The organism is Streptomyces sp. NPDC086147 (assembly GCF_040702165.1).
GTDB lineage: Bacteria > Actinomycetota > Actinomycetes > Streptomycetales > Streptomycetaceae > Streptomyces.
Window position 1 is genome coordinate 54,776 of the sequence record NZ_JBFBJO010000013.1, and the last position, 56,553, is coordinate 111,328.

At 74.9% G+C, this 56,553-nt stretch carries 48 protein-coding genes and 1 pseudogene (2 of these 49 only partly in view); 22 read left to right on the forward strand and 27 right to left on the reverse strand.

Annotated features, from left to right (window positions below; genetic code table 11):
• On the forward strand, positions 1-55 hold the 3' portion of the coding sequence (locus AB0398_RS25010; protein WP_366377857.1) for a ClpX C4-type zinc finger protein. Its footprint begins 317 nt before the window's first position; the window shows 55 of its 372 coding nt (coding positions 318-372); its start codon lies beyond the left edge, outside the window; its stop codon occupies positions 53-55.
• A gap of 24 nt (positions 56-79) precedes the next feature.
• Here AB0398_RS25010 and AB0398_RS25015 read toward each other — a convergent pair whose 3' ends face one another.
• The 7 genes from AB0398_RS25015 to AB0398_RS25045 form a co-directional block, all read right to left on the reverse strand.
• Positions 80-697 carry a hypothetical protein gene (locus AB0398_RS25015; protein ID WP_366377858.1) on the reverse strand — a complete coding sequence of 206 codons (618 nt, stop codon included), beginning with the start codon at positions 695-697 and terminating at the stop codon, positions 80-82.
• A gap of 75 nt (positions 698-772) precedes the next feature.
• Positions 773-1,534 carry a hypothetical protein gene (locus tag AB0398_RS25020; protein WP_366377859.1) on the reverse strand — a complete coding sequence of 254 codons (762 nt, stop codon included), beginning with the start codon at positions 1,532-1,534 and terminating at the stop codon, positions 773-775.
• Between the two features lie 60 nt (positions 1,535-1,594).
• Positions 1,595-2,281 carry a hypothetical protein gene (locus AB0398_RS25025; protein ID WP_366377860.1) on the reverse strand — a complete coding sequence of 229 codons (687 nt, stop codon included), beginning with the start codon at positions 2,279-2,281 and terminating at the stop codon, positions 1,595-1,597.
• A 287-nt stretch (positions 2,282-2,568) separates the two neighbouring features.
• Positions 2,569-3,381 (reverse strand): universal stress protein, encoded by an 813-nt coding sequence (locus AB0398_RS25030; RefSeq protein WP_366377861.1) that lies wholly within the window; start codon positions 3,379-3,381, stop codon positions 2,569-2,571.
• A 102-nt stretch (positions 3,382-3,483) separates the two neighbouring features.
• Entirely contained in the window at positions 3,484-5,151 is a 1,668-nt protein-coding gene (gene abc-f, locus AB0398_RS25035) for a ribosomal protection-like ABC-F family protein (protein ID WP_366377862.1), read from the reverse strand.
• 161 nt (positions 5,152-5,312) lie between these two features.
• Positions 5,313-6,515: a serine hydrolase domain-containing protein gene (locus AB0398_RS25040; protein ID WP_366377863.1), complete on the reverse strand. Its 1,203-nt coding sequence runs from the start codon at positions 6,513-6,515 to the stop codon at positions 5,313-5,315.
• A gap of 224 nt (positions 6,516-6,739) precedes the next feature.
• A complete protein-coding gene (locus tag AB0398_RS25045; protein WP_366377864.1) occupies positions 6,740-7,171 on the reverse strand; it encodes a subtilase-type protease inhibitor in 432 nt (143 codons plus the stop codon).
• Positions 7,172-7,562: 391 nt separating this feature from the next.
• On the opposite strand from AB0398_RS25045, the pseudogene AB0398_RS25050 reads away from it, so the two are divergent.
• The 6 genes and pseudogenes from AB0398_RS25050 to AB0398_RS25075 all read left to right on the forward strand — a co-directional run bounded on the left by AB0398_RS25050 (position 7,563) and on the right by AB0398_RS25075 (position 14,225).
• Positions 7,563-7,635, forward strand: a pseudogene (locus AB0398_RS25050).
• 75 nt (positions 7,636-7,710) lie between these two features.
• On the forward strand, positions 7,711-8,847 hold the full coding sequence (locus tag AB0398_RS25055; protein ID WP_366377865.1) for a gala protein: 1,137 nt from the start codon (positions 7,711-7,713) through the stop codon (positions 8,845-8,847).
• The gene (locus AB0398_RS25060) at positions 8,844-10,514 is read left to right on the forward strand and encodes an ankyrin repeat domain-containing protein (RefSeq protein WP_366377866.1); all 1,671 of its coding nucleotides are present in this window, start codon (positions 8,844-8,846) and stop codon (positions 10,512-10,514) included. Before AB0398_RS25055 ends, AB0398_RS25060 begins: the two co-directional genes overlap by 4 nt.
• Positions 10,511-11,695: an AAA family ATPase gene (locus AB0398_RS25065; RefSeq protein ID WP_366377867.1), complete on the forward strand. Its 1,185-nt coding sequence runs from the start codon at positions 10,511-10,513 to the stop codon at positions 11,693-11,695. The genes AB0398_RS25060 and AB0398_RS25065 overlap by 4 nt, the downstream gene beginning before the upstream one ends.
• Before the next feature lie 13 nt (positions 11,696-11,708).
• Complete coding sequence (locus AB0398_RS25070) at positions 11,709-12,893, forward strand: VWA-like domain-containing protein (protein WP_366377868.1); 1,185 nt, start codon at positions 11,709-11,711, stop codon at positions 12,891-12,893.
• Between the two features lie 123 nt (positions 12,894-13,016).
• Positions 13,017-14,225, forward strand: coding sequence for a glycosyltransferase (locus tag AB0398_RS25075; protein ID WP_366377937.1), 1,209 nt, complete (start codon positions 13,017-13,019; stop codon positions 14,223-14,225).
• A 174-nt stretch (positions 14,226-14,399) separates the two neighbouring features.
• Here the strand turns inward: AB0398_RS25075 and AB0398_RS25080 are convergent, their stop codons facing one another.
• The 4 genes from AB0398_RS25080 to AB0398_RS25095 form a co-directional block, all read right to left on the reverse strand.
• Positions 14,400-16,259: a glycoside hydrolase family 18 chitinase gene (locus AB0398_RS25080; protein ID WP_366377869.1), complete on the reverse strand. Its 1,860-nt coding sequence runs from the start codon at positions 16,257-16,259 to the stop codon at positions 14,400-14,402.
• A 197-nt stretch (positions 16,260-16,456) separates the two neighbouring features.
• Positions 16,457-17,287 (reverse strand): LuxR C-terminal-related transcriptional regulator, encoded by an 831-nt coding sequence (locus tag AB0398_RS25085; protein ID WP_366377870.1) that lies wholly within the window; start codon positions 17,285-17,287, stop codon positions 16,457-16,459.
• A 385-nt stretch (positions 17,288-17,672) separates the two neighbouring features.
• The gene (locus AB0398_RS25090) at positions 17,673-18,125 is read right to left on the reverse strand and encodes an SRPBCC family protein (protein WP_366377871.1); all 453 of its coding nucleotides are present in this window, start codon (positions 18,123-18,125) and stop codon (positions 17,673-17,675) included.
• A gap of 96 nt (positions 18,126-18,221) precedes the next feature.
• Positions 18,222-18,809: a lytic transglycosylase domain-containing protein gene (locus tag AB0398_RS25095; protein ID WP_366377872.1), complete on the reverse strand. Its 588-nt coding sequence runs from the start codon at positions 18,807-18,809 to the stop codon at positions 18,222-18,224.
• 223 nt (positions 18,810-19,032) lie between these two features.
• On the opposite strand from AB0398_RS25095, the gene AB0398_RS25100 reads away from it, so the two are divergent.
• Entirely contained in the window at positions 19,033-19,575 is a 543-nt protein-coding gene (locus AB0398_RS25100; protein ID WP_366377873.1) for a TspO/MBR family protein, read from the forward strand.
• Between the two features lie 36 nt (positions 19,576-19,611).
• Here the strand turns inward: AB0398_RS25100 and AB0398_RS25105 are convergent, their stop codons facing one another.
• A complete protein-coding gene (locus tag AB0398_RS25105) occupies positions 19,612-20,445 on the reverse strand; it encodes a methyltransferase domain-containing protein (protein ID WP_366377874.1) in 834 nt (277 codons plus the stop codon).
• 254 nt (positions 20,446-20,699) lie between these two features.
• Here AB0398_RS25105 and AB0398_RS25110 point away from each other — a divergent pair, with 254 nt between their 5' ends.
• Positions 20,700-20,924, forward strand: coding sequence for an EF-hand domain-containing protein (locus AB0398_RS25110; RefSeq protein WP_366377875.1), 225 nt, complete (start codon positions 20,700-20,702; stop codon positions 20,922-20,924).
• Between the two features lie 60 nt (positions 20,925-20,984).
• Here the strand turns inward: AB0398_RS25110 and AB0398_RS25115 are convergent, their stop codons facing one another.
• Both AB0398_RS25115 and AB0398_RS25120 read right to left on the reverse strand, forming a co-directional pair.
• A complete protein-coding gene (locus tag AB0398_RS25115; RefSeq protein WP_366377876.1) occupies positions 20,985-21,293 on the reverse strand; it encodes a hypothetical protein in 309 nt (102 codons plus the stop codon).
• A 125-nt stretch (positions 21,294-21,418) separates the two neighbouring features.
• A complete protein-coding gene (locus AB0398_RS25120) occupies positions 21,419-21,712 on the reverse strand; it encodes a hypothetical protein (protein ID WP_366377877.1) in 294 nt (97 codons plus the stop codon).
• 164 nt (positions 21,713-21,876) lie between these two features.
• On the opposite strand from AB0398_RS25120, the gene AB0398_RS25125 reads away from it, so the two are divergent.
• From AB0398_RS25125 to AB0398_RS25135, 3 genes are all read left to right on the forward strand, one after another.
• Positions 21,877-22,188, forward strand: a complete 312-nt coding sequence (locus tag AB0398_RS25125; protein ID WP_366377878.1) for a hypothetical protein — start codon at positions 21,877-21,879, stop codon at positions 22,186-22,188.
• 112 nt (positions 22,189-22,300) lie between these two features.
• The gene (locus AB0398_RS25130; protein ID WP_366377879.1) at positions 22,301-23,341 is read left to right on the forward strand and encodes a vWA domain-containing protein; all 1,041 of its coding nucleotides are present in this window, start codon (positions 22,301-22,303) and stop codon (positions 23,339-23,341) included.
• Positions 23,342-23,601: 260 nt separating this feature from the next.
• A complete protein-coding gene (locus AB0398_RS25135) occupies positions 23,602-24,789 on the forward strand; it encodes a phospholipase D-like domain-containing protein (protein ID WP_366377880.1) in 1,188 nt (395 codons plus the stop codon).
• A gap of 62 nt (positions 24,790-24,851) precedes the next feature.
• Here AB0398_RS25135 and AB0398_RS25140 read toward each other — a convergent pair whose 3' ends face one another.
• The 3 genes from AB0398_RS25140 to AB0398_RS25150 form a co-directional block, all read right to left on the reverse strand.
• Positions 24,852-25,409: an ATP-binding protein gene (locus AB0398_RS25140; RefSeq protein WP_366377881.1), complete on the reverse strand. Its 558-nt coding sequence runs from the start codon at positions 25,407-25,409 to the stop codon at positions 24,852-24,854.
• A 202-nt stretch (positions 25,410-25,611) separates the two neighbouring features.
• Positions 25,612-26,607: a polyphosphate kinase 2 gene (ppk2, locus tag AB0398_RS25145; RefSeq protein ID WP_366377882.1), complete on the reverse strand. Its 996-nt coding sequence runs from the start codon at positions 26,605-26,607 to the stop codon at positions 25,612-25,614.
• A 92-nt stretch (positions 26,608-26,699) separates the two neighbouring features.
• Positions 26,700-27,554, reverse strand: coding sequence for a DMT family transporter (locus tag AB0398_RS25150; protein WP_366377883.1), 855 nt, complete (start codon positions 27,552-27,554; stop codon positions 26,700-26,702).
• 166 nt (positions 27,555-27,720) lie between these two features.
• Between AB0398_RS25150 and AB0398_RS25155 the strand changes: the two genes are divergently transcribed.
• The 5 genes from AB0398_RS25155 to AB0398_RS25175 all read left to right on the forward strand — a co-directional run bounded on the left by AB0398_RS25155 (position 27,721) and on the right by AB0398_RS25175 (position 33,552).
• Positions 27,721-28,884 (forward strand): AI-2E family transporter, encoded by a 1,164-nt coding sequence (locus AB0398_RS25155; protein WP_366377884.1) that lies wholly within the window; start codon positions 27,721-27,723, stop codon positions 28,882-28,884.
• Between the two features lie 250 nt (positions 28,885-29,134).
• Positions 29,135-29,827, forward strand: a complete 693-nt coding sequence (locus AB0398_RS25160; protein WP_366377885.1) for a D-Ala-D-Ala carboxypeptidase family metallohydrolase — start codon at positions 29,135-29,137, stop codon at positions 29,825-29,827.
• Between the two features lie 116 nt (positions 29,828-29,943).
• Positions 29,944-31,758, forward strand: a complete 1,815-nt coding sequence (locus tag AB0398_RS25165) for a phosphatase PAP2 family protein (protein WP_366377886.1) — start codon at positions 29,944-29,946, stop codon at positions 31,756-31,758.
• Positions 31,724-32,701: a YihY/virulence factor BrkB family protein gene (locus tag AB0398_RS25170; RefSeq protein WP_366377887.1), complete on the forward strand. Its 978-nt coding sequence runs from the start codon at positions 31,724-31,726 to the stop codon at positions 32,699-32,701. Before AB0398_RS25165 ends, AB0398_RS25170 begins: the two co-directional genes overlap by 35 nt.
• A gap of 44 nt (positions 32,702-32,745) precedes the next feature.
• A complete protein-coding gene (locus AB0398_RS25175; RefSeq protein WP_366377888.1) occupies positions 32,746-33,552 on the forward strand; it encodes a phosphatase PAP2 family protein in 807 nt (268 codons plus the stop codon).
• A 429-nt stretch (positions 33,553-33,981) separates the two neighbouring features.
• Here the strand turns inward: AB0398_RS25175 and AB0398_RS25180 are convergent, their stop codons facing one another.
• Together AB0398_RS25180 and AB0398_RS25185 are read right to left on the reverse strand one after the other, a co-directional pair.
• Positions 33,982-34,155 (reverse strand): hypothetical protein, encoded by a 174-nt coding sequence (locus AB0398_RS25180; RefSeq protein ID WP_366377889.1) that lies wholly within the window; start codon positions 34,153-34,155, stop codon positions 33,982-33,984.
• Positions 34,156-34,255: 100 nt separating this feature from the next.
• Complete coding sequence (locus AB0398_RS25185; RefSeq protein WP_366377890.1) at positions 34,256-35,362, reverse strand: DUF1152 domain-containing protein; 1,107 nt, start codon at positions 35,360-35,362, stop codon at positions 34,256-34,258.
• A 264-nt stretch (positions 35,363-35,626) separates the two neighbouring features.
• Between AB0398_RS25185 and AB0398_RS25190 the strand changes: the two genes are divergently transcribed.
• Entirely contained in the window at positions 35,627-37,015 is a 1,389-nt protein-coding gene (locus AB0398_RS25190; protein ID WP_366377938.1) for an STM4012 family radical SAM protein, read from the forward strand.
• Between the two features lie 15 nt (positions 37,016-37,030).
• Here the strand turns inward: AB0398_RS25190 and AB0398_RS25195 are convergent, their stop codons facing one another.
• The 3 genes from AB0398_RS25195 to AB0398_RS25205 form a co-directional block, all read right to left on the reverse strand.
• Positions 37,031-37,927: an EamA family transporter gene (locus AB0398_RS25195; protein ID WP_366377891.1), complete on the reverse strand. Its 897-nt coding sequence runs from the start codon at positions 37,925-37,927 to the stop codon at positions 37,031-37,033.
• A gap of 166 nt (positions 37,928-38,093) precedes the next feature.
• Positions 38,094-38,861 carry an SDR family oxidoreductase gene (locus AB0398_RS25200; RefSeq protein WP_366377892.1) on the reverse strand — a complete coding sequence of 256 codons (768 nt, stop codon included), beginning with the start codon at positions 38,859-38,861 and terminating at the stop codon, positions 38,094-38,096.
• A 131-nt stretch (positions 38,862-38,992) separates the two neighbouring features.
• The gene (locus AB0398_RS25205) at positions 38,993-39,916 is read right to left on the reverse strand and encodes an NADP-dependent oxidoreductase (RefSeq protein WP_366377893.1); all 924 of its coding nucleotides are present in this window, start codon (positions 39,914-39,916) and stop codon (positions 38,993-38,995) included.
• Between the two features lie 124 nt (positions 39,917-40,040).
• On the opposite strand from AB0398_RS25205, the gene AB0398_RS25210 reads away from it, so the two are divergent.
• The 3 genes from AB0398_RS25210 to AB0398_RS25220 all read left to right on the forward strand — a co-directional run bounded on the left by AB0398_RS25210 (position 40,041) and on the right by AB0398_RS25220 (position 42,523).
• The gene (locus AB0398_RS25210) at positions 40,041-41,090 is read left to right on the forward strand and encodes a helix-turn-helix domain-containing protein (RefSeq protein ID WP_366377894.1); all 1,050 of its coding nucleotides are present in this window, start codon (positions 40,041-40,043) and stop codon (positions 41,088-41,090) included.
• A 76-nt stretch (positions 41,091-41,166) separates the two neighbouring features.
• A complete protein-coding gene (locus AB0398_RS25215; protein ID WP_366377895.1) occupies positions 41,167-41,724 on the forward strand; it encodes a hypothetical protein in 558 nt (185 codons plus the stop codon).
• Between the two features lie 16 nt (positions 41,725-41,740).
• Positions 41,741-42,523: a hypothetical protein gene (locus tag AB0398_RS25220; protein WP_366377896.1), complete on the forward strand. Its 783-nt coding sequence runs from the start codon at positions 41,741-41,743 to the stop codon at positions 42,521-42,523.
• Between the two features lie 42 nt (positions 42,524-42,565).
• Here the strand turns inward: AB0398_RS25220 and AB0398_RS25225 are convergent, their stop codons facing one another.
• From AB0398_RS25225 to AB0398_RS25235, 3 genes are read right to left on the reverse strand one after another with little or no spacing between them, the layout of a single operon-like run.
• Positions 42,566-43,750, reverse strand: a complete 1,185-nt coding sequence (locus tag AB0398_RS25225; protein ID WP_366377897.1) for an ABC transporter permease — start codon at positions 43,748-43,750, stop codon at positions 42,566-42,568.
• A gap of 10 nt (positions 43,751-43,760) precedes the next feature.
• On the reverse strand, positions 43,761-44,174 hold the full coding sequence (locus AB0398_RS25230; protein ID WP_366377898.1) for an SRPBCC family protein: 414 nt from the start codon (positions 44,172-44,174) through the stop codon (positions 43,761-43,763).
• Positions 44,175-44,189: 15 nt separating this feature from the next.
• On the reverse strand, positions 44,190-44,444 hold the full coding sequence (locus AB0398_RS25235; RefSeq protein ID WP_366377899.1) for an HU family DNA-binding protein: 255 nt from the start codon (positions 44,442-44,444) through the stop codon (positions 44,190-44,192).
• Between the two features lie 137 nt (positions 44,445-44,581).
• Here AB0398_RS25235 and AB0398_RS25240 point away from each other — a divergent pair, with 137 nt between their 5' ends.
• Positions 44,582-45,124 carry a 2'-5' RNA ligase family protein gene (locus AB0398_RS25240; RefSeq protein WP_366377900.1) on the forward strand — a complete coding sequence of 181 codons (543 nt, stop codon included), beginning with the start codon at positions 44,582-44,584 and terminating at the stop codon, positions 45,122-45,124.
• Here AB0398_RS25240 and AB0398_RS25245 read toward each other — a convergent pair.
• Together AB0398_RS25245 and AB0398_RS25250 are read right to left on the reverse strand one after the other, a co-directional pair.
• Positions 45,121-52,686, reverse strand: coding sequence for an amino acid adenylation domain-containing protein (locus AB0398_RS25245; RefSeq protein ID WP_366377901.1), 7,566 nt, complete (start codon positions 52,684-52,686; stop codon positions 45,121-45,123). The genes AB0398_RS25240 and AB0398_RS25245 overlap by 4 nt on opposite strands.
• Positions 52,683-56,553 carry the final stretch of an amino acid adenylation domain-containing protein gene (locus tag AB0398_RS25250; protein ID WP_366377902.1) on the reverse strand. Its footprint extends 10,877 nt past the window's final position, so 3,871 of the gene's 14,748 nt are visible here — the last part of the coding sequence; the start codon falls outside the window, past its right edge; the stop codon is at positions 52,683-52,685. The genes AB0398_RS25245 and AB0398_RS25250 overlap by 4 nt, the downstream gene beginning before the upstream one ends.

Below are 56,553 nucleotides of genomic sequence, written 5' to 3' on the forward strand. Positions count from 1 at the left end.
GGCCCTCGGCATCACCCGCCAGTCGGCCTGGGAACGGTTCTCCGGGGAGGAGTGACCCGGGAGCGCCGTCCGCCCGCGGTCAGCCTTCCCGGCCCGCCGGCCGTACAAGGCCCCGGAACGGCCGGAACCGGAGCCCTGCGGCCGGTTCGTCCTCGAAACCGGTGAGCACGAGGAGCTGCCGTCCGTCCTCGGCGACGTAGAAGCACTCCGTCACCGCGTTCGGGGAGGCCGGGAAGGCGGGGTCGAGCCCGGCCCGTGCGTCGGCGAGCGAGCGGGCCGCCCCGGCGTCCTCGGTGTCGTACCACGTCGCGGTGAAGCAGCGGGCGGTTCCGTCGTTCCGGCGGGTGAGGCGGTGGGGGGCGTAACGGCCCGGCGGGCCGGCCGAGTAGAGCGCCTGGACGGCGCTGCCGAGGGTCTGCTGGTTGCGCGGGTCGGCGGCGAAGGCCCGGTGGGCTCCGGAATCCGTCCACTGGGCGAAGTTGAGGATCGTCCGGCCGTCGGAACCCGCCAGGCAGTGTCGCGCCAGGTACGCGGCCGGCAGCCGGGCCTCCTCCCAGGCGTCCATGACGCCGGACATGACCTTCTGCTGCTGCTCGGGTCCTTCGGTGTGCCACAGGGACGCCAGGACGAGGCCCGCGTCCGGACGGGTGGGGTCGGGCAATGCGGTCGGCCGGAGGCCGGTGACGATGTCGGTCATGCCATCAGCCTCCGACCTCGACTGCGGTTGAGGTCAAGTCCCTTGATCGCTCGGGCCTTTCGCCCCGGGCAGGGGTCAGGCGGTCGGGGTGATCAGGTCGCTCAACGGCTGGGCGGAGTCGGTGCCGGAGTGGCCGAAGGGGGCGTCGAAGCTCCAGACGAGGAAGAGCAGGAAGACCACCAGGGAGCTGAAGGTGGTGGCCAGCAGCAGTTCGCGGGCGGAGCGGCGGATCTGCAGGGTGTAGAGCAGGCCGAGGGTGACCACGGCACCGGCGACAAGACCGAACCAGACCGCGCCGGGCAGCGTGGTGCCGGCGCTGTCCAGGCGCTGGTGGCGGGCGTCGTCGGCGGCGGCGACCTGGTCGAGCAGCGGCTGGTAGGCCTGGGCCTGCAGTTCGTCGGCCGGGGTGTGGTGGGCGATGTCGCTGCGGATGCGGCCGAGCAGGCTCGCGCCGGTGGTGTCGACGGGCACGCCGTCCTTCATGGCGGGCCATTCGCTGGTGACGGCGTGCCGGGCGTAGGCGTCGATGTGCTCCTTGACCTGGGCGCGGAAGGCCGCCGGGTAGACGTCGAGCCGCTGGTCGATCTCGTACAGGGCCTGGGCCTCGCGCTGGACGGTGTCCTCGGCCGCGCCACGGGCCTCCCACACGCCGGCGATCGCCAGGCCGAGCACGATGGCGTAGACGACGCCGACCATCATGACCATGTACTCCAGGACGTCCGGGGTCTCGGAGGTGTCCTCGTCCACGTCCACCCGGCGGTGCCGCATGACGGTCGTCGCGATGACGAGCAAGCAGACCAGGACTGAGGCGAGGGTGTAGACGAGCCATTCCGGCACAGCGCAACTCCAGGACGGATGAGGGGAGAAGGAGGGAGGGGGAAGGAGGGGTGCCGGGCGTCAGGCGCGGCTGCGGCGGCGGGACCCGGGGCGCAGGGCGGCCGCGGCGAGAACGCCCGGGAGGGTGATGACGACCGTGGTCATGGTCGTCGACATCCCGGCCGGGGCCGGACGGGTGGGGCCGCCGGTGTAGTGCAGGCGCGGTACCCAGCGGAAGGCCTGCCGGACCTTCGCCGGAACCGGAGCAGAGGCCGAGTTCGGAGTCGAGGTCGTGGTCGGGGCCGGGGTGGCGTCGGGCACCGGGTCAGCCGGGGGCGCGAGCTCCTCGACGGACTCGATGCGCTCTACGGGCCTCGGCGCGGCGGCTCGGGGTGCCGCGTGGCGGGCGGTCGACGGAGCCGGCCGGAGCGGGGACGTCACGATCGGCTCGACCGCCGGCGCGGGCGAGGACGGTGCCGGGGGTCGCGGCGCGGGTGCGGGCGCGGGCGATGGCGGTACCGAGGGGCGCGGTGCGGGCGGAGGTACGGGCGCCTGCGGCGCCGAGGAGTGGCAGGCGGACGGGAGGGCGGACGCCGGCCGGGGCGGTTCCGGGTGGCCGTGGCCCATGTCGACCCACACGTCAGGAGCGCACACCACCAGGTGGTCGGTGGTCGGGGTGTGCTCCATGACGACCGTCGCGCCGCCGTGCTGAGGCAGCGGGCACAGGGCCGCCGCGGCTCCCAGACCGACACTGATCCAGCCGCCCATCGGCAGTCCTTTCCCCGCTACGACCCGTTCCCGTACGCCACCGGCCGTCCGAAAGGAGCGGAGGCGTCGTCGCCGTGAGGTGGCGACACAGCGAGTAACGATCATGGATGGGGCAGGTCACGGGCTGTTTTTCGCGAAGAGGACCGAAGACGTGGTCTTTCACCGGAGCGGAGGAATCAGCCAGGCGTTCGGCTCTCGTCCTGTCGCCCGAGAGGGTGACTCGCCGTCGTGCCGCGGGCGGTCCGAAGCCTGTCCGGCGGACCCGGCCATGATCCGCCGGACACGCCCTACGCCGCCCGGCGGACGGTGACGACGGGGCAGTGCGCGTACGTCATCGCGGCCTGGCTCACCGAGCCCAGGAGCAGGCCGGCGATGCCGCTGCGACCGCGGGCGCCGACGACCAGCAGTTGCGCCGCCCTGCTCGCCTCGATCAGGACCTCGTGCGGCTTGCCGTCCACCAGGTCGCGTCGGACGGTGACGTCCGGATGGGTGTCCGCGCGGCCGGCGAGCGCGCGGGCCAGCGAGCGCGCCGCGGACTCGGAGGTCGTGTCGGGCGCGGCCTTGTCCGGCTGCCAGGCGTGCACCGCCACGAGCTCGGTCCGGCGCCGCGCCGCCTCGGCGAAGGCGACGTCGACGGCCTCCTCGCTGTCCGGAGAGCCGTCGACCCCCAGGAGGACCGGCCCCGTGCCGCCGGACGCCCCGTGCTCCTCGCGGACGGTCATCACGGGGCAGTGGCTGCGGGCGGCCAGGGACACCGGGGTGGAGCCGAGGAGGACGCCCGTGATGCCGCCCAGTCCCCTGGAGCCGACGACCATCAGGTCGGCGGCCTGCGACTCGGCCTCCAGCACGTGGATCACGTCGCCCGTCACCACGGCCTTGGTCACCGCGAGGTCGGGCGCCGTGCCGAGGGCGTGGACCGCCGCCTCCTGGACCAGGGTCGCGGAAGCGGGGTCCGGCACCACGTACCTGGGCTTGATCGGGACCTCGACGTGGACCACGCGCAGCTTCGCACCGCGCAGCGCCGCCTCCTCGGCGGCCGCCTCCACGGCGGTGAGGCTCATCGCCGAGCCGTCCACCCCGACCACGACCAGATTGCTCATAACTGGCTGCTCCACTTCAAGCTGCGGGTTCCCAGCCTCGCCCCGTCGGCATGCCGCTGCAATTCCTGCGCCCCCGCGCAGGAGGGACCGGGCCCGTCCGGGTCAGCTCCTGCGCCCCGCGCGCAGCTCCAGCCGCTCCCCTTCGAAGCGTGCGCGGAAGCCGTCGTCGTGCGAGACCGCGACCACCGCCCCGGGGTACGCCGCGAGCGCGTCCTGAAGGTCCTCGACCAGGTCGAGGGCGAGGTGGTTGGTCGGCTCGTCGAGGACGAGGAGGTCGGCGGGCCGGGTCACCAGGGTCGCGATCTGGAGCCTCCGCCGCTGTCCCACGGACAGGGCGGCGACCGGGACGTGCAGGTCCTCCTCGCGGAACAGGCCCAGGGACAGGAGCCGTTCGGCGTGCTCGTCCGGCGCTCCGGGCCGTCCGGCGGCGAACGCGGCGAGCAGCGGGAGTCGCGTGGAGCGCGCGGGCAGTTCCTGCGCGAGACAGCCGATCCGGGCGGGGCGGCGTGCCGTGCCCGCGTCCGGCTCCAGGTCGCCCGCCAGGACGCGCAGCAGCGTCGTCTTGCCCGCGCCGTTCTCGCCCGTGACCAGCAGCCGCTGCCCGGGCGCGATCGTCAGGAGTCCGTCCAGGCGCAGCCGCTCCCCGACCCGTACGCCGTCGAGCTCGGCGAGGGGGCCCGGGGCCGGGCCGTCCGCCGTCGGGAGCGCCGTCGAAAGCGCCGTCGTGAAGCGGAGCGGCGCCGGGGGCTTCGGCACCGGGTGGCGGCGCAGCCGGGCCAGGTGCTCCCGGGCGGAGCGCACCTGGCCGCCGAGCTTGGCCTCGCTGGACCGGCGGTGCTTGCCGAAGCCCTGTTTCGGGTCGCGGCCGGCGGTGGAGAGCCGCCTCGCCGCGGCGTCGAGCAGTTCCTCCGTGCGGGCCACCTCCTGGGCCCAGTCGGCGTACCGCTGCTCCGCGCCCCGCCGGGCGGCGGCCTTCGCGGAGCGGTAGCCGGACCAGCCGTCGCCGTACCGGCGCACGGTGCGCTCGTCGCGGTCGACCTCCAGGATCGTGGTGGCGACGCGCTCCAGGAAGGCGCGGTCGTGGGTGACCGCGACGACGGTGCCGCGGTGGGCGCGCAGTTGTTGCGCCAGCCAGTGGGCGGCCGCCGCGTCGAGGTGGTTGGTCGGTTCGTCCAGGAGCAGCAGTTCGGGGGCCGCGGCCAGGACACAGGCGAGCGCGAGCCGTGCCTGCTCGCCGCCGGACAGGGAGCCGAGCGGGCGGTCGCGGGTGATCCGGGCGAGGCCGAGGGCGTGTGCCGCGGCGTCCACCCGGGCGTCCGCCTCGTATCCGCCGCGCTCCTCGTACGCGACGAGCAGCTCGCCGTAGGCGGCGAGTTGCTCGTCCGACGCGTCCGCGAGGGTCTCCTCCGCCGCGCGGAGCCTCCGCTCCATGGCGCGCAGTTCGGTCAGGGCGAGGTCGACGGCGTCCTGCACGGTGTGGGCGGCGTCGAGGTCGAGGGTCTGGGCGAGGTGGCCGACGCCGCCGGGGAAGGCGACGGTGACCTCCCCGGCGTCCGGCGTCTCGGCCGCGGCGAGCAGCCGCAGGAGGGTGGACTTCCCGGAGCCGTTCTCGCCGACGACGGCGGCCTTCTCGCCCGGTCGGACGGTGAGGGAGACCTGGTCGAGGACGGTCCGGGTGCCGTAGGACTTGGTGGCGTTCCTGACGGAGAGCTGCGCCACGGTGGGAACGGGAGCCGTGGCGGGCAGGACGGTGGGGGCGCGGTGGCGCATGGGGCTTTCCTCGGGGGTACGAAGGGTCTGCGGTCGGCAGAGACGGCGGCGTCGGCCGTGCCCGGACTCAGACGAAGAAGAGGAAAGCCATGCCCCCACCGTAATAAGACGCGCCGTCTCGTCTCCAGCGGTTTGTTGCGCGCCCCGGACGGGGGCGGGGCTCAGCGCCGCAGCAGGGCGCAGACGAAGTTCTCCTGGACGGCGCGGACCTTGGCCAGCAGCTCCGGCTTGAGGCTCTTGCTGGTCTGGGTGTTGATCGAGAAGGTCAGGGACCGCCTGCCGTCCGCCGTCGCGGCGGCGAGCTGGGTGTAGCCGGGGAAGTTGCCGGTGTGGCCGTAGACGGTGCCGCACCGGGTCTCGTACCGGAAGATCGCCAGGCCGCCCGCGTTGGTTCCGGGTCCGGCGGGCTCCGAGGCGGCGCCGGGGATGAAGCGGCGCTGCTGGTTCCGTACCTCCTCGGAGAGGTAGCCGCGACCGCCCGCCCAGGCCCGGACGAAGGCGTTCAGGTCCTCGGGGGTGGCCACGATGCCGCCGGAGGCCCACACGCCGGAGGCGCTGAGGGCCTCGCTGATGTCCTCGGGCGGGGCGGGCGGCATGACGTCGTAGCCGTGCAGGTACGGCCTCGGCATCCGGTAGCCCTGCGGGAGGAGGGTCTGCCGGAGGTCGAGGGGCCGGTACACGAGCTGTTCGAGCAGTTGCTCGTACGGCCGTCCGGTCACCGCCTCCGCCATCAGCGCGACGGCGATGTTGTCGGAGTTCGAGTACGCGTACCGCGACCCCGGCGGGAAGAGCAGGTTCCGGTCGGCGACGAAGTCGAGCAGCCGGCGCGAGTCGAAGCGGTGCCTCGGGTCCGCGGTCAGGATCTCCAGGAACGCCGGGGCGGTCGAGAAGTCGGGCAGCCCGCTGGTGTGGCTGAGGAGCTGCCGGAGGGTCACCTTGTGCCAGGCCTTGGGCAGGGCGGGGAGGCGGCGGCCGATCGTGTCGTCCAGGCCGAGGCGGTGCCGGTCGACCAGGCGCAGGGCGACCGCCCCGCTGTACGCCTTGGAGACGCTCGCGAGGCGCATGTACTCGTCCGCCCGGGGCGGCCTGCCGGTCCTCGTGTCGGCCACGCCGGCCCGGTGGACCGTCGTCCGGTCGCCCGTCTGCATCAGGACGATCACACCGGGCGGCCCGCCGGCCGTCCGGACGAGGTCGTCGAGCTGCCGTTGCAGAACCTTGTCCGGGGACGGGGGCGTGCCGGTCGCCTGCGCGGCCTGGCCGGCGCCGCCCAGCGCCAGGGCCCCCGAGAGGGCGCCGACGAGGGCGGCGACGGCCAGGCGCAGCCGTGCGCGCGGGCGGGAACGGGCTCCGGGGCGTGCCGACACGGGGGCTCCTTCTCGGTGGGGCGCCGGGCGTCCGGCGCGTGGGGTCCGGCCCCAGCATCGGACACCCCGTCATCCCGCGCCTTCCCGCTGCTCCATCCGGCCGAGGTCCCGGCTCCGGCTCCGGTCCCGCCCCGTCCCGTATCGCGAACCGTCGCGCCTCGCGAGCCGTCCCCGTCACGGGCCCCCGTCACGACCCGCCTCCCCCGCCGTCGGCCGACGCGCGCTCAGAACGCGAAGGCTTCCCCGCCGTTCAGGGTGACGCCCATGATGCAGGCGTTGGAGAAGGTGTGCTGCCAGGACGTGCGGGTCCCCTCCCAGACGCCGTCCACGGTGACGGTGACGGGGTCGAAGTGCTGCGGGCACGCCCGGTCGGGGTTCGGGGAGGCCAGCAGGCCGTCGAACCCGCCGCCCGCGAACCGGGTCTTGAGTTCGGTGCAGGCGGCCTCCGGGTCGGGGTGCGTGCCGCCGGGGCCGGGCATGCAGCTGAGCGTGACGGCGCGGAGGACGGTGACCGGGCCGGAGTCGGCGCCCTTGCCGACCGAGAGGACGACGGCGGAGGGGGCGTACAGGCTGGTGGAGCCGGCTTCCGCGGCACCGGCGGCGCCGACGAGACAGAGAAGGGTGGCCGCGAAAATTGCGGCGGAACGACGAAGCACGGGAAGATTCTCTTTCGTATCGAAGGAAGTGAGCGGTGTTTCTCCTGCGATTCCCGCTCATCTTGCGCTTCGGAGTGTGTCTGACACGCAGAGCTACCGCACCTTCACGACCGTTATTCGGACACTCGGGCTCGGTTATCGGTGATCGAGAAGGCGTCGTGGCAGTTCAGACGTGGTGCGGGGAGCCGTCGGCACGGCCCCGCACGCGCTCCGCGCCGGACGGTTCCCCCTCGTCGGCGGTCGCCGACCTGCTCGCATACGCGTCCGGTTTACCGAACGGCCATTCAGTACGGCCGATTACCGACGCTCCGGACGGCGGCCCCGGGGGTGGAAGCGGCCGTCAAACTGGTGATCGATTACCGGTCGTCGGGCGCGTATGATCACCGGCAGCAAGGCCGTAGCGCAGAGGTCGTCGCGCCCACGCATCGAGCTGGAGGACGTCGGTTCGAATCCGACCGGTCTTGCGTCTGCTTCCGCAGTTCTCGTCTTCAGGCCGTGACGGACGCCGGGCACCGGCGCAGGAAACCGGTGGAGTGGTGATGACCCAGCCGACACCCGTGCGGTGCCCCGCGATCGAGCACCCCGACCTGCCTCCCGCCGATCCGGCCCGCCTCGATCCGCTGCTCGCCCGGCTCGCGTCGGACCGGCCCGTCGAGACCGACGAGGCCTTCCCGCTGGGCACCCTGCGCACCGACGGCCGCGTCGACCTCTGCAAACAGGGACTCGGCCCGGCCGGCGCGGCCCGGCTCCTTCCGGCCGCCACCGCCTCCGCGCACGCCGCCCACCTGCTGCTCGGCACCAACGCCATCGGCGACACGGGGGCCGCCTCCCTGGCCGGGGCCCTCGCCGGCGGGCACGGGCTGCGCACCCTCTACCTCGGCTGCAACCGGATCGGCCCCGAAGGGGTCGGCGCGCTCGCCGCCGCCCTGACGGGCGACACCACCGTCCGCGCCCTCTGGCTCAAGCGCAACCCGCTCTTCGAGGACGGCGCCCGGATCCTGGCCGCGCTCCTCCGCCGCAACACCGCCCTGCACACCCTCGACCTGGTCAACACCGGGATCGGCACCGGCGGCGTACGCCTGCTGCTCGACGCGCTCCTGGAGCGCGAACGGCCCCTGGAGCGGCTCTTCCTCGGCGGCAACGGCCTCGGCCCCGAAGCCGCCCCGCTCCTCGCCGCCCTGATCCGGCAGGCGGGGGTGCGCGAGCTGTACGTCTCCGCCAACCACCTCGGGGACGAGGGCGCCGCGGCCCTCGCCTCCGCCGCGGACGGCTCCGCGCACCCGGTCCGCCTCGGCCTCGGCGGCAACGGCATCGGCGCCGCCGGAGTGCGCGCCCTGGCCGCCTCCCTCGGCGGCGTCGAAGCGCTCGACCTCGGGCGGACCCTGTCGGAGCGCAGCCTCGGCGCCCCCGGCAACGAGCCGGGCGACGCAGGGGCGTACGCCCTGGCCGCCGCCCTCCCCGGCAGCCCGCTGCGCCGCCTGGAACTGCGCCACACCGGCCTCACCGGACGCGGCGCGAAGAGCCTGCTCGCGGCGGTGCCCGCGGACGGTCCTCTGGAGTACGTCGGCCTGGGCCCCGGCCTGCCCCGCCGCGTGAAGCGCTCCTTCTCCGCGCGGCTCCGCCCGTCCCGGCCCGCCCACCCGGACCTGCGCGCCATCGGCAGCGTGTACCGGTGAGCGCGGAGAACGCCGGACCGCACGGCGGTTTCGGTCCTGAGGACGGTCCGGTGTGGCAGCGGATCCGGCGCTACGCCGTGCCCGGCTGGATGATCGAGCGGGCCACCGGGCACCGGCTGGCCGGTGACTGGCGGGCGGCCTGCGCGACCGCCGCCGTGGACGTCCGCTTCGAGCTGCCCGAGGTGGCGGCCCGCCACGGCGCCGACGTGGCCGCCGACGTGGCCGAGGACCTGCGGCACCTGGCCCCGGACCTGCTGCGCTGGCACCTGCCGCGGGTCCTGGGCGGCCGCACCACCCTCGCCACCGGCCTGAGGATCCTGCTCGCCTCCTACGGCGGCCCCGGAGGGCCGGTCCTCTCGGTCACCACGCCCGCCACGACCGAGGGCCCGCAGCGGCTGCGCCTGCACTGCGCGCCGCTCGTCCCCGAGAAGCGGACCCGGTACGCGGGGCTCGCCCTCGTCCGGGAGGACTGGACCGTGATCCGGCCGTTCTGGGACGCCCGGCACGCGTCCGAGCTGGGCGAGCGCTTCGCCGTCCCGGACGGCCTCGCCGAGCGGGTCGCCCGGCTGCGCGCCGAGGGGAGGACGGTCGAGGTCTACGCGGCGGCGGGCATCGAGTGCGACCTCACCGAGCCCGCCACGCGGCCGTACCAGCGCCCGACGGACCCCGAGGCGGTCTTCGCGCGACTGGCCGCCGACCTCACCCGGCTCGTGCCGGAGGTGGCGCGGCTCGCGGCGGCCGGCGCGGGAGGCCCCTACCGCATCGAGAGCGGCTGGTGGTCCCCCGTCGTCCTCGAACGCACCGTGACCGGTGGGCTGCGGGCCCGGACCGTCGAGCGGCGTGCGGCGTCGACCGTCCCGGCCCTGCCCCGGTACACCTGGCAGCGGCTCCCCGACCTCGAACTGGTGCGGACCGGCCGGATCTCCCCGCACGCCCTGCACCCGCTGGTCTCCGCCGCGCTGTTCCCCGGCGCCGGACCGGCGGCGGGTCCGCCCGCCCCCGACGCGGGCGGGCCGGTACGGGTGCGCTGCCGCGGCGAGTGGCACGAGGTGCGCTCGCGGGGCGGGGCGCTCGACGTGCCCCACACCCCCGAGGAGCAGCGGCGGGAGCGTGCCCTGCGGGCGTTCGGCGGCGCGGTGTCGGGGTGCTTCGCCGCGCAGCGGTCCTGGACCACGGGCGAGGGACGGCTGCCGCGCGCCCTCGGGGAGCAGCGGCGCGAGCTCTTCCTGCGGGCCCAGCACGGCGACACGCCGGGCGTGGTGGCGCTCCTCGACGCGGGGGTGGACCCCCGGGTCCGGGACACCCGCGGCCGCGGGCTGCTGCACTCGCTCCACCTGCTCGACCACGACGCGCTGCTGCCCCGGCTGCTGGCGGCCGGACTCGACCTGGAGGCGCGGGACAAGGAAGGGCGCACCCCGCTGCTGTCCGCCGTGCACTGGGGCGGTTCGGCGGAGCTGGTCGGGGCCCTGCTCGCGGCCGGCTCCCGGATCGACGTCGTCGACGGGACGGACCTGTCGCTGTCCCAGGAGATCCGCCGCTACAAGCGCGCCGACCTGGCCTTCCTGCGGGACCGCGTCGACGAGGAGTTCCCCGAGCTCGGCTCCAGGGGGTTCGAACAGCTCCTGGAGCACCGCGCGGAGAACGAGCACGACGAGGACGAGGCATGAGTACGCTCCGGGCCCTGGCGGCCGCCGACGCCCTGGGGGCCCTGCTCGGCGCCACCCGCACCGAGCCGGCCACCGATCCCCAGGTGGAGACGCTGGCGGTGGCGGTGACGGCCAATCAGCCGGTCCTGCTGTGGGGCGAGCCGGGCATCGGCAAGTCCGCCGGCATGGAGCGGCTCGCCGCCGCGCTCGGCGTGCGGCTGGAGACCGTCATCGCCAGCGTCCACGAGCCCTCCGACTTCGCCGGGCTGCCCGTCGTGGGCGAGGACCCGGCCGCCACCGGCGTCCCCATGGCCCCGCCGGACTGGGCGGTGCGCCTCGCCCGGACCGGTCACGGACTGCTGTTCTTCGACGAGTTGTCCTCCGCCCCGCCGGCCGTGCAGGCGGCCCTGCTGCGGGTGGTCCTGGAGCGCCGGGTCGGCAGCCTCGAACTCCCGGCGGCCGTACGGATCGTCGCGGCGGCCAATCCGCCCGCCAGCGCCGCGGACGGCTGGCACCTGAGCCCGCCGCTCGCCAACCGCTTCGTACACCTGGAGTGGCGGCACGACCCGCGCACCGTCGCCCGCGGCATGGCCGGCACCTGGCCCGAGGTGGCGATCCCGGCCGTCGATCCCGCCAGGGTCCCCGGAGCGGTCGCCCGGGCCCGCGGCGCCGTCTCAGGTTTCCTCACCGCCCGTCCGGGCCTGGTCCACCACATGCCGGCCGAGGCCGCCGGGCGGGGCCGCGGCTGGCCCTCCCCCCGCACCTGGGAGATGGCCCTGCGGCTGCTGGCCACGGCGTACGCGGCCTCGACGGGCCGGGAGGCGCTGGCCGCCGCGCTCACCGGCGCCGTGGGCGAGGCGGCCGGGATCGAACTGCTCTCGTACCTTGAACACCTCGACCTGCCCGACCCGGACCGGGTCCTGGCCGATCCGGACGCCTTCGCGCTGCCCGAGCGCGGCGACCGGCAGCTGGCCTTCCTCATCGCCGTGGTGGCGGCCGTGCAGGGCGACCTCACCCGGTCCCGGTGGGAGGCGGCCTGGGCGGTCCTCGCCAAGGCCGTGGACGCGGGCGTGCCCGACGTCGCCGCCCGCGCCGCCGCCGACCTCGCCGCGATGCGCGACCTCGACTGGCCGGTGCCCGCCGGCATCGACGCCTTCGTCGAGCTGCTCCGGCTGTCCGGCTCGCTGCCGGGCGGCGAGTGAGCGGGGGGCCGCCGTGCGCCCGGCCCTGGACCGCGCGAAACTGCTGGCGGCCCGCTACCGGGCCGCCGAGGCCCGTCCGTACCTCGCCTCCGCGCTGTACGCCCTGACGGTGGTCCCCTCGGCCGGGGTGCGCACCATGGGCGTCGACCGGCACTGGCGCTGCTACGTCTCCCCCGCCTTCGTCGAGGCGACCCCGGTGGTCGAGCTGGCCGGGGTGTGGGTCCACGAGGTGGCCCACCTGCTGCGCGACCACCACGGCCGGGCCGGGCGCCTGCCCGCCGCCGACCAGCGCGATCCGGTCCGGCTCAACATCGCGCAGGACTGCGAGATCAACGACGACCTGCTCGCCGACGGCCTCGTCCTGCCCGAGGGCCGGATGGAGCCCCGGCTCTACGGGCTGCCCACGGGCGGCCTCTTCGAGAGCTATCTGCCGGCGATCCCTCCGACGCCCCACGGGCCGGACTGCGGTTCCGGCGCGCACGGCGTCCCCGCGCCCTGGGAGCTGAGCGAGGACGGGGGTCCCGCCCGGGTCGGCCCGGTGGAGGCGGAGGCGCTGCGCCGGCGGACCGCCGAGGCCGTACGGGCCCACCGGCGCGCCCGGGGCCGGGTCCCCGGGGGCTGGGCCCGGTGGGCCGAGGAGCTGCTGGAGCCCACCGTCGACTGGCGCCGGGTCCTGGCGGGGACGGTCCGCGAGGCCGCCGCATGGGCGGTCGGCGCGGTGGACTACACGTACCGCCGTCCCTCGCGCAGGACGCCCGCGCTCGGCGGCCGGGTGGTGCTGCCCAGTCTGCGCAGGCCGCTGCCCCGGGTGGCCGTCGTCATCGACACCTCGGGGTCGATGGGTCCCGACGAGCTCGCGGCCGCGCTCGCCGAGGTCACCGGTGTCCTGCGGGAGGTGGGCGTCGGCGCCGACCGGGTCGCCGTCCTCGTGTGCGACGCCGACGTGCACGCCGTGACCCGGGTGCGCAGTGCCGGCGAGGTGTCCCTGACCGGCGGCGGGGGCACGGACATGCGGGTCGGCATCGGTGCGGCGCTGGCCCTGCCCGACCGGCCGAACATCGTGGTCGTGCTCACCGACGGGTACACGCCGTGGCCGGACGAGACGCCGTCCTGCCGGCTGATCGCCGCACTGGTCGGGGACGCCCCGCCCGCGCCCCCGCCCTGGGTGGAGACCGTGCGCGTCGCGCCCGTCGCGTGAGCGGACCGCCCGTGAACGGCGGCGGGCGGCCCGGGGAGGACCCCGGGCGCGGTGGCGCCGTCGGCAGGTCCTCTGCCGCGCTTCTCTCCGGTGGGCCACACTGGCGGGGTGCGCATCGTGATGATGACGGCGGGGTCGCGGGGCGACGTCGCGCCGTACACGGGTCTGGGGGCCGGTCTCGTACGGGCGGGGCACGAGGTGACGCTGGCCACGCACGCGGTGTTCGAGCCGCTGGTGGACGGTTCGGGGGTGCGGTTCCGTCCGCTGCCGGTGGATCCCAGGGCCGAGCTGCACTCCGAGCGGGGGCGGCGGCTGCACGACGCGAGGACCGGCGCGGGGAAGCTCGTACGGCTGGTCTCCCTGGCCCGCCGGGCGGCCGACGAGATGACGGCCGCCCTGGTGGAGGCGGCCCGGGAGGGCGACGTCCTGCTGGTCGGCGGAGCACTGGGGCCACTCGGGTACGCGATCGCCGAGCGCCTGTCGGTGCCCGCCGTGGGACTGCACCTCCAACCGCTGCATCCCACCGCGGAGTTCCCCGCCCCGGTGCTCGGGACGCGGTCGCTGGGGGCGGTGGGGAACAGGCTGAGCGGGCGGGCCGTCATGACGTCGGTGGAGCTGGTGTCCGCCGGTTCCGTCCGGTCGCTGCGGCGGCACGGACTCGGGCCGGCGGGCCGGTCCGGGGGCCGTCGGGCGCGGACCGTCCTGCACGGCTACAGCGAGCTCGTCGTCCCCCGCCCCCGGGACTGGCCGGCGGGGCTGGAGACGGCCGGGTACTGGTGGCCGCACGTGACCGGGCGGCTCTCCCCGGAGGTCGAGGACTTCCTCGCCGCCGGGCCGCCTCCGGTCTTCGTCGGTCTGGGCAGCGCCACCGTCCCCGATCCCGGGCGGGTGAGCCGCGCGGTCGTCACCGCGCTGCGCGCGGCGGGGGTGCGCGGCATCGTCCAGCGGGGCTGGGCGGGCCTCGACGCCGGGGGCGACGACCTCCTGGCCGTCGACGAGGTGCCGCACTCGCTGCTGTTCCCCCGGACCGCCGCCGTCGTCCATCACGCGGGGGCCGGTACGACCGGCGCCGTCCTGCGGGCCGGGGTGCCCGCCGTGCCGGTGCCGGTGCAGTTCGACGCGGCCTTCTGGGCCTCCCGGCTGACCGCGCTGGGCACCGCCCCGGAGGCGGTGCCGCTGCGTCGTCTCACCTCCGGCTCCCTGACCGCCGCCCTGCGCCGGGCGACGGCGGACGCCTCCTACCGCACACGGGCGCACGCGCTGGCCGATCGGCTGGCCCGGGAGGACGGCGTCGCGCCGGTGCTCGCCGCGCTCGACCGGCTGGCGCGCTGAGGCGGGGCACTCTCCGCTCTCGTTCGCCCCGGGGACGCGACAAAAACCGGGGAGGCGGCGAAACCCCGAGGGCTCGCCGAAACCCGGGGCGCGACAAAAGCGTCCCGCCCGCCCCCTGATCGGGGCGGGCGGGACGGACGTGCGGGTGCGGACCGTCGGGGCCCGCTCGCCCTGCTACTTCAGGCCGTTGCTGATCGCCTTCACCAGTTCGCCGTCGACGGTGTCGCCGTTGAACTCCCAGAAGAAGGCGCCGCCCAGGCCCTGGCTCTTGGCCCAGGCCATCTTGGTGGTGACGGTGGCCGGGGTGTCGTAGCTCCACCAGTCGCTGCCGCAGTGGGCGTACGCGGTGCCGGCGATCGTGCCGGTGGCCGGGCAGGTGGTCTTCAGGACCTTGTAGTACTGGTTGCCCGGCTCGACGCCGGCCGCCGGGCCGGTCGCGGTGCCGCCGGGGGCGGACTGGGTGACGCCGGTCCAGCCGCGACCGTAGAAGCCGATGCCGAGCAGCAGCTTGGAGCCGGGGACGCCCTTGGCCTTCAGCTTGGCGATCGCGTCCGCCGAATTGAAGCCCTGCGCGGGGATGCCGGGGTACGAGGTGAGCGGGGAGTGCGGGGCGGTCGGGCCCTGCGCGGCCCAGGTGCCGAAGTAGTCGTACGTCATCACGTCGTACCAGTCGATGTACTGGGCGGCGCCGCCGTAGTCGGCCGCGTCGAGCTTGCCGCCGTTGGAGCCGTCGGCGGTGATGGCCGCGGTGATCAGGTTGTTGGCGCCGAACTTGGCGCGCATGGCCTGCATCATGTTCTTGATCGAGGCCGGGCCGCTGGTGTCACAGGTCAGGCCGCAGGCGTTGGGGTACTCCCAGTCCAGGTCGATGCCGTCGAAGACGTCGGCCCAGCGCGGGTCCTCGACCAGGTCGTAGCAGGACTGGGCGAAGGCGGTCGGGTTCTGCACGGCCTGGCCGAAGCCGCCGGACCAGGTCCAGCCGCCGAAGGACCACAGGACCTTGATGTGCGGGTACTGGGCCTTGAGCTTGCGGAGCTGGTTGAAGTGGCCGCGCAGCGGCTGGTCCCAGACGTCGGCCTTGCCGTCGACCGACTGGTCGGCGGTGAAGGACTTCTCGTAGTCGGCGTAGGCGTCGCCGACCGTGCACTTGCCGTTCTGCACGTTGCCGAAGGCGTAGTTGATGTGGGTGATCTTCGACGCGGAGCCGGAGGTGACCAGGTTCTTCACCGTGTAGGGGCCCCAGTTGGTGAAGTAGCCCAGGTTGATCTTGCCGCCGCCGGGGTTCTCGCCGCCACCGCCGCCGGTGGTGCGGACCGCGGTGGAGGCGGAGGCCGGGCCGGTCTGGTCGGCGGTGTCGCGGGCGACGACCGTGTAGGCGTAGTCGGTGCCGGCGGTCAGGCCCGTGTTGGTGTAGGTGGTGCCGGTGACCGTGGCGACGGTGGCGCCGTCGCGCTTGACGTCGTAGTTCTTGACGCCCTTGTCGTCGGTGGCGGCCGCCCAGGTGAGCTTCACCGAGGTGTTGGTGACGTCGCTCGCGGTGGGCTTGCCGGGCGCGGAGGGGGCGTTGTCGCCCGGCTGGGTGGAGCCGTCGCAGGCGGCGCCGTTGAGCTTGCAGCCGCTGGGGGCGCCGGTGCCGGCGCCGTTGAACCCGAAGGAGATGGACGCGCCGGGGGCGAGGGTGCCGTTCCAGCCGAGGTTCTTGGCGGTCCAGTGGTTCGCCGAGTTGGTGACGGTGGCGTCCCAGGCGGAGGTGACCTTGGTCCCGGTGGGGAAGTCCCACTCGACGGTCCAGGAGGAGAGCGTGGTGGTGCCGGTGTTCTTCACCGTCCACTGGCCCTCGAAGCCCGAGCCCCAGTCGGACTTCTTGGTGTAGGTCGCGGTGGCCGAGGCGGCCGCCTCGGCGGGGGCGGCGAGTCCGACCATGGCGGCCAGGGGGAGGAACAGTGCGGTGACGCCCGCGACGGCTCTGGCCCGTCCGCTCCGGGTGACGCTCCGCGGCAGCCGGGTTCGGCGGCTGGGTGTTTCGGTGCTCAACGATGCTCCTCGGATGGGATCCGGGACACAGGCGGCGATCCGTGACCCGCACGCCCTGCGTCGCCCTGAGTACGTGGTGCCCCGCCCTGCGCTCACCGCAGTGCGTCCCGGCGACACTAAGAAGGTCTGGACCAATCGTCAAGAGGTCTGGACCAGATTCCCCGATCGATCGGAGGGCGCCAAGTCCCGGACCCGGGTCACGCCTTGGCGCTGGGCGGAATCCCGCTTCCGGAAGGTGCGGCGGCACCGTCGGGCGCGGTGAGCAGACCGGCGCCCTGGGCGCGGAGCACCGCGCTGAGCCGGTCCGCGGCTCCCAGCTTCCGGTAGAGCGCGTGCAGGTGCTTGTGCACGGTGCGCGGCGAGATGCCCAGGCGGCGCGCCATGGCGTCGGCCGGCAGTCCGGTGGCGAGCAGGTGCAGGACGTTCAGCTCACGGGGCGTCAGCGGCGCCTCCAGGGCCCGGTTGGCACGCTGCCTCGGGTCGCCGTCCGACGTCTCCCGCAACGCGTTCAGGAGGGTCCGGTGGTTCGTCGCCGCCCTGAGCAGCGGCTGCACCCGCGCGGCGTACCGCAGGTCGTACGGGGAGAAGTCCCTCCCCGGGCGGTGCACCACGAACCCGCTGACGTACGGGCCGGCGCCGGGGAACGGTATGCCGAGCATGTGCCGCGTCCCGAAGGCCCGGTGCAGGGCGTCGGCCGTCGCGCTGTCCCGCCAGACCCGTGCTCCGGTGACGCGCGCGGCGCTCTGCGGGGTCATGTCCCCGCCGAGCCCGTAGTGGCCGGCGAAGGGATAGCCCTCCCGGATGTGGCGCCGGACCGACTCGTCGTCGTGGTCCTCGGGGCCCGGCAGGGGCGACCAGAGCGCGATGTCGCCCCGATCACGAGTCCAGGGCTCCTCCTTGACCACGACAAGCGCCGCGTCTAGCGCCGTGAGCAGCTCCTCGGCGAGCAGGTGCCAGACGTGCTCCGGGTCTTCGGCGCTCATCACCTCGACCGCCAGATCCAGCATCCGCGCATGCCGTTCCCGCATGACCGCTTCCCCCGAAACCCCTGGTGGACCGTGGCGTCCCACGGTAACCGGCCGCCGTCCATACGCAGTTGTGCCCATGGCCCGGCCGTCCGGTCCACGTCATGATCGGACATCGGCGCACTCGCCGCCACCGCTCCGGAGCGGCTCGAAGCACCCGGGAGCGGCTCGGGGGCGCGACGCGCCGCGTCAGCGTGCTGAACGGGGTGGAGCACGGTGAGCAGGGGTCGACGGCCCGCTCGTGTACCCGCTCCGCCGGACGGTACGCGGGCGGCCGCGCCGGGCACCACCACACCGACCGCCGCCGGTGCCCGGTGGAGGTGTCCCCCACCGGTCGGCGTCCCGGCCCGCGGGCCGGGACGCCGCAAGGCCGTCGGATCCCGCCCCGTCAGACCTCGCCGCGCCAGCCGCCGAGGCCGGCCCCGGAGCGGGACTCGATGAACTCCTTGAACCGCTTCAGGTCGCCGGCGACCTGACGCCGGACGAAGCCCAGCTTGTCCCCGACGGTCTCGGCCACTCCCTCGGGGTCGTGGTCGAGCTGCAGCATGATCTTGGTGGTGTTGTCGTCGATGTAGTGGAACGTCACGACCCCCGCCTGCCGGACCTCACCGCCCACGGTGGTCCAGGCGACGCGCTCGTCGGGGATCTGCTCGGTGATCTTCGCGTCGAACTCCCGCTCCACCCCGTCGATCCTGGTGACCCAGTGGGTGAGGGTGTCGGTGCGCTGCTCGATCCGCTCGACCCCCTCCATGAACGCGGGGAAGTCCTCGAACAGCGTCCACTGGTTGTACGCGGCGGTCACGGGGACGCCGACCTCGATGGACTCTTCGACCTTCGACAAGATGTCCTCCTCTTCCGCCGGATCCCGACGTGGCCGCCGGGGCGGCGGCGGGTCCGGTACGTGGTGTCCGCTTCCGTCTGCCACCCGTGCGGCGGTTCATGCCTCCGGGGCGGTCCGCGTGTGCGGGCGGACGCCGTGCTCCGCCAGGATCTCGGCGGCCCTGCTCTCGTGGGCACGGAAACGGCGCAGGTACGAGCGGGCCATGGGGCCGGGCGGGACGCCCCGGGCGAAGGCCCGCATGTTGCGTCCGCCCGTGTTGTAGCCGAGGGCGAGCAGTTCGTCGCGCGTGTAGCGGCGCACGTGGCGCTCCGGGAGGCTCCGGTCGAGGTCCTTCAGGTGCAGGGCCGCGGCGCGGACGGCGAAGGCCGGGTCGTCGCGCAGGTCCTGCCACCGCTCCGACAGGCCGTGCTCCCGGCGGACCCGCTCGAACGTCGCGCGGTGCATGTTGCCCAGCCCGAAGGAGGCACCGGGCTTCCACCACTGCCACAGCCGCTCCAGCAGGGGGTGGTGCGGCTTGTACGCCTCGTTGTGGAGCACGGTCATCACGAGCAGCGGGGAGACACCGGCCTCCTCCGCGCCGCTCAGTACGCACGAGGTGTAGTCGCCCGGATCGTAACCGCCGGGCCTCAGGGGCGGCGTCCGGACGCCGTCGCGGCCCCCGGGCCGGATCCGTCGTGCCGACATTGGTGCAGGCTTCCCGACCGTACTCATGCGCTCTCTCATCCGTTCCGCGGTTCCGCTGTTCCCGACCGCGCCCGGGAAGTCGGGCGCGCGCCGTCACGAGGTCCGCGTGCCCGTGCGGTCCGGCCTCAATCCGTTACGTCGCGGAGAGATCCGGAACTCCTGCGGGAACGGTCCTCCGCGCCGTCCGGACCGGCTCCCCGGCGACCGGCGGGCGGAGGGAGGGGTGGAGAGCGGATTCGCGGGCACTCGCACCGGTGTGAGGATCATCGGTGAGAGGACCGCGCCCGCCGCGGGCGTACGGAGGACCTACGCGGCCACCGCCGCGGCCGTGGTCACGACCGCCGTGGCCGGAGCCCGCGCGGTGGACGCGGACAGCCCGTGGTACAGGTCGCTCGACAAACCGCCCTGGCAGCCGCCCTCCTGGGCCTTCGGCGCCGTCTGGACCCCCTTGTACGCGTCGCTCGCCTGGGCCGGCGGGCGGGGGCTGACCAGGGCGCGGGGCGCGCGGCGCACCGCCCTGGCCGCCAGCCTAGGGGCCGATCTGGTGCTGAACGCCGCCTGGAACCACCTGTTCTTCCGCCGGCGCAGCCCGTGGGCGGGCGTGGCCGGCACCGTGCTGCTGGACGTCTGCAACGTCGAGCTCCTGCGGAGGACGGCCGCCGTGGACCGCCGGGCCGCCGGGGCACTCGTCCCGTACGCCGCCTGGTGCCTGTTCGCCACCGCCCTGAACCTGTCCCTGGCGCGGCGCAACCCCGCCCGGCGGTAACCCCGCCGGAGGGGGCGCCGGAGACCGGGGGCCGTGTCAGCGCGGTGTCTCCGCGGGTCGCCTTCCCCAGGCGGTGAGCATGCCGGCCGAAAGGGCGGCGCACTCGTCGGAGTCCAGGTACCGGACCGCCGCGTCGACGGCCTCGTCGTCGACCAGGCCGGTGGCGGTCATGGCCGCCCTGCTCCGTTCCCAGGTGTCGGCCCAGAAGCGGCTGAGGGGGCTGCCGGGCAGTAGCGGCGGCACGTGGATCTCGGCCGCGACGTCCTCCAGCCCCGCCCTCCGCAACAGGTGCGGGTAGGACGGCACCCAGGAGACGTCGGTGCCGATGGTGGCCCGCAGGCCCCGCCACATCGCCCGCATGGCCGTGGTGTACGGCGTGGCGGGCGTCCGGTCGCTCGTCAGGTCCACCGCGTCGCCGAGCACCAGTACTCCCCCGGGTTCGAGCAGCTCGGCCAGCGCCGTGAGCAGGCGGTCGTGGTCGGGCAGGTGCATCAGGACGAAGCGCGCGTGGACGAGTCGGAACCGGCCGGGGGCGAAGTCGGGGGCGGTGACGTCGGCCTCCAGGACGTCGAGTCCGGGCGTGGGGCGTTCGGCGAGGAAGCGCACGTCGCGGTCCACGGCGAGCACGCTCGCCACTCCCGCCTCCTCCAGCAGGCGGCGGGCGACCGTGCCCGTGCCGGCGCCCACGTCGAGGCAGTGCCACCCCGGTCCCGCTCCCAGTGCCCGCAGCCGGCGCACGGTGATGTCGTCGTAGGCGAGCGCGCCATGGTCGATGCGCGCGTCCTCGCCGGTCCGGTCGGGACGGAAGACGGCTTCGCCGTAACGGCCGCCGTCGGATTCCGGCCGGTCGGGCCGGTCGGTCCGGTCCATGCCGGGTCCTCCTCACGCGCCGGAAGAACGCCGGCCGGTACGTCACGGGCCGACGCCCCGCCATCCTCCACCGACGGAGGCGCGCCCGGCCGAGGCGCGCCGTGCCGGACCGCTCCGGTCCACTGGACGGCCCGGCACGGCGCGGGCCCCGTCCGGCCCCGCGCCCCGTCGACGGGGCCGTTTGCGGGCCGGGAGAGCGGGCAAGCGGAGGGTCCGTCCGCGGCGGAGGTCCGGGACGGTGAGGGGGTGTCCACATGGTCGAGGCGAATGCGCCGGAGGAGACCAGGGCGGTGTTCGGCGAGTTCGACACCGACGACGACTGGTTGCTCGACGTCCACGAGTTCGGTGGCGCCGTGGAACGGGTGACGGGGCGGAAGTTCGACCCCGAGGCGCTGCGGCGCCTTTTCCGCGGGGCGGACGTCGACGGCGACGGGCTGGTCTCGCTTCCCGAGTTCGAGGGGTCCCTGAAGGCACTGTGAAACGGCCGGGGCGCGGGACGGGTCCACACGTCCCGCGCCCCGGCGTCGAACGGGCGGAGGTCAGAGGTCGCTGTCGATGCCGGTGACCGTCGGTGGCCCCAGGGGGGCGTCGTCCTCCGCGATACCCGCCTTCCTCAACGCGTCCGAGACGAGTTTCGCGGCGTCCAGTTCGGCCTCGTACCGGTCGGCGGCCTCGACTTCGAGGCGGACCGAGAACATGCCGCCCTCGTTCAGGGTCAGCAGGTTCAGGCCTTCGCTCTCGCTCACGTCGGTGTGCTGCGGGGACAGCTCCCTTTCGAGGGCCGAACGCGCGGAGTCGGTGATGCCCGAGGTGAACGTGCCGGGAACGGTGATGACGAAGGTGGTCATGGTGGCTCCTCGCGGGGATGCGGCTGTGGGTGCCGTACCGCTTTCCCCATTCTCCGTGATGAATCCGTCTCGGACGATTTCCGGCCTCCGGTGGCGTACCGGAGAACCGGTTCCGCGGACCGGCCTCAGGCGTTCGCGTGCCGGGGGGAGGCCGTCCGCCGGGGTGCGGCGTGGTGCGCCGGGCCGCGTCCGGTGGCGGCCCGGAGGCTGCGCAGCCACAGGGAGGCCGTGCACAGCAGCCCGGCGAAGAGCGCCAGAAGGCCCACGGAGACCCACATCTGCCGGGTTCCGGGATGCGTCCACGCCGTCCATGCCACCGCGACGGTCCACAACAGGACGGCCACCGCGTAGAAACCGCGGATCCGGCGCAGCTGACGCGCGGCCCGCAGGGAAGTGAGGTGATCTGTCTTCGCTGCCATGCCGGCCCGTGTACCCCGAGCCGTGCGATTCACCGGCGGTCCGCAGGGTGATTCCCGGAGCGCGGTCCGGGGCGGGGAGCGGAACCGTCCGATCTCCCGCAGAATGACCGGGAGGACGCCCGGAGCGCGGCCCGGGAGGCGGGGGTCGAAGGGAGCCGGTGCCGATGCCGTCGAAGTCGCGGCCGGAGCGCACACCCGACGGGCGTCACATCGTCGTCGGCGGCCGGCGGTGGCGCGCCACCGATCCGGACGTCCCCCCGGAGCCGGCCGCGAGGCTGCGCGCCCATCTGATGGCGGCCCGCCGTGCCGTGGCCGCGGCGCGGCGGAAGGACGACGCGGAGGCCGAACGCGCCGCGCGGGCGCGGGTGCACACGGCGAAGGTGGCCCTCGGGGAGCGCGGGGAGCCGTGGTGGGAGCAGGGCCCGGCGGAACGGAAGGCCCGCTGGAGCAGAGGGTTGGAGGCCCTCGACGGATGACGCGGGGCCCGTTCGCCGGCGGGAGCGGGACGGGTGCGGAGCCGAGGTCGATTGTCAGTGGCGGGTGGGAGGGTTGGAGCATCCAGTCAGGAACGAACGCGGGGGAACCGTCATGTCCGGAAACCAGAACTACATCAACCACGTCGCTCTCGTCCTGGACGCCAGTTCGTCCATGTCGCACCTGAGCGGCAAGGTCGTCGAGGTCGCCGACCGGCAGATCGCCTACCTGGCCCGCCGGTCGAAGGAGCTGGACCAGGAGACCCGGGTCACGGTGTACGTCTTCGCGGACACGGTGGAGTGCGTCGTCTACGACAAGGACGTGCTGCGGATGCCGTCGCTGAAGCAGCTGTACCGGGTCGGCGGGATGACGTCCCTGCTGGCCGCCGCGCTGAAGTCGCAGGGGGAGCTGGCGCAGACGGCCCAGCTGTACGGCGACCACAGCTTCCTGACGTTCGTGCTGACCGACGGTCAGGAGAACGCGAGCCACCGCTGCCCGGGTGCCCCGTCCAAGGATCCGCGCGAGCTGGTGGGGGCCGTGGCCGGGATGATCGGGACGCAGCAGGACAACTGGACTCTGGCCGTCCTCGTGCCGGACCAGATCGGCAGGCGCGAGGCGATGCAGTGCGGCTTCCCGAAGGAGAACGTCGCCGTCTGGGACGCCACCAGCACGCAGGGCCTGGAGGAGGCCGGGCAAGTCATCCAGGAGGCCACCGAGAAGTTCATGGTGGGCAGGACGAAGGGCATCCGGGGGTCGCGGGCGGTGTTCTCCACGGGCGCGGAGGCGGTCAACAAGGACACCGTCGAGGCGGCCGGCCTCACCCCCGCGGACCCGTCGACGTACCACCTCGTGCCCGTGGCGCACGACACGGCGATCCGGGACCGGGTCGTCGAGTCCGGTCACGCCTACCGCACCGGCTGCGCCTTCTACCAGCTGAGCAAGTCGGAGAAGGTGCAGGCGCGGAAGCGGATAGCGGTGCTGGAGAAGAAGACGGACCGGGTGTACACGGGGCCCGAGGCCCGGGCGCTGCTCGGCCTGCCGGACGTGGAGGTGCGGGTCAAGCCGGACCACAACGACGACTTCACCATCTTCGTGCAGAGCACCAGCGTGAACCGCAAGCTCGTGGCGAACACGCGGCTCCTGGTGATGGTCTGACGCAGGGGGCGGAGAAGCGTCCGCGGCGACGCCGGACCGGCAGGTGAGATCCCGGTCGCACGGCTGTCTACGGTCCCGGCGACCGGGCATGCGGACAGCATGGAAACGAAAGCCGGTTCGAATGGAAAGGCCGGAGGGCAGGGTGTCACGGGACGGTCGCGGAGCCCGTCCGCCGCTGTCGACGGTACGGCCCGCCCCGCCCCTCCGCCGGGCGCGGCACTGTCACCACTGGCTTCTCGAACCATTCGAAGAGGACTCGCATGACTCTCGTGGAACAGCACCACAGACCCGCCGCGGACCGTGTGCGGCGGCTGCGCCGACGGCTGGAGCGGTTGATCGGCGTCGCCGCCACCGAAGGGAACGAGCTCCTGGCGCTGCGCAACGGCGACCAGATCTTTCCCGCCATGCTCGACGCCATCAGGTCGGCCGAGCACACCATCGACATGATGACCTTCGTCTACTGGCGCGGTCAGATCGCCCGGGACTTCGCCGTCGCGCTGGCCGAGCGCGCCGCCGCCGGCGTGCGGGTGCGCCTGCTCCTGGACGGCTTCGGCGCCATGCGGATCGAACAGGACCTCCTCGACCGGATGGGCGAGGCCGGGGTGCGGGTCGCCTGGTTCCGCAAGCCGTTGTGGCTGTCGCCGCTCAAGCAGAACCACCGCTGTCACCGCAAGGCGCTGATCGTCGACGAGCACACGGCGTTCACGGGCGGCGTGGGCATCGCCGAGGAGTGGTGCGGCGACGCCCGGAACGCCCGCGAGTGGCGCGACACGCACGTCCGGGTGCGCGGTCCGGCGGTGGACGGCATCGCCGCGGCCTTCTCGCAGAACTGGGCCGAGTGCCACGACGAGCTGTACGACGACCGGGACCGGTTCACCGGGCACGAGCAGTCCGGGGACTGCGTCGTGCAGGTGATCCGCGGCTCGGCGAGCATCGGCTGGCAGGACATGCAGACCCTGATCAGGGTGATGCTCACGAGCGCCGAGGAGCGCTTCCGGCTGGCCACCGCCTACTTCGCCCCGGACACCTATTTCGTGGACCTGCTGTGCGCGACCGCGCGCCGCGGCGTCACCGTGGAGATCCTGCTGCCCGGACCCCACACCGATCAGCGGGCCTGCCGGCTGGCGGGGCAGTACCACTACGAACGCCTGCTGGAGGCGGGGGTGACCATCCACCAGTTCCAGCCGACGATGATGCACGCCAAGATCATGACGGTCGACGGCGTGGCCTCGCTGATCGGCTCGACCAACTTCAACCGGCGTTCCATGAGCCACGACGAGGAGGTGATGCTGGCCGTCCTCGACGAGGACTTCACCGCCGGTCTGGACCGGGACTTCGAGGACGACCTGCGCCGCAGCGCCCCGGTCGATCCGACCCGCTGGCGGCGGCGTGCCGTCCCCCAGCGGATGCGGGAGGCGGCCGTGCTGCCCATCCGCCGGTTCCTCTGACGCACCGTCCGCACCGTCTTCCCGCCCGCGCCGGGTCAGTACCGGCGCGGGCGGGACCAGGATCAGCGCCGTGCTTCGTCGAGGCCCGCGGAGCCGGCGTGGAATCCGTCGTGCTCCGCACGGGCCGAAGCCGGGACGACGGTCCCGCCCCAGTGGTCGGCGTCGCGGTCCGGCGCTAGCGGGAAGTGCGCGACGATCCGCTTCCCCTCGCCGTGCGGGGCGACCACGACCCTGTCGCTGACCGTGTGGACCATGCGCAGCCCGTGGCCGCCGACCCGGGTCGGATCGGCCTCTTTCGCCACCGGCGCGTCCCGGGAGGTGTCCCACACCGTGATCGTGAGTTCGTCGCCGGACAGGCACAGGATCAGACCGCAGGGGCCCGGTGCGTGCAGGGCCGCGTTGGTGACGAGTTCGCTGACGGCGAGCTCCGCGTCCAGGGCGAGGGGGGCGGGTACGGCCGCGCGCCCGGACCGCGAGGCCCGGGCGAGGAGGGCGCGCAGGGCGTGACGGGCTTCGGCCGCGTGGACCGCCCCGTCCTCCCAGGCGGCTTCGTGGCGCAGCACGGTGCGCTCGTCCGTTTCCGGCTCACCTGCCTTCTGCTTCCCGGGCGGGATGACCATATGAGGATCTTTCGTCGCGTCTGTCGCTCTTCGGTACGTGCGTACTCCCGCGCCTACCCCGGTGCCGATCGCACACACCGTGGTCCGCTCCGAGTGCCGCCGAACAGGGTACGCGGTCGCATACGGACCTCGCAGGCGCACCAGGCGGACGCGGCCCCGCGACGCGGGGCCGCGCGCTCGCGGCCGGGGGCAGGTGCCCCGGTCAGCGGGCCGGGGGGTGCTCTCCCGGGCCCTGCCGGGCGGGGGCCAGGGGGGTGGGAGAGAGGACGGTCGTCTCCTCTCCCGGTTCCAGGAGGGTGTCCGCCGCTCCGACGATGAGCGGGTCGGGCGTGCCGACCGCCTCCTCGTCCTTGTTCGCGTAGTCGATGCGGGACAGGAGGCTGCGCATGGCTTCGAGGCGGCCCCGCCGCTTGTCGTTGTTCTTGACCACGGTCCAGGGCGCGTGCTCGGTGTCCGTCGCCCGGAACATGGCGACCTTCGCGGTGGTGTAGTCGTCCCAGCGGTCGAGGGAGGCGAGGTCCGTGGGCGAGAGCTTCCACTGCCGGACCGGGTCCACCTGGCGGATGGCGAAGCGGGTGCGCTGCTCGGCCCGGGAGACGGAGAACCAGAACTTCACGAGGTGGGTGCCGTCCTCGACCAGCATGCGTTCGAACAGCGGGCACTGGTGGAGGAACATCTCGTACTCCTCCTCGGTGCAGAAGCGCATCACCCGCTCGACGCCGGCCCGGTTGTACCAGGAGCGGTCGAAGAAGACGATCTCGCCCGGGCCCGGGAGGTGGGCCACGTAGCGCTGGAAGTACCACTGTCCGGCTTCGCGCTCGGTCGGCTTGTCGAGGGCGACGATCCGGGCGCCGCGCGGGTTGAGCCGTTCGGTGAAACGCTGGATGGTGCCGCCCTTCCCCGCGGCGTCCCGCCCCTCGCACAGCACCGTGATCCGTGCACCGGTCTCCTTGGCCCAGCGCTGCAGCTTGAGCATCTCGATCTGCAGGATCCGCTTCTGCCGCTCGTACGCGGCGCGGCGCACCTTGCGGTCGTACGGGTAGTTCTCCCGCCACGTGCGGATGGGCTCGCCCCCCGCGCCGAGCAGCAGCGGCTGCTCGGGCCTGCTGGTGTCCACGCTGAGTCCTTCGAGCAGGTCCGGCGCGACCTCCCGGTCCTCCCGGTCGCCCCCGCCGCCCGTACCGTCCACGCCGCTCATCGCGTACTCCGCTCCTTCGACAGGTCTGACAAGTCCTTCGGAACCGGTGTGTACCCGGTGGTTCCGATCTCACCGGTCCCACGGCCGCCGGGTCAGGAGGTGCTGACCCCGCTGCGGGCCAGGGCGAACACCCCGACGACGATCAGCGCGACGCCGGCCAGCTGGGGCAGCAGCCACCAGCCCGTACGGATGTGCTCCTCGTACAGCAGGACGCCCAGGGCCAGGCTCACCGTGGCGTCGCCGAGGGTCAGGGCGGGCTGGGAGGCCACGAGCGGGCCGCCCTGCATGGCGTGTTCGAGCAGCAGGAGGGCCGCGATCCCCGCCCCGCAGAAGGCGTAGGTCTGCCAGGCCGTCAGGAAGGCGCCGATGCCGCCCTCGTCGAGGATGTGCATCGACGTCTTCATGAGGGCGGCGGTGAGCGCGTAGCAGATCGCGGTGGCGGCCCCGAGGCAGCCCGCCCTGGCCCGGCCGGGCGGTCGGCGCAGCCCGGTGGCGGTGAGCGCCACCACGGCGACGGCGCAGGCCACCAGGACCGGCACCCAGTGCTCCAGCGGGACACGGGTGCGATTGCCGGCCGGCGAGGCGGCGACAAGGGCCGTCCCGAGTCCGGCCACGACCGCCGCGACGGCCGCCCAGAGGCGGGCGGGCAGCCGTTCGCGCGCCACCAGGGAGGCGATGAGGAGGGCGAGGGGCAGTTCGAGGACGAACAGGGGCTGGACGAGGGCCAGCGGTCCGGTCGCCAGGGCCGCCGCCTGTCCGACGCCGGCGGCGATGACGGCGAGGATGCCCGCCAGCCAGAGCGGGCGGCGCAGCAGGTCGAGGATCAGTCCGGGGCGGAAGGAGTCGGACTGCGGGACGGTGAGCGCGGCGCGCCGCTGGAGCACCGTGGCCAGCGCGTTGCTGAACGCGGCGAAGAGGGAGAAGAGGACCGGCAGGACGACGCCCATGCACCGATCCTGACCGGGCGGCGGCCGTACGGGCGCGGCGACACCGGCCGGGCGCCCGTACGGGGGAACGGACCGGGGGCCCGGTCGGGCCAATGGCGGCTCCTGGTCGGGCGAATGTGGGGCCCGCCGGGGTGCCCGGCGCCGCCGCGGTGGTACGTCGTCGGTCATGCAGCCAGGCCCTCCACCGCAGGTGGCCCCGTTCCTCCGCACGGCCGCCGCGTACGCGTGGCGGCTGCTCGTCGTGGGCACCCTCGTCTACGCCCTGTTCGCCCTGCTCGGGCGGTTCCACGAGATCGGGGTGGCGGTGTTCCTGGGTCTGGTCGTCACCGCGCTGCTGCGGCCGGTCGCGGACGTCGTCGCCCGGGGGCTGCCCCGGTCGGCGGCGGTCGCCCTCACCCTGCTGGGCGGCATCGCGCTGGTCCTGGGGGTGCTCACCCTGGTCGGCGAGGCCGTGGCCGACCAGCGGACGACGCTGGTGAGGGAGTTCCGGGACGGCGTCGGACGGATCGAGCGCTGGTTGGAGCGGCCGCCGTTCCGGCTGGATCCCGGGGCGCTGTCGGACCTGCAGGAGAGGATCGGGCAGTTCCTCTCCAGCCACCGTTCGACGCTGGTCAGCGACGCGGTGAGCGGGGCGCACCACGTGGTGGCGGTGCTGACCACGCTGGCGCTCGCGCTGTTCTCCTCGGTGTTCTTCCTCCACTCGGGCGACCGCCAGTGGGCGTGGTTCCGGGAGCAGTTGCCGGCGTCCCTGCGGGGGCGGGCGGAGATCGGGGGGCGGGCGGCGTGGCGCACGTTCACCGGCTACACCCACGGGATCGTGCTCGTGGCCGCGACGAACGCGGTGCTCGTGGGCATCGCGCTGTGGCTGCTCGGGGTGCCGCTCGCGGTCCCGCTGGCGCTCCTGGAGTTCGTGGCCGCGTTCGTCCCGCTGATCGGTTCGCCGGTCGCCCTCGCGGTCGCCGCGGTCGTCGCCCTGGCGGCGAAGGGCCCGTTCGTCGCGGCGGTCGTGATCGGCCTGATCGTGGTGATCGGCCAGATCGAGGGGCACCTGCTGCATCCGCTGGTGATGAGCTGGGCCGTACGGCTGCACCCGCTGGTGGTGGCGGTCTCGGTCGTCGCGGGCTCGATCGCGGCCGGCATCGTGGGCGCGGTGGTGGCGGTGCCGCTGGTGTCGGTGGTGTGGTCGGTGATCACGGCACTGCGGGAGGCCCGCGCGGCGGAACGGCTCACGGGCGGGGGCGGTCCGGCTCCGGGGCCCGGCCCCTCTTCCGGGAGCGAGAGCGGGACCGGGCTCGGAGCGGGCGCCGGGAGTGAGGCCGGCACCGGGTGACGACGGAGGACCGGCCGCGTGAAGCGGAGGTGTCGTTCCGCTGCCGTCACCGGTCCGACAAATGGCGGCGGGCTCGGCGGGTTGACGCGCGTCGACCGGACCGCCACTCTCTGAGTGCCCGCGCCGTGGATCACGTCCTCGGCGCGCCTGGACCGCGTTCGCATCCGATTCGTGAGGCATTGGAGGCCCGATGGCCGACCGCACCGCACGTTCCCTCCCTCTCCGCCTGCTCCTCTCCGTTGTCATGCTCATGTCTGCATCCTTGGCCGGAGTGGTGGCCACCGCGGGCACCGCGCAGGCCGACGGCTGCTACACCTGGTCGCGCACCCTCTCCCAGGGGGCGTCCGGCGCCGACGTCACGGCGCTCCAGATCCGCGTGGCCGGCTACCCCGGCTACGGCGCGGTGCTCGGCATCGACGGCTCCTACGGGCCGGCGACCACCGCCGCCGTCAAGCGTTTCCAGGCCGCCTACGGCCTGGCCGCCGACGGCGTCGCTGGCCCCGCGACGTTCAGCAGGATCTACGCGCTCCAGGACGACGACTGCACCCCCGTCCACTTCTCCTACGCGGAGCTGAACAACTGCAACAGCACCTGGGCCGGGGGCGCGGTGAGCGCGGCCACCGCCAAGTCCAACGCCCTGCGCACCATGTGGAAGCTGGAGGCCCTGCGGCACGCCCTCGGCGACCAGTCCATCCGCGTCACCAGCGGCTTCCGGAGCCAGGCCTGCAACAGCGCCGTCGGCGGGGCCTCCTCCAGCCGCCATCTGTACGGTGACGCGGCCGACCTCGGCGCCGGACCCCACTCGCTGTGCCGGCTCGCCCAGCAGGCCCGCAACCACGGCTTCAACGGCATCCTCGGACCGGGCTACCCGGGCCACGGCGACCACGCCCACGTCGACCACCGGCCCAGTCGCTTCTGGTCCGCCTCCGGTTGCGGCATCTGATCCGCGAACGGCCCGCGTTCCCCCGGGAGCGCGGGCCACGGCGTCCGTGAACGCCCCGCCGGGAGCGGCCACGACGGCCCGCGCATGTCCCGCCCCCGGCGGGTAACACGGCGGCAATGACGAACGCACACGACGTGGGGGGCAGACCGGGCCGCGCGCTCCTGCTGCTGCCCGTGCAGGCGGCCCTGGTCGCCGTCCTGGGACTGCTGGTCACCGGACCCCTGGCCGAACACCTGCCGCTGTCTGCGGAGGACGGCGTCAACCGCGCCCTGGCCGTCCACCGCACCCCTTCCGCGACCTGGCTCACCGACTGGCTGTCCCTGGTGGCCGACACGCAGACCGTGATCGGTCTGACGCTGCTCTGCGTGCTGGGGCTGCTCCTCCTGCCCCGGGTGCCCCGGTGGTGGGAGGCGGGGTTCCTGGCCGTGTCCGTGGCCGCGCAGTCCGCGATCTTCCTGCTCGTCACCATCGTCGTGGAGCGCGACCGTCCCGACGTGCCCCACCTGGACGGGGCGCCGCCGACGTCCAGCTTCCCCTCCGGTCACGTCGGGGCCTCCGTGGCGCTCTACGGGGGGCTCGCCGTGCTCGCGGCCCGGCACCTGCGGGGCCTGTGGCGGAACCTCGTGGTGGGGCTCCTCCTGCTGGTCCCGCTGGCCGTGGCGTTCTCCCGGCTGTACCGGGGCATGCACCACCCCTCCGACGTGGTGGCGGGGATCCTGAACGGCGCCTGCACGCTGCTGCTCGTGGGGTCCGCGCTGCTGTCGAACGCCCGGAAGGACGAGACGGCCCCGGAGCCGGCCGTTCTCGGCGCGCGGCGGGCCGTCGTGGTGCGCCACCCGCACGCGTGCGGCGACGAGACCACCGCCCGCGTGCGGGCCGTACTGCACCGCCACGGGTACACGGAGCAGCGGTGGACCGACACGACGCCCGAGGACCCCTCGGGCGCTTTGGCCGCCCATGTGGCCGGGAGGAACGCGGGGCCGGCCGATCCGGTCGCTCCGGCCGATCCGGTCGGTCCGACAGACCCCGTCGATCCCGTCACTCCCGTCCCTTCGGTCGATCTCGTCGTCGTCTGCGGCGGGGACGGGACCGTGCGCGCCTGCGCCGACGTGGTGGCCGGGACCGGGGTTCCGCTCGCGATCGTGCCCTGCGGCACCGGGAACCTCCTCGCCCGCAACCTGGAGCTGCCGACCGAACCGGTGGCCGCCCTGCGGGAGTCCCTGTCCGGGCGGGCCGTCGGACTCGACGTGGGCCGGATACGGGGCGACGGGCTGGCCCCGACGCGGTTCGCGGTCATGGCGGGCGCCGGGTTCGACGCCGCCATGGTCCGGGACGCCTCGCCGCGGCTCAAGGAGCGCCTGGGCTGGGCCGCGTACGTGCTCTCGGCCGCACGGCACCTGCGGGACCCCCGGATGCGGCTGTCGATCCGGCTCGACGGGGGCGTCCCGCTGGAGCGGCGGGCCCGCATGGTCGTCATCGGCAACGTCGGCGCCCTCCAGGGCGGGCTGCCGCTGCTGCCGGAGGCCCGGCCCGACAGCGGCCGCCTGGAGGTCGTGCTGCTCGACCCGCGCGGGGTGACCGGCTGGCTCGCCGCCGCCGGGTACCTCGTCTCCCGCGTGCCGGGCGGACGGGCCCCGCACGCCTCCGGCGCGCGGGAGCGGACCGCCGCGCACGGCGCGCTGGAGTACTTCGGCGCGGAACGCGTCGACCTCCGCTTCGCCCGTCCCCAGCCGCGCGAGCTCGACGGCGACGTCCTCCCGTCGGGCACCCGGCTGACGGCGGAGGTCGAGCCGGGGGCGCTGCGGGTGTACCTGCCCGCGCCGGTACGGATCGGCGCGCCGGCCGGGAGCGGGAAGGCCGAGCAGGGCGGGAAGGACGGGACGGAGGTGGAGGAGCATGGGCACCGCGACGCGCGTACCGCAGCTCGGTGAGGTCAGGGCCGTGGAGGCCGAGCTGCGCCTCCAGGGCGAGACCCTCTCCGGGGAGGACGCCTGGGCCACGCTCCGCCGCTACGGGGGCTGGGCGCTCGTGCGGGACTCCTTCGTGCGGTTCCGCTACGCCGACGGGTTCAGCCACTCCCGGGCCCTCGCCCTGCAGACCGTCCTGGCGATCCTCCCCTTCGCCATCGCGGTCATAGGACTGTCGGGCGTGCTGCACACCGAGGAGGTCGGGCGGATCGCCGAGCTGCTGATACGCCGGATCAGCGGCCCCAGCCAGGACGTCGTGGACGACGCCCTGCAGGCGAGTCGGCGGCACGCCGGGAACGGCGGCGCGCTGGCCCTCTGGTTCGGCCTGCTGTTCTCGATCTCCAACGTCACCACCGGCATGTGCCAGGTGGAGCGCGGCGCCAACCGCATCTACGGCGTCGAGCGCGACCGGCCGTTCCTCCACAAGTACGTCCGCGGGCTCCTGATGTCGGTACTGGCCGGACTGCCCCTCGGGCTGAGCTTCTGCGTCACCGTCCTGGGCTCCGACCTGAGTCACGCCCTGATCGAGGTGTACGACCTGGCCCCGGGCACCCGCCTCGCGTGGGACCTGCTGCGCTGGCCCATCGGGATCCTGCTGGCCGTCCTGGCGACCAGCGTCGTCTTCCGCCGCTCGCCCCGGCGCCCCCAGCCGGGCCACACCTGGCTGGCCTTCGGCGCCACCGTCCATCTGCTGCTGTGGCTGGGCGCGACCTGGGGCCTGAGCCTGTACGTCGGCTCCGGCGGCTCCTTCACCACCGTGTACGGCCCGCTGAGCGCGTTCGTCGCGCTGCTCCTGTGGTCGTACCTCACGTCGCTCTCCCTCTTCCTGGGCCTGTCCTTCGCCGCCCAGCTGGAGGCCGTACGGGCGGGGGTCGACGCCCCAGTCAGCGAGGACCCCGGGGTCTGATAAGGCTCCCCCGCCCGCGTACCACGAAAGGAACCGTACCGACCATGACAGAGCCTTCCCCCCGGCCCCGGAGGCGTCGCCTCGGGCGGTTCGTGACGAAACACGGCGGGCCCGACGCGCGGTTCGGCGCGCGGCTGGTGGTGGGCACGGCCCTCACCGCCCTGGCGGCCGTCCCGTTCTCCCTCGCGCTGGTCCTGGTGGAGTCGCACTGGACTCCGCTGCACCGGCTCGACCAGGGCGTGGCCGAGCGGCTGCACCGTTCCGCGCTCGACCATCCCGGCTGGGTGCGGGTGCTCGACTTCCTCACGCACGTCGCGTGGGGGCCCGCGACCATGCGGATCCTGGTGGCCGCGGTGGTGGTGTGGCTCCTGTGGCGGCGGGCCCACCGGCTGGCCGCCTGGGCGGCCGTCACGGCGATCGGCGGCGGCCTCGTGGGCCTGCTGGTGAAGAACGTGGTCGAGCGCGCCCGGCCGCACCTGCCGGATCCCGTCTCCCACGCGCCCGGGTTCTCCTTCCCCTCCGGGCACTCCATGACGGCCGTGACCTCCTGCGCCGTGCTGCTGCTCGTCCTGCTGCCGCTGGTCCCGCGCGCGTGGCGGCCGGTGCCGTGGGTCCTGGCCGCGGTGGCGGTGCTCGGCGTGGGCTACACACGTATCGCGCTCGGCGTGCACTGGGTGAGCGACGTGGTCGGGGGCTGGCTGCTCGGCGTCGCGGTGGTCACGGCGACCACGCTCGCCTTCGAGGCGTGGCGGGGCGACGTCGGCCGCCTCCGCACCACGCCGGCCGAGGGCCTGGAGCCCGAGATCACGACGGAGAACCCGGAACCGGCGGGCCGGCCCGGGCCCCGATGAGACCGGCCGGTCCGGGGCGGGCCGGTCCGGGGCGCCGTCGGCGACGGGTTACGCGTCGCCCCCCGGCCCGCTCGCCCGGTCGTTCCCGCCCGCGCGGCGCCGGGCGTCCTCCTGCGCGCCGTCCGGCCGTTCGGGCCGGCAGGAGGAGCGCGAGAGCGCCCGAGGCGTCGACGACGCCGCACCGCTCCGACCAGGTCCGGGCCGCTCCGCCGGACGACCCGACAGGAGGTGCGCATGGGCGGGCCGTTCGGGGGCAGACGGAGTCGGGAGCGCATGGGACCGCTCTCGCCGGCGGGTCCGCGGCATCCCCCGTTCCGCGGACCCGCCGCTCAGGTCGTACGGCCCGCACCGGGCAGGGTGCGGGCCGTACGCTGTTTCCCCGTGGGGCGTTCTCGCGCGGTCCGGCCGCACACCGCGCCGCCGGACCGTTCAGCCGTCGTCCCGGTCCCGCTTCGGGGTCCGCCTCCCCCGCGTCACGGCGAGCACCCCTCCCACGACGGCGATCACCGCGAGGGCCAGGGCGATGCTCACCCGGCCGTCGGTGTCCCGGTAGACGTCCTCCAGGCTGATCAGCAGCGCCGCCTCGTCGACGACCAGGGCCATGCCGACGCCGTGCCGCTTTTCCGCTTCTGCCGATCGTGTGTCCGCCGCGGGTCGACCGGACCCCGTGGCGGACACGCGATCGGCACTCGTGGCCGGAGGCTCACGTTCCCCGGACGTCCGCCAGGCGCCACAGAGGGGGTACGCGGCGCGGCGGCGCCTCCGTCCTCAGGTTCCGGTAGAGGTCGTCGGCCTCCAGCGGGGTGAGGGCGAGTTCTTCGGTGATCCTGCGGGTGGTGACGTAGTCGAGGCCCTCGGCGAGCCGGGACCGTTCCCACCGCCCGAACCGGGCGAGGAGGGTCCCGGGATCCGCGGGCGGGCGCGGGCGCGGCACGGCCGGCGCGGTCGCGGCACGACGCCGTTCGCGTGCGATCTCGGAGAAGCCGCACACCTCGTACGACGCCTCCTCGGCGGCCTCCAGGCCGGAGCAGCGGTCGAGCGCCCCCGCCAGCGGGTTGAGCCGGAGCGCCTCCGCGCAGGTGAGCCGGTGCACCTGGCGCGCCGAGTCGTCGAGGACCAGGGGGCGGGGGGCGTCGCGGGTACCGCAGACGCCGCGCACGCCCCGGGCCGCCGCGACGAGCACGGCGCCGGCCTCCGACGGGTGCCAGTCGAAGACGGCCAGCACGCCGTCGGTGTCCTCGGGCGCGAGGGTGAGGGCCGGTTCGCCCACGCGGGGCATCAGGACGGGCAGGGGCACTTCGTTGTCCAGGCCGGGCCCCGCGACGTACACGTTCGTGGGGATGCCCGTGGCGGCGCAGGCCGCCAGGGCCAGCGCGTCGCCGAGGGGGCTGCGCAGGGTCGGTTCGTCCCCCCGCGCCACGATGTCCCCGCCCACGTCCACGAGGTCGATCCGGTCGGTTCCGCACCAGCGGGCCGCCGCGTCGATCTGGCGGGCGAGGCCGAGCGTGCCCCCGTAGGGGTCGAGCAGTCCCAGGGCGGGTCGCAGGTCCGCGGCCAGACGGGGAAGCAGCGAGCCGGCCGGGGCCTTCGGCGCGGTCTGCGGGGTGACGAGGTGCAGACCCGGCGCGGGCGTGAGGACACCGGTGAAGTCCGCGGCGCCGCGCGGTCCGGGAACGGGGTCGACGACCAGCCTCTCCCAGGCGTAGGTGAGCACCAGCGCGGGGGCGTCGGGACCGTACAGCGCCGCGTGCACCATGGCCGCCGTGATGGCGTCACCGCCACCGCCCGCGGCGATGAGAAGTCGCTTCATGGCGGACACCCAACTCCACGGCCCGTCTCCCCCGCCACCCGGACCGGACGGTTCCGCCCCCTCGACCGCCGCACAAACAGGGGCATTGGGAAGGAAAGGGTCCTCTTCGCGAAAAGTGCAGACGAAACTCCACACGCCGGAACCGTTTTTCTGGCCTTCGCACTACAGATGTCGGCACGCCGGTCGCCCTAGGGTCCCGATCTGTCACGCACCGTGACAGCGTCTTCCGAGAGCGAGTCAGATCCCGTCATGGGCAAGCCCGTCATGCTTCCGTCGCCGTCGACCCGGCCCTCCCTCCCCGACATCGGGGCCGAGGCCGAGAGTCCCTACCAGCAGTACGTGTACGCCTACCCCCACCAGAAGGCCTACCGCCTCCTCGACGACGGTCCGCTCCTGAGCGACCTGTGGGCCGGTGAACGCCTCGACGCCCTCTCCTTCTACGCGCACGTACCGTTCTGCGAGATGCGGTGCGGCTTCTGCAACCTCTTCACCCGCACCGGCGCCCCCGAGGAGGTGACCGGGGCCTTCCTCGACACCCTGGAGCGACAGGCGAGGGTCACCAGAGAGGCCCTGGACGCGCAGGGCAGGCCCTTACGGTTCACCCTCGCGGCCTTCGGCGGCGGCACTCCGACCTATCTGACGGCCGACGAACTCATCCGGCTCTGCGACATCTCCGAGCACGTCATGGGCGTCGACCTGCGGGCGGCCTCCTGGTCGGTGGAGACCTCGCCGGCCACCGCGACCGCCGACCGTCTCGCCGTGCTCGCGGAGCGGGGCGCCACCCGGCTGAGCATCGGCGTGCAGAGCTTCGTCGACGAGGAGGCGCGCGCGGCCGTCCGCCCGCAGAAGCGGGAGGAGGTCGAGGCCTCACTCGCCCGTCTCAGGGACGCGCGGTTCCCCGTGCTCAACATCGACCTCATCTACGGCATCGACGGCCAGACCGAACGCACCTTCAAGGTCTCGCTCGACGCCGCCCTCGGCTGGGAGCCCGAGGAGATCTACCTCTACCCCCTGTACGTGCGCCCGCTGACCGGGCTGAGCACCCGTCACGCCGCCACCCCCGCCGAATGGGACGACCAGCGGCTGCGCCTGTACCGCTACGGCCGCGACCGCCTCCTCTCGGCCGGCTACGAGCAGACCTCGATGCGGGTCTTCCGCCGGATCGGCACCGCCGCCGTCGAGGACACCGCGGGCAGCAGCATCGGCGAGTACAACCAGCAGGCCGGCATGGTGGGCCTCGGCGTCGGCGCCCGCTCCTTCACCACCGACCTGCACTACACGACCGACTACGCCGTCGCCGTGCCCGAGGTGCGCCGGATCATCGACGCGTACGTCGCGACCCCGAGCGACCGGTTCCGGCGGGCGCAGTGGGCGTTCCGCATGGACGAGGACGAACGGCGCCGGATGTACGTCCTCCAGCACCTGCTGGAATCGTCGGGACTGGACACCGCCCGCTACGAACGGCGGTTCGGCACCCGCTTCGAGGACGACTTCGCCCGGCAGCTCGACCTCCTCCTGGGGCGCCACTGGCTGCGGGACGCCGGCGACGTCCTCCGGCTGACCCCGGAGGGGATGGCCAGGGCCGACGGGATCGGGCCGATGTTCTTCTCCACGACCGTGCGGGAGAACATGAGCGCCTACCGGGACCGGTGACACCGCCCGCCGCGGTCAGCGTCCGACGGGCTCCGGCAGGTGTTCCTCCGGGGTCCGGCGGCGCTCCGGCACGGAGACCGTGACCAGTCCGCCGAGGAGCAGCGCGGCGCCGGCGGCGGCGAGGGGCCCCGGCCGTTCGCCGAGCAGCGCCACGCCGAGCACCGTGGCGACCAGGGGCTCCGTCAGGCTCAGCGTCCCCACCGTGGCGGCGGCGAGCCCGCCGACCCCCCGGGTGAAGAGCAGATAGCCGAGCGCGGTGGTGCCGAGCCCCAGCCAGCCCACCAGGGCGGCGCCGTGCGCCGTGGCCAGGCCCTCGGGGGCGATCAGGATGTACGGGGAGACGAGCAGTCCGGCGCACAGGACGCTGACCGGGGCCGCCGCGTCCAGGTCGGCCCCGCGTGCGCCCAGCTCCTTGGTGGCGGCGATGTAGACGCCGAAGCTCGCTCCGGCCGCCGCCCCGTACACGACGCCGAGCGCGTCGGCGCGGCCTCCGCCGCTCGGGAGGAGCAGCAGGGCGATGCCCGCGACGGCGCAGACCGTGCCCGCCGCCCAGCGCGGCGACGGCCGCTCGCCGGAGAGCAGGCGCCCGCACACCCCGCCGACCACGGGCACGGTCCCGAAGGCGACCGCCGTCGCCAGCGCCGCTCCGGAGCGCTCGACCGCCTGGAGGAAGCAGACCTGGAAGGCGGCCGTGACGAGCACGCTCACCACCAGCCACCGGCGCGTCCCGGGCAGCCGCAAGGTGCGCAGTCCGGCCGGCCGCGCCATGAGGGCCGTGAGCACGAGCCCGCCCAGGAGCATCCGGGCGGCACCGAGCGACACCGGGTGCGCCCCGGTGTCGGCCCAGATCTGAGCAGGTCCCACGGTGCCCCACAGGACCGCCGCCACCAGTACGAACGCCACGGCCTTCACGCCGACTCCCCTCCCACCACGCACGGACGGCGCGAACGTATCCGGACCCGTACGGCGGTGGCCCCTGGTGAAAACCATGAGATCCGCGCCCCGTGCGCCGCCGATCCCGTGCCTTCGCACCACATCCCTTCCGGCGGGGCGGTGCTCCGGCGGCAACCTCAGCTGGTCAACTCCGGAGGTGGGACGCTCCGTTGAGGTCGAGGATCGAGCCGGACGCCCATTCCGCGCCGGGAGAGGCGAGCCACAGGACCGCCCCGGCGATCTCGGCGGGGGTCGCCACCCGGCCGAAGGGGCTCTGGGCGCGGATCGCGGCGCCCTCGGGTCCCTCCAGGCGCGGCGAGACCCGCTCGGTGGCGAAGAAGCCGGGCGCGACCGAGGCGACGGCGATCCCGTGCGGGGCGAGGGAGACCGCGAGCGACTGGCCGAGCGCGTGGACGGCCGCCTTGGTCGCGCCGTAGGCCGGGTGGTCGGGTTCGCCCCGGAAGGCGCCCCGGGAGCCGATGTTGACGATCCGTCCGCCCGAGCCCTGGTCGATCATGCGCCGGGCCGCGAGGTGGCTCAGGTTCGCGGTCGCGAGCAGGTTCACGGAGACGTGCCGCCGCCAGACCTCCGCCCACTCCTCGTACGGGGTCTCGGCGAGGGGGTGGCGGAGGTTCACCGCCGCGTTGTTGACCAGTACGTCGATCCCGCCGAGCGCCCCGGCCGCCGCGTCGGCGACGGCCGCGGCCGTCGCCGGATCCGCGAGGTCGCCCCCGACGAGGGCGTGCCCCGTCCCTTCGAGGGAGTCCAGGGTCGCCCGGGCCTCCTCGGCGCGCGAGGCGAAGTGGACGGCGACCCGGTCGCCGTTGGCCGCGAACGCCCGGGCGACCTCCCTCCCGAGGCCCCGGGAGGCGCCGCTGACGAGGACGCGGCGGCCTGTTGCGGGCAGGTTCATGGGGGTGCCTTCCGGTCGGGGACGTACCGTCCGGAATTCTGCACGCCGTCCTCACCCGTCCCCTGCCCCGACCGTCCCTCGTACGGGCCGTCCCCTGCCCCGGCCGCCACCCGTCCCCGCCCGTCGGACGGTCAGGAGACCGTCAGGACGATCTTCCCCGTGGTGCGGCCCTCCTCGCCGATCGCGTGGGCCTTCGCCGCCTCGGCGAGCGGAAGCACGGTGTCGGCCACCGGCCGCAGCTCCCCGCGCTCCACCAGGGCCGCGAGCTCGCGCAGGCCGAGGTGGTCGGGCTCCACCAGGACCCAGACCGCCCGTACGCCCTCCGGGGCGGCGGGGACGTCGTCCGGGCCCGGCAGGGTGATCAGCCTGCCCCCGGGGCGGAGCACCTTCAGGGAGCGCTCGGCCGTCTCCCCGCCGATGCCGTCGAGGACGACGTCCACGTCCCGGAGGACGTCCTCGAAGCGGACCTCGCGGTAGTCGACCACCTCGTCCGCGCCCAGCTCCCGCACCAGGGCGTGCTTGGCCGCGCTCGCCGTGCCGATGACGTACGCCCCGCGCGCCTTGGCGATCTGCACGGCGAGGTGTCCCACCCCGCCGGCCGCCGCGTGCACGAGGACGCGCTCCCCCGGGCGGACGTCCGCCGCGTCCACGAGGGCCTGCCAGGCGGTGAGCCCGGCCAGCGGCAGCGCCGCGGCCTCCACGTGGGTCAGGGAGGCGGGCTTGGGGGCGAGGTGCCGGGCCGGGGCCACCACGTACTCGGCGTAGGCGCCCGCCTGGCGGGGGAAGAGCGGCATGCCGAAGACCTCGTCCCCGGGGCGGAGGTGCCCCACGCCGGGCCCGACGGCCTCCACCGTGCCCGACACGTCCCAGCCGACGGCCGGGACGTCGCCCCAGCCGATCAGGGCCCCGCTCGCGCGGGTCTTCCAGTCCACCGGGTTCACCCCGGCCGCGTGGACCCGCACCAGGACCTCGTTCAGGCCGGGCTCGGGACGCTCCACGTCCCGCTCGACCAGGTTCTCGGGACCGCCCCACCGCTCCACGACCACCGCGCGCATGCCGTCCGCCTCTTTCCGTCTCGATCGTGCGCCCCGGAACCCTTCCGCGGCGACGGGTCCACGATCCGGTGCGGCGCCCGCCCGTGGTGTTGGCCGTACGGCCACTATGTGACAGGATCCGGCCATGGGAACGACACACGGCCGGACGGTGCGGAACGAGCGGGACGAGGACCGGGCGGCGCCGCACCGGATCGCCGTGCTCGCGCTCCCCGGCGTCCCCCCGTTCGAGCTCGGCATCCCCTCCCGGGTCTTCGGCAGCGCCGTGGACTCCGAGGGCCGCTCCCTCTACGAGGTCACGGTCTGCACGGTCGACGGCGCCCCGGTGCCCAGCGACGCCGGCTTCACCGTGCAGCCCACGGCCGGCGCGGAGGCCCTCGCGAACGCCGACACCGTGATCGTCCCGCCCACGCACGCCATGCCCGAGCTGGTCCTCGGCGGCCCGCTGCCGCCCGGGGTCGCCGCGGCCGTCGCCGCCATCCGGCCCGGCACCCGCCTGGTGTCCATCTGCACCGGGTCGTACGTGCTCGCCGCCGCCGGGCTCCTCGACGGCCGGCCGGCCACCACCCACTGGCACCTGGCGCCGGAGTTCCGCCGGGCCTATCCGAAGGTCAGGGTCGACGAGGACGTGCTCTTCGTGGACGACGGCGACGTGCTGACCTCCGCGGGGGCGGCGGCGGGCGTCGACCTGTGTCTGCACATGATCCGCCGCGACCACGGCGCCGCGACCGCCAACCGCACCGCCCGCATCTGCGTCGTGCCTCCCTGGCGGGACGGCGGACAGGCCCAGTTCATCGCCCGTCCCGTCCCGGAGCCCACCCTGGCCGACACGACCGCCACCCGCGCCTGGGCCCTGGAGCACCTCGCGGAACCGCTCACCCTCGCCCGGCTCGCCGAGCACGCCCGGATGAGCCTGCGGACCTTCACCCGCCGGTTCCGCGACGAGGTCGGCCTGACCCCCGTGCAGTGGCTCACGGCCCAGCGCCTCGAACTCGCCAAGCAGCTCCTGGAGACGACCGACCTCCCGATCGACCTCGTCGCCCACCGCGCCGGCCTGGGCTCCGGCAACTCCCTGCGCGCGCACATGCGGACGGCGTTCGGCGTCTCCCCCGCCGCCTACCGCCGCGCCTTCGGCGCCGGCGCGGACGCGGTCCCGGTCGGCGGAAACGGGATGTGACGTCGCGTCCGTTTGGAGCACGGGGCTCAGGGCAGCCGAGGTGCTACGGACAAGACACAGCGAGAGGTGCGAGTCGATGTCGACCGGAATCGTCCTGGCCATCGTCGTTGCCGCCGTCGTGGTGGTCGCGCTCGTCACCGTCGCCGCGGTGAACCACCGGCGACGGGCGCGTCTGCGCGACCGGTTCGGACCCGAGTACGACCGGGCCGTCGAGGAGACGGGCAGCAGGCGGGCCGCCGAACAGGACCTCGACGCCCGGGAGCGGCGCTACCAGGAACTGGACATCAAGCCGCTGCCCAGCGGCACGAGGGAACAGTACGCACAGCGGTGGAGGGAGCTCCAGGAGGAGTTCGTCGACGCGCCGGAGGGCGCGGTGCACGAGGCCGACCGGCTGGTGACCGCCCTGATGCACGAGCGCGGCTACCCCACCGAGGGGTACGAACAGCGGATGCGCGACCTGTCCGTGCGGCACGGCCGCACGCTGGAGCACTACCGGGCCGCCCAGGAGGTGCACGCCCTGAGCTCCTCGCGTTCGGCCACCACCGAACAGCTGCGCGAGGCGATGGTGCACTACCGGGCCCTCTTCGACGACCTGCTCACCGACGACGAGCCGGCCGGCTCCCGCCGGTCCTGACACGGAGGTGGAACACATGCGCGATCACGACACGGCCGAACGCGAGGCGGCGGCCGAACCCCACGGGACGACGGCCCGTCACGAGACGACGGACCGGCCCGGACACAAGGATCAGAAGGATCAGTACGAGGCGGCCGACCGGACCGGAGTGACGGACCGGTCCGGTGCGACGGAGGGGCCCGGAGCGACGGGCCGACCCGGCGTGACGGAGAGGCCCGGAACGGCAGAGCGGTCCGGCGTGACGGACCGGGCCGACCTGACGACCCGGCCCGACCCGACCGACCGGCCCGAGAAGACGGGCCCGTTCGAGAAGGCGGAGCGGCGAGAGGGCGCGGACCGGGATCCGGCGGCCGAGCGGTCGCCCGTCCCCGCGGAGCGCGGCACGGCGTCGGCGCACGAGCCCGGCCTCCCCGGACAGGGCGCCCGTCGCCCCGTTCAGGCCCCGAGGCCCGAGGAGCCGGGCGTCCGTCCCGGTCCGCTGTCGAGCGCCGTGGGGCACGGGGACGACGAGCACGTCCCGGACCTGCTGAACGCGGCGGACGGCGAGGCGTACCGCGAGCGCTGGCGCGAGGTCCAGGGCCGGTTCGTCGACGACCCGCGCGAGGCGGTCCACTCGGCCGACGAGCTCGTCGCCGACGTGATGAAGACGCTGGCCGCCGCCTTCGCCGAGCACAAGCAGACCCTCGAAGGACAGTGGAGCGAGGGCCGGGAGGCCGACACGGAGGCCCTTCGCGTGGCACTGCGCGAGTACCGCTCGTTCTTCAACCGGCTCCTGACCACCTCGGCCCCTCAGCGGTAGGGAGCAGGAGCCGCCGGGAGCGGGGCGGGGCGGCACGGGGCGTCACATCGCCGCGTGCGCCCCGCCCCGCTCCCGTCCGCCCGGATGGCGGTGCCGCCAGACCCAGAACACGGCGGAGGACACCAGCGCCCACCCCGCGAGCACCACGAAGGGGAAGAGGTGCTGGTGTCCTCCGAAGTACACCGCCGTGTGCTGCGCGTTCACCGAGGCGCCCGGCGGCAGCCACTGGCCGATGTGCCCGAGCGGCGACGGCAGCAGCGGCCAGGACACCGCTCCGCCCGACGAGGGGTTGCCGAGGAGCACCATCAGCCCCCAGGTCGGCAGCATGGCCCAGCGCCCGATCAGGGTGTTGAACATGGAGAAGACCATGCCCGAGGCGAACATGGTCAGCGCGAGGATCAGCCACGACTCGACGAACGGCAGGTCGAGGGCGCCGAGCAGCCAGTCCACGGTCGCGGCGATGGCGAATCCGCCCAGCAGGGCGTAGAGCGCGGTGAAGGCGATCCGTTCGGCCGGGTTCAGCGGCTTCGCGTGCACGCTGAGCTGGATGGCTCCCACGAACCCGATGATCACCGCGGCGAGCGAGACGTAGAACAGCGCGAGGCCGCGCGGGTCGCCCTTCTGCAGCGGTTTGACGTCCGCCACCGTGACCGGCACTCCCGTCGCCCGGCCCACCTCCACCGCCGACTCCACGAGGAGCTGGGCCACCGAGGCCCCCGAGGCGCCGGCGACGTCGAAGGAGACGCGGCCGTCCCGCAGGGTCATGACGGCGAAGACCTCCTGCTCGTTCACCGCGTCCAGCGCCCCGGCGCGCGTCCGGTAGGGCCGCAGTTCGAGCGAGGAGTCGAGCGCCCGCTCCATCCCCTCGGTGAACGTCCTGCCGGTGGGCGAGTCCGCCGCCCCGATGACGGCCGTCGGGATGTGACGGGGAGTCGGGTTCGCCATGGTGTACGTGTACGAGCCGGCGAACAGGGCGGCCGCAGCGGCCAGGATCAGGACCAGCACGGTCGCCGGGAGGAAGGGCGAACGGGCGAACGCCGTCCAGCGCTCGGACCGGCTCGGCGGCCGTCCGTGGGCGCCGTGCGGCGGCGCGGCCCGCGCCTCCTCCCCTTCCGTACCACCGTCCGGGAGGCCGTCGCGGGGAGAAGCGCCCGGGGAGCCGTCGCGGGAAGGGCCGTCCGCGGAGTCGTCGCGGGGAGGAGGGCCGTCGTCGTGCGTGTCGGACATGATCTCCACACTAATCCGGCCGAACGGGATCTCCGCCCCTTCCACGGACCAAACGCCCCAAAGCCCATCGGGCCGGGCCCGCGTACGCCGCGAGGGCGACGGCCGGTCCCTCGATCCGCAGGGTCGTGGCCGATCCGGCCGGCCGGGCGAGGACCGCGTGGCGCAGCCGCAGGCGCACCGGTCCGAGCGCGACCCGCCACGTCCACCGCCGCCGCTCCTCGTCGACGCTCTCCACGACGAACCCCACGGAGACGCCGAGGAACGAGACGACCTCGCCGCGCATGCCGGGCGCGATCCGGGCGCCGTCCGCGCGGACCGCCCTGATCTGCGGCGACCACGTCGGCCAGAGGGCGGGCACGGCGTAGCGGGCCCAGACGTCCTCGACGGGTGCCGGGCCCGCGGCCCGCAGCGTCACGGCCGCCACCGGCGCGTCCGGTCCTCAGCCGACCTGGCCGTGGACGAACTCGTCGAGGGCCTTGCCCGGCCGCAGGCCCACCTCGCCGTCCTCGTCGTGGAAGCTGCCGAACCCGAGGAGGGTGACCGTCACGCCCTCCCTGAGCGCCTCGGCGATCGCGCCCGCCTCCTCGACCGTGCCGAACACGGCGTCGACGATCCGGCCGACCTGCTCGGGCGACGGACCGTCTCCGTTCGCCGTCTTGCGCGTGACCGCCTCGATCAGTCCGGACCTGTCCATGCGACGCACCCACTCCTCGATAGGAAGACCGGCGGGACGGCGACCGCTCCGACCACCGGTCACCGCCGCCCGGGATCCTCATCGTCACACCGTCACGGCGACCCCGCACGCGGCGCGCACCGCCGTAGGCTGCCCGTGTGCACAGCGTGGAACTGCTGCCCGACGCGGTGACCGAGCGGGCCGTCCGGGAGGCGTGGCGGCTGCTGGCGGACGCCGGTCTGCCGAGCCTGGCCGGGCACCGCCATCCGACGAACCGGCCCCACCTCACCCTCGCCTCGGCCGACGCCCTGCCCGCGGAGGTGCGCGCCCGGCTGCTCCGGGTGCTCGCGGAGGCGCTGCCGGTGCCCCTGCGCCTCGACGGGTTCGTGCGGTTCTCCGGCCGGTTCCGCGTCCTGGCGTGGGCCGTACGGCCCGACGACGCCCTGCTCCGGCTGCACGGGGCGGTGTGGCGGGTCCTGCGCGAGGCGCCGGAGAGCGGCAGGCCGCATCCCCTCCTCGATCCCGCCCGCTGGGTCCCCCACGTCACGCTCGGCCGCGCGCGCGACGCCTCGTGGGACGTGCCGGCCGACGAGGTGCTCTCCTCGTCGGCCGACACGCCGGCGGGCGTCGTGACCGGGTCGTGGACGGCCGCCCGCAGCTACGACTCGGCCACCCGTACGGTGGTGGGCCTGGCCCCCTAGGGGGCGTCCGGGGCCGGCAGGAAGCCCGTTCCCCGGAAGTAGGCCAGGTAGCGCACGAGGACCTCCTCCGTCAGGGCCGGTGGGAGTACGCCGAACTCCGCCGCCGCGGCGGCCGTGCGGCGGGAGTCGAAGCGGCGCCCGTCCACGTCCACCGCTCCCCCGGCACCCCCGCCCTCGCCTCCGCCTTCGCCTTCGCCCAGGAACAGCTGGGCGGCGTTGTCGGGGCGGGCCGCGACGAGCGCCCGCCACTCCTCGGCGGGCACCCTGCGCAGCTCGTGGCCGAGCGTCTCGGCGACGGCGAACACCCGCTCCAGGTCCGGTGCGTCCGGATGGGTGAACTGGAAGGTCTCCGTGCCGTCGCGTCCGGCCGTCACGAGCGCCACCACCGCCGCGCTGACGTAGTCCACGGGCACCCAGCCCGTCGATCCGTGCGGCAGGTCGGGGACCGCCTTCGCCTGGAGGCAGCCCTTGATGAGCTGCCACAGCAGGTCGCGGTCCTGGCAGGCGCCGGTGGTGGTGTCGCCGCTGATGCGGCCGGGCCGGTGGACGGTGACCGGGAGGCCGCGTTCGCGCGCCAGGCCGACCAGTCCCTCCGCGACCCACTTGCTCTGCGCGTAGCCGTCGGGCAGGTTGTCGGCCGGGCCGGTCGGCGTCGTCTCCGTGACCGTCACGGGGCCGGCCGACGGGGCGTGGACGCTCGTCGTGGACACGTAGTGCATGCCAGGCGAGTCGGACGCGGCGAGCATCCGCAGCAGTTCCATGGTCCCGGCGACGTTCGCGGCGCGCAGGTCGCCGTAGCCAGCCGCGAAGTTGACCCGGGCGCCGTTGTGCAGCACGGGGCCGAGGCCGCGGACGAGCGCGGCACGGGTCTCCGGAGCGAGGCCGAGGCCCGGGGCGGCGAGGTCGCCGGGGACGGCGCGGATCAGGCCCTGGTAGCGGTCGCGCCACAGGCCGTACCGCCGCAGGTTCTCCCGCAGCCGGTGTGCGCCGTCCCGCTCGTCCGACGCCCGGACCAGGCAGTCGACCGGTTCGCCGGTCGACTCGATCAGGTCGCGCAGCAGGAACGCGCCGAGGAAACCGGAGGCGCCCGTCAGGAAGGGCCGGGGCGAGGGGCGGGAGGGGCGCCGTCGCGCCGGGTCCGCCGGTGCGGGCGTCCGCCCGGCGCCGGTGACGTCCTCGGGGAGGCGGACCTCCGCCGCCCAGTCCACCGGTCGGGGCGCGTCCGGCGGGGCGGCGGCGTCCTCGGGGTCCGCCAGGAGGCGGGCGACGCCCTCGACCGTCGGGGCGGCGAACAGGGCGCGCAGCGACAGGCGCCGGCCGCACTCCTCCTCGATCCGCCGGGCGAGGGTCACGGCGAGCAGGGAGTGCCCGCCGTGGGCGAAGAAGTCGTCCGTGACGCCGATCCGGGGCACTCCGAGCGTGCTCGCGAACACCTCGCACAGCGCCCGTTCGCGGTCGGTGCGCGGCTCGCGTCCGCCGGCGCGCGGCTCCTCGGGCGCCGGCAGGGCCTTGCGGTCCGTCTTGCCGTTGGGCGTGAGGGGGAGCGCGTCGAGGCGCACGTGGGCGGAGGGCACCATGTGGTCCGGCAGGACGTCCGCCAGGCGGGCCCGCACCTCGGCCGCGTCGGGTCCCGCCGTCCCCTCGGCGGGCACGGTGTAGGCGACCAGGCGGCGGTCGCCGGGGCGGTCCTCCCGCACGACGGCGCAGGCGGCGGCGACGCCGGGCAGCGCGGTGAGCGCCGCCTCCACTTCGCCCAGCTCGATGCGGAAGCCGCGCAGCTTGACCTGGTCGTCGACGCGGCCGGCGTATTCGAGCTGTCCGCGGTGGTTCCACCGGGCCAGGTCGCCGGTGCGGTACATCCGGCCTCCCGCCCGGTCGAACGGGTCGGCCACGAACCGGGCGGCGGTGAGCCCCGGCCGGTCGTGGTACCCGCGGGCCAGGCCCTCCCCGGAGACGTACAACTCCCCCACCACACCGGGCGGTACGGGTGCGAGGCGGTCGTCGAGGACCCGGACCCGGGTGCCGTCGACGGGCCCGCCGATCGGCACCGTGCGGTCCGGGGCGAGCGGGCCGTCCGTCTGCTGGAAGCCGCTCATGGTGGCGCAGACGGTGGTCTCCGTGGGGCCGTACGCGTTGACGAGGTGCCGTCCGCGCGCCCAGGTCCGGGCGAGGGCGGGCGGGCAGGCCTCGCCGGCGAGGACGATCGTGGTCCCGGCGGGGAGCGAGTCCGGCGGCATCACCGCGAGGGCGGCCGGCGGGAGCGTCAGATGGGTGATGCCGTGGTCGCGGACCCGGGCGGCGAGGGCCGGTCCGGGCAGCAGGGCGTCGCGCTCGTCGATCTCCAGGCAGGCCCCGGAGAGCAGGGCCATGCACAGCTCCCAGAAGGCGGCGTCGAAGCTCACCGACGCGAGGTGCAGGATCCGGCTGTCCGGGGTGAGCCGCAGCCGTTCCCGCTGGGTCGCGGCCATCGCCCCGACGCCCCGGTGGGTGACGACCACGCCCTTGGGGCGGCCGGTGGAGCCGGAGGTGTAGATGACGTACGCCGGGTGGGCCGTGTGCGGGACGGGCAGGGGGACGGACGGGTCCGGTGCCGGTTCGGCGTCTCCCGGGTACAGGTGCGGGACCGTCGTGCGCGGGAGGCCCGGGTGGAGTTCGGGGGTGGTGAGCAGCAGGCGGGGGGCCGCGTCGTCGAGCATGTGCGCGAGGCGGGCGGCCGGGTAGCCGGTGTCGAGGGGCAGATAGGCCGCGCCGGCCTTGAGCACGCCGAGCAGGGCGACCACCAGGTCGTTGCCCCGGGGCAGTGCCACGGCGACCCGGTCCTCCGGGCCGATGCCCCGCGCGGCGAGCCGCCGGGCGAGGGCGTCGGCGCGCGCGTCGAGTTCGCGGTAGGTCAGGGTGGTGTGCGCGTCGCGGACGGCCGGGGCGTCCGGGGTCCGCCGTACCCACCGGTCGAGGAGCGCGGGGAAGGTCTCCTCCGGCAGGTCCCGGCGCGGACCGGTCCCCCACCGCACGAGGCGCGCGTGTTCGGCGTCGCCGAGGACGTCGTAGGCCTGGAGGGGCAGTCCGGGGTCCTCGGTGACGGCGCCGAGCAGGCGGACGAGCCGGTCGGCCAGGCCGCGCACCGTGTCCGCGTCGAAGAGTTCGGTGGCGTAGTCGACGGAGGCCCGCATGCCGCCGGGCGCGTCTTCGTCCCCGGGCGTCTCGACGAAGGTGAACGCCAGGTCGAACTTGCTGGCGCCGAGGTCGACCGGCAGGCCGTGGACGGTGAGGCCGGGGAGGTCGACGGGGGCGGCGGGGGTGTGGTTCTGGAGCACCAGCATCGTCTGGAACAGCGGGTGGTGGGGTGCGCGCGCCGGGTTGAGGAGTTCCACGAGGCGTTCGAAGGGGACGTCCTGGTGGGCGTGGGCGGAGAGGTCGAACTCCTTGACGCGGTCGAGGAGTTCGCGGAAGGTCGGGTCGCCGCTCAGGTCGGTGCGCAGCACGAGCGTGTTCACGAAGAAGCCGACGAGGTCAGCGGTGGCTTCGTCGGTGCGTCCGGCGACGGCGGTGCCCAGGGGGACGTCCTCGCCGGCGCCGTGCCGGGAGAGCAGGAGCGCCAGGGCCGCCCGGAGCACCATGAAGACGCTGCACCCGTTCGCGCGGGCGAGCGCGGCGACCCGCCGGGCCGTGGCGTCGTCGACGGCGAAGTGGTGGGTGGCGCCCCGGTGCCGGGGTGCGGGGGGACGCGGGCGGTCCCGGGGCAGTTCGACGCATTCGGGCAGTCCGGCCAGGGCGTCCCGCCAGAAGGCGAGCTGGCGCGAGAGCGGGCTGTCGGGGTCCGTGTCGTCGCCGAGGAGGTCCCGCTGCCACAGCGTGTAGTCGGCGTAGTCGACGGGCGGCGGGGTCCACTCCGGGGCCGTTCCGCCGAGGCGGGCGCGGTAGGCGGTGCCGAGGTCGCGCAGCAGGGGGGCCAGGGACGAGCCGTCCGCGGCGATGTGGTGGACGACGAGGACGAGGACGTGGGAGTCGTCCGCGAGCCGCAGCAGGGTGGCCCGCAGGGGCAGTTCGCGTTCGACGTCGATCGGTTCGGCCACGGCCGCGGCGATCCGGTCGGCGCGCTTGTCCTCGTCGACGGAGTCGAGGAGGAGCACCGGCCGGGCGTCCTCGGGCGCGAGGACGTGCTGCACCGGGTCGCCCGCGCGCTCGGGGAAGACGGTGCGCAGGGGGGTGTGGCGGGCGACGACGTCCTGGAGGGCCCGGCGCAGGGCGTCCACGTCGAGCTCGCCCTCCAGGCGCGCCGCGAAGGGGATGTTGTACGTGGCCGAGGGGCCGTCGAGCCGGTGGAGGAACCACAGCCGCCGCTGGGCGTACGACAGGGGGAGCGCGTCGGGCCGGTGCCTCGGGGCCAGGGGCGGGCGGGCCGGGCGGGCGGCGTCCTCCAGGGCGGCGGCGAGCGAGGCGACGGTGGGGTGTTCGAAGAGCGTGCGGATCCCGGTCTCGGCGTCGAGCGCCGTACGGATCCGGCCCACGAGCAGGGTGGCGAGCAGCGAGTGGCCGCCGAGCGCGAAGAAGTTGTCGTCGGCGGCGACCCCCGGCAGGCCGAGGACGTCGGCGAACAGTCCCGCGAGGATCTCCTCGCGGGCGCCGCGCGGGGCCCGCCCGGTCGTGTCCGGCGCGGTGGCGGGCGCCGGGAGGGCCGCCCGGTCGAGCTTGCCGTTGGGCGTCAGCGGCAGCGCGTCGAGGGTCTGCACGGCCGAGGGCACCATGTACGCGGGCAGGCGGCTGCCCACGTGGGCGGTGAGGGCGGCCGGGTCGGGCGTGCGGCCGGGGGCGGGGACGACGTAGGCGGTCAGGGCGCGGTCGCCGGGCAGGTCCTCGCGGACGACGACGCACGCGGCGCGCACCGACGGGTGGGCGCGCAGGGCGGCCTCGATCTCGCCGGGCTCGATGCGGTGGCCGCGCAGCTTGACCTGCTGGTCGGCGCGGCCCACGTAGAGGACGTCTCCGCCGGAGGTGCGGCGGACGAGGTCCCCGGTGCGGTACATGCGGCCGCCGGCCGGGTCCGAGGGGTCGGCGACGAACCGGGCGGCGGTCGTGCCCGGCTGTCCGAGGTAGCCGCGCGCGACGCCCGGTCCCGCGAGGTACAGCTCGCCCTCGGCGCCGTCCGGCACGGGGCGCAGCGAGGCGTCCAGGACGAGGGCGCGCACGCCGTCGAGCGGCCGTCCGACGGACGGCGAGCCGGCCGGGTCCTCGTCGGCGGCGACGTGGTGCAGGAGGGCGAAGGTGGTGGCCTCGGTGGGGCCGTAGGCGTTGAGGACCCGCGTGCCGGGGTGGGCGGCGGCGAGCCGCTGGAGCACTCCGGGGGCGGCGGCCTCCCCTCCGGCGGCGGCGAGGCGGAGCAGGCCGAGGGCGCCCGGGTCGGTCTCGGCGAAGACGTTGAACAGGGCGGTGGTGAGGAACGCCGCGGTGACGCCGTCCCGGGCGACGAGCTCCCTGAGCCGCTCGGGCTGGAGCACGCCGTCCGGTGCCACCACGATCCGGCCGCCGCGCAGCAGCGGCACCCAGATCTCGAAGGTGGCGGCGTCGAAGACGTAGGCCGAGTGCATCAGGACCGCGTCGGCCGCGCCGTCGCCCCAGGTGCGGTCGGCCGCGAGCGCGGCGACGTCGGTGTGGGTGACGCCGACGGCCTTGGGCAGGCCGGTGGAGCCGGAGGTGAACATGGTGTAGGCGAGCCGGGCGCCGCCGACGCCGGCGGGGAGCGGGCCGGGGGCGGCGGGGCGGCCGTCCCGGACGCGGCCGGCGGCGTCCACGGTCACGATCCGCGCCTCGGGGCCGAGTTCCCGCACCCAGGGGTGCGCGCGGTTCGCCTCGTCGACGACCAGGAGGCGCGGGGCGGCGGCCCCGGTCACCCGGGTGAGCCGGTCCTCGGGCCAGCGGGGGTCGAGGGGCACGTAGGAGGCGCCCGCGCGCAGGACTCCGAGCGGGGCGGTGACCTGGGCGGCCGAGCGGCCGAGGAGGAGGCCGACGCCCTCCTCGGCGGTCGCGCCGAGGCCGGTCAGGGTCCCGGCCAGGTCGTCGGCGAGGGCGCACAGCTCCCCGTACGTGAGCCGTTCGCCGGCCCCGGTGACCGCGACCGCGTCCGGGCGGGCGGCGGCGTGCCGGGCGACGGCGTCCGGGAGGCCCGCGGTGAGCACGGCGGCCGGGAGGGCGGCGCCCTCGCCGCGGGCGAGCAGCGTCTCGCGCTCGCCGTCGAGCAGGACGGACACGGAGTCGGCCGGGCGGTCGAGGCCGTCGGCCAGCGTCGTCAGGAGGGTGCGCATCCGGGCGACGGTGCGGGCCGTCTCCTCCCGATCCAGGGCGCCGGGGCGGAAGCCGAAGGTGACGCGCAGCGCGTCGCCGGGGGCGATGGTGAGGGTGAGGGGGTAGTGGGCGGCGTCCGTGCCCTCGAACCCGGTGACGGCCAGGCCGGGCAGGCCCTGCCGGGCGGTGCGCAGGGTCTCCTCGTCCAGCGGGTAGTTCTCGAAGACGGCCAGGGTGTCGAAGAGCGTGTCGAGGCCGGTCGTCGCGCGTATCTCGGTCAGTCCCACGTGCTGGCTGCCGAGCAGCCGGCCCTGTTCGTCCTGGAGCCGGGTGAGGAGCGCGGCGAGGGTCTCGCCGGGGCGCAGGGCCAGGCGCACCGGCACGGTGTTGATGAAGAGGCCGATCATCGACTCGACGCCGGGCAGCTCCGGCGGGCGGCCGGACACGGTCGTGCCGAAGAGGACGTCCCGGCGGCCGGTGAGCCGGGAGAGCAGCAGGCCCCAGGCGCCCTGGACGAGGGTGTTGAGGGTGAGCCGGTGGGTGCGGGCGGCCGTCCGTAACCGCTCGCTGGTCGCCGTGTCGAGTTCGAGGACCAGGGTCTCGGGCAGTTCGTCCGCGCGGGCCGCCTCCGCCGTGCCGCGCCCGGCGAGCAGCGTCGGCGCCTCGACGCCCGCCAGGGCGGTGCGCCAGGCGTCGAGGGCGGCGGGCTCGTCCTGCCCGGCCAGCCAGGCGAGGTAGGTGCGGTACGGGGTGACGCGGGGCAGGGTGAGGTCGTCGCCCCGGTGCGCGTACAGCTCGAACAGCTCGCGCACGAGGAGCGGCATCGACCAGCCGTCGAGCAGGATGTGGTGGCTCGTCATCACCAGGCGGTGGCGGTCGGGTCCGGTGCGCAGCAGGGAGAACCGCATCAGCGGCGGGGTGGCGAGGTCGAAGCGCCGGGTGCGGTCGGCGGCGAGGAAGGCGCGGACCCGCTCCTCGGTCGTCCGCCCGTCGTCCGGGGCCGTGAGGTCGTGGTGTTCGAGCGGCACCGGGACCTCGGCGGCCACGGCCTGCACCGGCTCGTCGAGGTCCTCGTGGAGGAAGCCCACGCGCAGGTTGGCGTGCCGGCGAAGGAGCGTGCCGACGGCGGCGTGCAGCGCGGCGGTGTCGACGGTGCCTTCGAGGGTGAAGACGAACTGCGCGGTGTAGACGTCGACGGCGTCGGAGTCGTAGAGCGCGTGGAAGAGCATGCCCGCCTGCAACGGCGTCAGCGGCAGGACGTCTTCGAGCTGGAACCCGGTCACTTGCGGCCACCCCACTTGTTCTTCAGTCGGTCGAGCTGGTTCTGGTCGAGGGAGACCAGGGGAAGGTCGGACGGCGTCCAGCCGCCCGCGTCGGGCCGTTCGGCGTGTTCGGCGATCGCCTTCAGGGCCCGGTCGAAGGCGTCGGCGAGGGCCGCCACGTCCTCCTCGGCGAGGAGGTCGGCGGGCCAGGTCCAGCGCGTCACGAGGCGCGGCCCGCCGGGCCGGTCCTCGGTGTGGGCGTTGATGTCCAGGACGTGGTGGACCGGCATGTCCCGGTCCTGGGCGGCCGGGCCGCCGCCGTCGAGCACCACCTGCCAGTCGGCGTCCCCGTCGCCCGCCGGGTCCTCCGCCGCGTACCGGCCGAGGTAGTTGAAGCCGATCTGGGGTTCGGCGGCTCCTTCGAGGCGGGCCCGCGCGCCGGGGTCGAGGCGGCGGAGCACGCCGTGGCCGATGCCGTGGTCCGGCACGGCCCGCAGCTGCTCCTTGACGCGTTTGACGGCCCGGTCCACGAGGTCGGCGCCGAAGCGTGCGGGATCGCGCGGGTCGAGGGGGCCGGGGTCGAGCAGGACGGGGTGGAGGCTGGTGAACCAGCCGACCGTACGGGACAGGTCGAGGTGTCCGGCGATCTGTTCGCGGCCGTGGCTCTCCAGGTCGAGCAGCACGCCGGTGCCCTCCGGGCGCGGTGCGCCGGTCCGGTCGGCGCGTTCCGCGCGCCAGGAGCGGACGGCGAGGGCGAGGGCCGTGAGCAGGACGTCGTCCACGCCGGCGTGGAAGGCGCTCGGGGCGGTGGTGAGCAGGGCCCCGGTGCGGGCGGCCGCCGGGTGGGTGGTCAGGGTCCGGGTCCGGCCCGCCGTGTCCCGCGCGGGGTCGAGGGGCCGGTCGGCGAGCGGCGGGTCGGACGCCCGCGCCACCGTCTCCCACAGCGGGAGTTCGGCCGCCCGGGTGCCTTCCCTGGCCTGGGCGGTGAGGAGCCGTGCCCAGGAACGGTAGGAGGTGGTGACGGGCGGCAGGACGGGGGCGGGCGCCCCGGCGGTGGCTTGCGGCGCGGGGCCGGTGGCGGTGGTTTCCGGCGCGGGGCCGGTGGCGGCGGACACGGGGGCGTGTGCCGGGTCGACAGCGGTACCGGCGGCGGACACCGAGGCGTATGCCGGATCGGTACCGGTGCCGGACACGGCGCGCCAGGCCGTGGCCAGGTCCTCGACGAGGACGCGCCAGGACACCGCGTCGACCGCCAGGTGGTGCACGACGAGCAGCAGGCGTCCGCGCGTCCGGGGGCCGGCGTCACACCAGACCGCCTCGAACACCTCGCCGTGCGCGGGCCGCAGCCGTTCCCTGGCCCGCTCGCCGGCCTCGGCGAGGGCGGCGCGGACCCCGTCCGCGTCCCGTCCCGCGACGTCGATCCGGGTGAGGCGGGGGCGGACCGGCACGGTGCCCCGGGGCAGGGTCTCCAAGGCCGGTTCTCCTCCGGCGGTGCGGATGACCCGCACCCGCAGCATGTCGTGGTGGTCGACGAGGAGCTGGAGCGCGGCGGCCAGGCGCTCCTCGTCGGCGTCCTCGGGGGTCCGCAGCACCGCGGACTGGTTGTAGCCGTCCGTGGGGCCCGGCCGGTCCAGGAACCAGGCCGCGATGGGGGTGAGCGGCATGGTGCCCACGCCGTCGTCGGCCGGGGCCGGGGTCCGCCCGTCGAGCTCCTCGGCGGCCGCCGCGATCGCCTCCGGCGTGCGGTGCAGGAAGACGTCCCGGGGGGTGATGCCGAGCCGGTTCTCGCGGACCCGGCTGACCAGCTGGATGGAGAGGATGCTGTCGCCGCCCAGGGCGAAGAAGTCGTCGTCGGTGCGGACGCCGGGCAGGCGCAGCACCGTGGCGAACACCTCGCACAGGATCCGCTCCCGCTCGGTGCGCGGCTTCCCGCCGTCCCGCCCGGCCTCCGCGGAAGGGCGGGCGGGGGCCGGGAGCGCGCGCCGGTCCGTCTTGCCGTTGGGCAGCAGCGGCAGCGCGTCCAGGGGGACGAAGACGGCGGGGATCATGTACGGCGGGAGGGACGCGGCGAGCCGTTCCCGGAGCGCGGGGGCGTCGGGGACGCCGGGGCCGCCGGGTTCGGGGACGGTGTAGGCGACGAGGCGCTGTTCGCCGGGCCGGTCCTCGCGGACGAGCACGGAGGCGGTGCCGACGCCGGGGAGCGCGGTGAGGGCGGCCTCGATCTCGCCGGGCTCGATGCGCAGGCCGTGCAGTTTGACCTGGTCGTCGGCGCGGGCCACGTAGGCGAGGAGGCCGTCGGCGGCGCGGCGGACGAGGTCGCCCGTGCGGTACATCCGGGTGCCGGGGGGTCCGAACGGGTCGGCGACGAACCGTTCGGCGGTCAGGCCGGGGCGGCCGAGGTAGCCGCGGGCCAGGCCCTCGCCGGCGAGGTACAGCTCGCCCACGACGCCCGGCGGGACCGGGGCGAGCCCGTCGTCCAGGACGTACGCGCGGGTGTTGTCGACCGGTCGGCCGAGCGGCACCGTGGCCGTGTCCCGGATGCCGGACGCGGCCGGGGCGGACGTGCTGGTGTCGGGCGCGGTCGTGTCGGGCGCGGTCGTCGTGCCGGACGTCGCCGTCGTGCCTGATGCCGTCGGGTCGGCGGGCCGGTGGCGGTGGGCGGTGGCGTCGATGGTCGCCTCGGTCGGCCCGTACAGGTTGTGCACCTCGGCGCCCCAGGCGCGTCCGGCGCGTCCGGCCAGGGACGCGGTCAGCGGCTCGCCGCCGCACAGGACGGCCCGGAGGGCGGCCGGCGGTTCCTCGCGCCCGGTCTCGCCGAGGACGAGGGCCAGGAGCGAGGGCACGAACTGGGCGATCGTCACTCCTTCCTGCCGCATCCGGGCGAGGAGTCCGACCGGGTCGTGGTTGAGGGACGGCGGCACGGGGCAGGTGGCGCCGCCGTGCAGCAGCGGCAGCCAGGTCTCCCACACCGAGGCGTCGAAGCTCGGCGAGGTGCGGGCGAGGACGCGGTCGGCGTCGGTGAGGGACAGGTGGTCGGCCATCCACGCCATGTGGTTGGTGAGCGCGGCGTGGGTGACGACGACGCCCTTGGGGCGGCCGGTCGATCCCGAGGTGTGGATGACGTAGGCGGCGTCCCGGGGGTCCGGTACGGCGTCCGGTACGGGCTCCGTACCGGGTTCCGCCGCCTCCGGGCCGTCGACCGCGAGGACGGGCACCGGCAGGTCCGGCAGCGTCCGCAGGGTCGCCGTCGAGGTCACCAGGAGGACGGGCCGGGCGTCCTCGACCACGAAGCCGAGCCGGGCGGCGGGGTACTCCGGGTCGACCGGCAGCCACGCGGCGCCGGCCTTGGCGACCGCGAGCATGGCCACCACCTGGTGGGTCGTGCCGGGCAGCGCGAGCGCCACCACGTCCCCGCGGCCGACCCCGCGCCCGCGCAGGAGGCGCGCCACGGCGTCGGAGAGCTCGTCCAGTTCGGCGAAGGTCGTGTTCCGTTCGCCGTCCCGCACGGCGACCGCGCCGGGAGTGCGGTCGCGCTGGGCGCGGAACGCCTCGGGCACGGTCCGCGCCCGCACCTGCCGGGCGGGGCCGTGTCCGCTCCGGACGAGCGCGGCCCGCTCGTCCGCCGTCAGGACGTCCGCCGTGCGGATCCGCCGGTCCGGGGCGGCGGCGAGCGAGCCGAGGAGCCGGGTCAGACGGGCGGCGAGGGCGTGCGCGGTGGAGTGCGCGAAGAGGTCGGTGGCGAACTCCAGGTTCCCGTCGAGGCCGGCGGGGCCGCCCCGCTCGTCCCGGCGCTCGGTGAAGGTGAACGTGAGGTCGAACTTGCTGATGCCGGTGCGGACCGGCTGCTCGGCCACCGTGAGGCCCGGCAGGTCCACGGTCGCCCCGCCG

Excerpts from the sequence above, each read along its gene's own strand:
- AB0398_RS25135 (WP_366377880.1), top strand. The coding sequence starts at position 23,602 with ATGACTCTCGTGGAACAGCACCACAGACCCGCCGCGGACCGTGTGCGG.
- AB0398_RS25225 (WP_366377897.1), bottom strand. The coding sequence starts at position 43,750 with ATGTCCGACACGCACGACGACGGCCCTCCTCCCCGCGACGACTCCGCG.
- AB0398_RS25095 (WP_366377872.1), bottom strand. The coding sequence starts at position 18,809 with ATGTCGGCACGACGGATCCGGCCCGGGGGCCGCGACGGCGTCCGGACG.
- AB0398_RS25235 (WP_366377899.1), bottom strand. The coding sequence starts at position 44,444 with ATGGACAGGTCCGGACTGATCGAGGCGGTCACGCGCAAGACGGCGAAC.
- AB0398_RS25065 (WP_366377867.1), top strand. The coding sequence starts at position 10,511 with ATGAGTACGCTCCGGGCCCTGGCGGCCGCCGACGCCCTGGGGGCCCTG.
- AB0398_RS25125 (WP_366377878.1), top strand. The coding sequence starts at position 21,877 with ATGCCGTCGAAGTCGCGGCCGGAGCGCACACCCGACGGGCGTCACATC.
- AB0398_RS25075 (WP_366377937.1), top strand. The coding sequence starts at position 13,017 with ATGACGGCGGGGTCGCGGGGCGACGTCGCGCCGTACACGGGTCTGGGG.
- AB0398_RS25190 (WP_366377938.1), top strand. The coding sequence starts at position 35,627 with ATGCTTCCGTCGCCGTCGACCCGGCCCTCCCTCCCCGACATCGGGGCC.
- AB0398_RS25120 (WP_366377877.1), bottom strand. The coding sequence starts at position 21,712 with ATGGCAGCGAAGACAGATCACCTCACTTCCCTGCGGGCCGCGCGTCAG.
- AB0398_RS25165 (WP_366377886.1), top strand. The coding sequence starts at position 29,944 with ATGACGAACGCACACGACGTGGGGGGCAGACCGGGCCGCGCGCTCCTG.
- AB0398_RS25220 (WP_366377896.1), top strand. The coding sequence starts at position 41,741 with ATGCGCGATCACGACACGGCCGAACGCGAGGCGGCGGCCGAACCCCAC.
- AB0398_RS25185 (WP_366377890.1), bottom strand. The coding sequence starts at position 35,362 with ATGAAGCGACTTCTCATCGCCGCGGGCGGTGGCGGTGACGCCATCACG.
- AB0398_RS25025 (WP_366377860.1), bottom strand. The coding sequence starts at position 2,281 with ATGGGCGGCTGGATCAGTGTCGGTCTGGGAGCCGCGGCGGCCCTGTGC.
- AB0398_RS25130 (WP_366377879.1), top strand. The coding sequence starts at position 22,301 with ATGTCCGGAAACCAGAACTACATCAACCACGTCGCTCTCGTCCTGGAC.
- AB0398_RS25115 (WP_366377876.1), bottom strand. The coding sequence starts at position 21,293 with ATGACCACCTTCGTCATCACCGTTCCCGGCACGTTCACCTCGGGCATC.
- abc-f (WP_366377862.1), bottom strand. The coding sequence starts at position 5,151 with ATGCGCCACCGCGCCCCCACCGTCCTGCCCGCCACGGCTCCCGTTCCC.
- AB0398_RS25175 (WP_366377888.1), top strand. The coding sequence starts at position 32,746 with ATGACAGAGCCTTCCCCCCGGCCCCGGAGGCGTCGCCTCGGGCGGTTC.
- AB0398_RS25150 (WP_366377883.1), bottom strand. The coding sequence starts at position 27,554 with ATGGGCGTCGTCCTGCCGGTCCTCTTCTCCCTCTTCGCCGCGTTCAGC.
- AB0398_RS25210 (WP_366377894.1), top strand. The coding sequence starts at position 40,041 with ATGGGAACGACACACGGCCGGACGGTGCGGAACGAGCGGGACGAGGAC.
- AB0398_RS25055 (WP_366377865.1), top strand. The coding sequence starts at position 7,711 with ATGACCCAGCCGACACCCGTGCGGTGCCCCGCGATCGAGCACCCCGAC.
- AB0398_RS25160 (WP_366377885.1), top strand. The coding sequence starts at position 29,135 with ATGTCTGCATCCTTGGCCGGAGTGGTGGCCACCGCGGGCACCGCGCAG.
- AB0398_RS25170 (WP_366377887.1), top strand. The coding sequence starts at position 31,724 with ATGGGCACCGCGACGCGCGTACCGCAGCTCGGTGAGGTCAGGGCCGTG.
- AB0398_RS25030 (WP_366377861.1), bottom strand. The coding sequence starts at position 3,381 with ATGAGCAATCTGGTCGTGGTCGGGGTGGACGGCTCGGCGATGAGCCTC.
- AB0398_RS25180 (WP_366377889.1), bottom strand. The coding sequence starts at position 34,155 with ATGGCCCTGGTCGTCGACGAGGCGGCGCTGCTGATCAGCCTGGAGGAC.
- AB0398_RS25215 (WP_366377895.1), top strand. The coding sequence starts at position 41,167 with ATGTCGACCGGAATCGTCCTGGCCATCGTCGTTGCCGCCGTCGTGGTG.
- ppk2 (WP_366377882.1), bottom strand. The coding sequence starts at position 26,607 with ATGAGCGGCGTGGACGGTACGGGCGGCGGGGGCGACCGGGAGGACCGG.
- AB0398_RS25205 (WP_366377893.1), bottom strand. The coding sequence starts at position 39,916 with ATGCGCGCGGTGGTCGTGGAGCGGTGGGGCGGTCCCGAGAACCTGGTC.
- AB0398_RS25155 (WP_366377884.1), top strand. The coding sequence starts at position 27,721 with ATGCAGCCAGGCCCTCCACCGCAGGTGGCCCCGTTCCTCCGCACGGCC.
- AB0398_RS25085 (WP_366377870.1), bottom strand. The coding sequence starts at position 17,287 with ATGCGGGAACGGCATGCGCGGATGCTGGATCTGGCGGTCGAGGTGATG.
- AB0398_RS25200 (WP_366377892.1), bottom strand. The coding sequence starts at position 38,861 with ATGAACCTGCCCGCAACAGGCCGCCGCGTCCTCGTCAGCGGCGCCTCC.
- AB0398_RS25140 (WP_366377881.1), bottom strand. The coding sequence starts at position 25,409 with ATGGTCATCCCGCCCGGGAAGCAGAAGGCAGGTGAGCCGGAAACGGAC.
- AB0398_RS25105 (WP_366377874.1), bottom strand. The coding sequence starts at position 20,445 with ATGGACCGGACCGACCGGCCCGACCGGCCGGAATCCGACGGCGGCCGT.
- AB0398_RS25015 (WP_366377858.1), bottom strand. The coding sequence starts at position 697 with ATGACCGACATCGTCACCGGCCTCCGGCCGACCGCATTGCCCGACCCC.
- AB0398_RS25110 (WP_366377875.1), top strand. The coding sequence starts at position 20,700 with ATGGTCGAGGCGAATGCGCCGGAGGAGACCAGGGCGGTGTTCGGCGAG.